Origin of the sequence: Dactylosporangium sp. NPDC051485 (assembly GCF_040682015.1) — a bacterium.
Classification (GTDB): domain Bacteria; phylum Actinomycetota; class Actinomycetes; order Mycobacteriales; family Micromonosporaceae; genus Dactylosporangium.
On the sequence record NZ_JBFAZW010000096.1, the window covers coordinates 1 to 41,364 of the forward strand.

43 protein-coding genes and 1 pseudogene are annotated in these 41,364 nt (G+C 71.7%); 22 read left to right on the forward strand and 22 right to left on the reverse strand.

Going from position 1 to position 41,364, the window contains the following annotated elements; translation table 11 throughout:
* From AB0M46_RS38885 to AB0M46_RS38900, 4 genes are all read left to right on the forward strand, one after another.
* A partial coding sequence (locus tag AB0M46_RS38885) for a thiamine pyrophosphate-dependent enzyme (protein WP_363344685.1) occupies positions 1 to 1,478 on the forward strand: 1,478 nt, incomplete at its 5' end.
* Positions 1,479 to 1,544: 66 nt separating this feature from the next.
* Positions 1,545 to 1,724 (forward strand): DUF6104 family protein, encoded by a 180-nt coding sequence (locus AB0M46_RS38890; protein WP_363344687.1) that lies wholly within the window; start codon positions 1,545 to 1,547, stop codon positions 1,722 to 1,724.
* Between the two features lie 271 nt (positions 1,725 to 1,995).
* Entirely contained in the window at positions 1,996 to 3,045 is a 1,050-nt protein-coding gene (locus tag AB0M46_RS38895) for a chlorophyllase (RefSeq protein ID WP_363344688.1), read from the forward strand.
* A 220-nt stretch (positions 3,046 to 3,265) separates the two neighbouring features.
* On the forward strand, positions 3,266 to 4,159 hold the full coding sequence (locus tag AB0M46_RS38900; RefSeq protein ID WP_363344690.1) for a chlorophyllase: 894 nt from the start codon (positions 3,266 to 3,268) through the stop codon (positions 4,157 to 4,159).
* Positions 4,160 to 4,185: 26 nt separating this feature from the next.
* On the opposite strand, the gene AB0M46_RS38905 is transcribed toward AB0M46_RS38900, so the two are convergent.
* From AB0M46_RS38905 to AB0M46_RS38915, 3 genes are all read right to left on the reverse strand, one after another.
* Positions 4,186 to 5,130 (reverse strand): zinc-binding dehydrogenase, encoded by a 945-nt coding sequence (locus AB0M46_RS38905; RefSeq protein WP_363344692.1) that lies wholly within the window; start codon positions 5,128 to 5,130, stop codon positions 4,186 to 4,188.
* Between the two features lie 52 nt (positions 5,131 to 5,182).
* Positions 5,183 to 6,301, reverse strand: a complete 1,119-nt coding sequence (locus tag AB0M46_RS38910) for an NADP-dependent malic enzyme (RefSeq protein ID WP_363344753.1) — start codon at positions 6,299 to 6,301, stop codon at positions 5,183 to 5,185.
* A gap of 169 nt (positions 6,302 to 6,470) precedes the next feature.
* Positions 6,471 to 6,785, reverse strand: a complete 315-nt coding sequence (locus AB0M46_RS38915) for a S24/S26 family peptidase (protein ID WP_363344694.1) — start codon at positions 6,783 to 6,785, stop codon at positions 6,471 to 6,473.
* Between the two features lie 69 nt (positions 6,786 to 6,854).
* Between AB0M46_RS38915 and sodN the strand changes: the two genes are divergently transcribed.
* The 3 genes from sodN (at position 6,855) to AB0M46_RS38930 (ending at position 8,300) form a co-directional block, all read left to right on the forward strand.
* A complete protein-coding gene (gene sodN, locus AB0M46_RS38920) occupies positions 6,855 to 7,259 on the forward strand; it encodes a superoxide dismutase, Ni (RefSeq protein ID WP_363344696.1) in 405 nt (134 codons plus the stop codon).
* A gap of 150 nt (positions 7,260 to 7,409) precedes the next feature.
* On the forward strand, positions 7,410 to 7,847 hold the full coding sequence (locus AB0M46_RS38925) for a GNAT family N-acetyltransferase (RefSeq protein ID WP_363344755.1): 438 nt from the start codon (positions 7,410 to 7,412) through the stop codon (positions 7,845 to 7,847).
* A 24-nt stretch (positions 7,848 to 7,871) separates the two neighbouring features.
* Positions 7,872 to 8,300, forward strand: a complete 429-nt coding sequence (locus tag AB0M46_RS38930; RefSeq protein WP_363344698.1) for an ATP-binding protein — start codon at positions 7,872 to 7,874, stop codon at positions 8,298 to 8,300.
* 78 nt (positions 8,301 to 8,378) lie between these two features.
* On the opposite strand, the gene AB0M46_RS38935 is transcribed toward AB0M46_RS38930, so the two are convergent.
* Both AB0M46_RS38935 and AB0M46_RS38940 read right to left on the reverse strand, forming a co-directional pair.
* Complete coding sequence (locus AB0M46_RS38935; protein ID WP_363344700.1) at positions 8,379 to 9,089, reverse strand: FCD domain-containing protein; 711 nt, start codon at positions 9,087 to 9,089, stop codon at positions 8,379 to 8,381.
* Between the two features lie 121 nt (positions 9,090 to 9,210).
* Positions 9,211 to 9,576, reverse strand: coding sequence for a hypothetical protein (locus tag AB0M46_RS38940; RefSeq protein ID WP_363344702.1), 366 nt, complete (start codon positions 9,574 to 9,576; stop codon positions 9,211 to 9,213).
* 86 nt (positions 9,577 to 9,662) lie between these two features.
* Between AB0M46_RS38940 and AB0M46_RS38945 the strand changes: the two genes are divergently transcribed.
* Both AB0M46_RS38945 and AB0M46_RS38950 read left to right on the forward strand, forming a co-directional pair.
* Positions 9,663 to 10,601, forward strand: coding sequence for a diacylglycerol kinase family protein (locus tag AB0M46_RS38945; RefSeq protein WP_363344704.1), 939 nt, complete (start codon positions 9,663 to 9,665; stop codon positions 10,599 to 10,601).
* Between the two features lie 378 nt (positions 10,602 to 10,979).
* On the forward strand, positions 10,980 to 11,237 hold the full coding sequence (locus tag AB0M46_RS38950) for a WhiB family transcriptional regulator (RefSeq protein WP_190257048.1): 258 nt from the start codon (positions 10,980 to 10,982) through the stop codon (positions 11,235 to 11,237).
* A 185-nt stretch (positions 11,238 to 11,422) separates the two neighbouring features.
* On the opposite strand, the gene AB0M46_RS38955 is transcribed toward AB0M46_RS38950, so the two are convergent.
* From AB0M46_RS38955 to AB0M46_RS38975, 5 genes are all read right to left on the reverse strand, one after another.
* The gene (locus AB0M46_RS38955; RefSeq protein ID WP_363344757.1) at positions 11,423 to 11,707 is read right to left on the reverse strand and encodes a zf-TFIIB domain-containing protein; all 285 of its coding nucleotides are present in this window, start codon (positions 11,705 to 11,707) and stop codon (positions 11,423 to 11,425) included.
* A 59-nt stretch (positions 11,708 to 11,766) separates the two neighbouring features.
* Positions 11,767 to 12,492 (reverse strand): CbiX/SirB N-terminal domain-containing protein, encoded by a 726-nt coding sequence (locus AB0M46_RS38960; RefSeq protein WP_363344706.1) that lies wholly within the window; start codon positions 12,490 to 12,492, stop codon positions 11,767 to 11,769.
* Entirely contained in the window at positions 12,489 to 13,205 is a 717-nt protein-coding gene (locus AB0M46_RS38965; protein WP_363344708.1) for a phosphoadenylyl-sulfate reductase, read from the reverse strand. Before AB0M46_RS38965 ends, AB0M46_RS38960 begins: the two co-directional genes overlap by 4 nt.
* A 234-nt stretch (positions 13,206 to 13,439) precedes the next feature.
* Positions 13,440 to 15,131 (reverse strand): nitrite/sulfite reductase, encoded by a 1,692-nt coding sequence (locus tag AB0M46_RS38970; RefSeq protein WP_363344710.1) that lies wholly within the window; start codon positions 15,129 to 15,131, stop codon positions 13,440 to 13,442.
* A gap of 392 nt (positions 15,132 to 15,523) precedes the next feature.
* Positions 15,524 to 17,017, reverse strand: a complete 1,494-nt coding sequence (locus AB0M46_RS38975) for a histidine kinase N-terminal domain-containing protein (RefSeq protein WP_363344712.1) — start codon at positions 17,015 to 17,017, stop codon at positions 15,524 to 15,526.
* A 23-nt stretch (positions 17,018 to 17,040) separates the two neighbouring features.
* Here AB0M46_RS38975 and AB0M46_RS38980 point away from each other — a divergent pair, with 23 nt between their 5' ends.
* The gene (locus AB0M46_RS38980) at positions 17,041 to 17,493 is read left to right on the forward strand and encodes a hypothetical protein (RefSeq protein WP_363344714.1); all 453 of its coding nucleotides are present in this window, start codon (positions 17,041 to 17,043) and stop codon (positions 17,491 to 17,493) included.
* Here the strand turns inward: AB0M46_RS38980 and AB0M46_RS38985 are convergent.
* Both AB0M46_RS38985 and AB0M46_RS38990 read right to left on the reverse strand, forming a co-directional pair.
* On the reverse strand, positions 17,468 to 18,496 hold the full coding sequence (locus AB0M46_RS38985; protein ID WP_363344759.1) for an SIS domain-containing protein: 1,029 nt from the start codon (positions 18,494 to 18,496) through the stop codon (positions 17,468 to 17,470). The two genes, AB0M46_RS38980 and AB0M46_RS38985, sit on opposite strands and share 26 nt — an antisense overlap.
* A gap of 149 nt (positions 18,497 to 18,645) precedes the next feature.
* Complete coding sequence (locus tag AB0M46_RS38990; RefSeq protein WP_363344716.1) at positions 18,646 to 20,193, reverse strand: MDR family MFS transporter; 1,548 nt, start codon at positions 20,191 to 20,193, stop codon at positions 18,646 to 18,648.
* 97 nt (positions 20,194 to 20,290) lie between these two features.
* Here AB0M46_RS38990 and AB0M46_RS38995 point away from each other — a divergent pair, with 97 nt between their 5' ends.
* On the forward strand, positions 20,291 to 21,043 hold the full coding sequence (locus AB0M46_RS38995) for a helix-turn-helix domain-containing protein (protein WP_363344718.1): 753 nt from the start codon (positions 20,291 to 20,293) through the stop codon (positions 21,041 to 21,043).
* Here the strand turns inward: AB0M46_RS38995 and AB0M46_RS39000 are convergent.
* The 7 genes from AB0M46_RS39000 to AB0M46_RS39030 all read right to left on the reverse strand — a co-directional run bounded on the left by AB0M46_RS39000 (position 20,966) and on the right by AB0M46_RS39030 (position 25,943).
* The gene (locus AB0M46_RS39000) at positions 20,966 to 21,505 is read right to left on the reverse strand and encodes a GNAT family N-acetyltransferase (protein ID WP_363344720.1); all 540 of its coding nucleotides are present in this window, start codon (positions 21,503 to 21,505) and stop codon (positions 20,966 to 20,968) included. The genes AB0M46_RS38995 and AB0M46_RS39000 overlap by 78 nt on opposite strands.
* Complete coding sequence (locus AB0M46_RS39005) at positions 21,502 to 21,717, reverse strand: biotin/lipoyl-binding carrier protein (protein WP_363344722.1); 216 nt, start codon at positions 21,715 to 21,717, stop codon at positions 21,502 to 21,504. The genes AB0M46_RS39000 and AB0M46_RS39005 overlap by 4 nt, the downstream gene beginning before the upstream one ends.
* Positions 21,718 to 22,063: 346 nt before the next feature.
* Positions 22,064 to 22,348: a mycothiol system anti-sigma-R factor gene (rsrA, locus tag AB0M46_RS39010; protein ID WP_363344723.1), complete on the reverse strand. Its 285-nt coding sequence runs from the start codon at positions 22,346 to 22,348 to the stop codon at positions 22,064 to 22,066.
* 5 nt (positions 22,349 to 22,353) lie between these two features.
* Positions 22,354 to 23,154, reverse strand: a complete 801-nt coding sequence (locus tag AB0M46_RS39015; protein WP_363344725.1) for a sigma-70 family RNA polymerase sigma factor — start codon at positions 23,152 to 23,154, stop codon at positions 22,354 to 22,356.
* A 387-nt stretch (positions 23,155 to 23,541) separates the two neighbouring features.
* A complete protein-coding gene (locus AB0M46_RS39020; protein ID WP_363344727.1) occupies positions 23,542 to 24,105 on the reverse strand; it encodes an alpha/beta family hydrolase in 564 nt (187 codons plus the stop codon).
* 515 nt (positions 24,106 to 24,620) lie between these two features.
* A complete protein-coding gene (locus AB0M46_RS39025; RefSeq protein ID WP_363344729.1) occupies positions 24,621 to 25,052 on the reverse strand; it encodes a WhiB family transcriptional regulator in 432 nt (143 codons plus the stop codon).
* 168 nt (positions 25,053 to 25,220) lie between these two features.
* Complete coding sequence (locus AB0M46_RS39030; RefSeq protein ID WP_363344731.1) at positions 25,221 to 25,943, reverse strand: SOS response-associated peptidase; 723 nt, start codon at positions 25,941 to 25,943, stop codon at positions 25,221 to 25,223.
* A 90-nt stretch (positions 25,944 to 26,033) separates the two neighbouring features.
* Here AB0M46_RS39030 and AB0M46_RS39035 point away from each other — a divergent pair, with 90 nt between their 5' ends.
* Both AB0M46_RS39035 and rsgA read left to right on the forward strand, forming a co-directional pair.
* Positions 26,034 to 27,362, forward strand: coding sequence for a 3-phosphoshikimate 1-carboxyvinyltransferase (locus tag AB0M46_RS39035; RefSeq protein ID WP_363344733.1), 1,329 nt, complete (start codon positions 26,034 to 26,036; stop codon positions 27,360 to 27,362).
* 7 nt (positions 27,363 to 27,369) lie between these two features.
* Positions 27,370 to 28,365 carry a ribosome small subunit-dependent GTPase A gene (rsgA, locus tag AB0M46_RS39040; protein ID WP_363344761.1) on the forward strand — a complete coding sequence of 332 codons (996 nt, stop codon included), beginning with the start codon at positions 27,370 to 27,372 and terminating at the stop codon, positions 28,363 to 28,365.
* On the opposite strand, the gene AB0M46_RS39045 is transcribed toward rsgA, so the two are convergent.
* Complete coding sequence (locus tag AB0M46_RS39045; RefSeq protein ID WP_363344735.1) at positions 28,342 to 28,860, reverse strand: DUF2087 domain-containing protein; 519 nt, start codon at positions 28,858 to 28,860, stop codon at positions 28,342 to 28,344. The genes rsgA and AB0M46_RS39045 overlap by 24 nt on opposite strands.
* 69 nt (positions 28,861 to 28,929) lie before the next feature.
* On the opposite strand from AB0M46_RS39045, the gene hisN reads away from it, so the two are divergent.
* The 6 genes from hisN (at position 28,930) to AB0M46_RS39075 (ending at position 37,095) form a co-directional block, all read left to right on the forward strand.
* On the forward strand, positions 28,930 to 29,748 hold the full coding sequence (gene hisN, locus AB0M46_RS39050) for a histidinol-phosphatase (RefSeq protein WP_363344737.1): 819 nt from the start codon (positions 28,930 to 28,932) through the stop codon (positions 29,746 to 29,748).
* Positions 29,749 to 29,830: 82 nt separating this feature from the next.
* Positions 29,831 to 30,709, forward strand: coding sequence for a hypothetical protein (locus AB0M46_RS39055; protein WP_363344763.1), 879 nt, complete (start codon positions 29,831 to 29,833; stop codon positions 30,707 to 30,709).
* Between the two features lie 280 nt (positions 30,710 to 30,989).
* Positions 30,990 to 33,995: an EAL domain-containing protein gene (locus AB0M46_RS39060; protein WP_363344739.1), complete on the forward strand. Its 3,006-nt coding sequence runs from the start codon at positions 30,990 to 30,992 to the stop codon at positions 33,993 to 33,995.
* A 61-nt stretch (positions 33,996 to 34,056) separates the two neighbouring features.
* A complete protein-coding gene (locus AB0M46_RS39065) occupies positions 34,057 to 35,316 on the forward strand; it encodes a pyridoxal phosphate-dependent aminotransferase family protein (protein ID WP_363344741.1) in 1,260 nt (419 codons plus the stop codon).
* The gene (locus AB0M46_RS39070) at positions 35,313 to 36,596 is read left to right on the forward strand and encodes an MFS transporter (protein WP_363344743.1); all 1,284 of its coding nucleotides are present in this window, start codon (positions 35,313 to 35,315) and stop codon (positions 36,594 to 36,596) included. The genes AB0M46_RS39065 and AB0M46_RS39070 overlap by 4 nt, the downstream gene beginning before the upstream one ends.
* A gap of 79 nt (positions 36,597 to 36,675) precedes the next feature.
* Complete coding sequence (locus AB0M46_RS39075) at positions 36,676 to 37,095, forward strand: nuclear transport factor 2 family protein (protein ID WP_363344745.1); 420 nt, start codon at positions 36,676 to 36,678, stop codon at positions 37,093 to 37,095.
* 8 nt (positions 37,096 to 37,103) lie between these two features.
* Here the strand turns inward: AB0M46_RS39075 and AB0M46_RS39080 are convergent, their stop codons facing one another.
* On the reverse strand, positions 37,104 to 37,955 hold the full coding sequence (locus AB0M46_RS39080) for a hypothetical protein (protein WP_363344747.1): 852 nt from the start codon (positions 37,953 to 37,955) through the stop codon (positions 37,104 to 37,106).
* Between the two features lie 63 nt (positions 37,956 to 38,018).
* Between AB0M46_RS39080 and AB0M46_RS39085 the strand changes: the two genes are divergently transcribed.
* Positions 38,019 to 39,179, forward strand: a complete 1,161-nt coding sequence (locus AB0M46_RS39085) for a thiolase family protein (protein ID WP_363344749.1) — start codon at positions 38,019 to 38,021, stop codon at positions 39,177 to 39,179.
* A gap of 5 nt (positions 39,180 to 39,184) precedes the next feature.
* The gene (locus AB0M46_RS39090; RefSeq protein ID WP_363344765.1) at positions 39,185 to 39,883 is read left to right on the forward strand and encodes an SDR family oxidoreductase; all 699 of its coding nucleotides are present in this window, start codon (positions 39,185 to 39,187) and stop codon (positions 39,881 to 39,883) included.
* Positions 39,884 to 39,890: 7 nt separating this feature from the next.
* Here the strand turns inward: AB0M46_RS39090 and AB0M46_RS39095 are convergent, their stop codons facing one another.
* Positions 39,891 to 41,027, reverse strand: a complete 1,137-nt coding sequence (locus AB0M46_RS39095; RefSeq protein ID WP_363344751.1) for a hypothetical protein — start codon at positions 41,025 to 41,027, stop codon at positions 39,891 to 39,893.
* Between the two features lie 31 nt (positions 41,028 to 41,058).
* On the opposite strand from AB0M46_RS39095, the pseudogene AB0M46_RS39100 reads away from it, so the two are divergent.
* Positions 41,059 to 41,364, forward strand: a pseudogene (locus AB0M46_RS39100) (hypothetical protein); the annotation flags it as partial.

The following is a 41,364-nucleotide window of genomic DNA, read 5'->3' on the forward strand; positions in this document are numbered from 1 at the left end:
AGGCGTTCAACAAGGACGTCGTCATCGACCTCGTCTGCTACCGCCGCCGCGGCCACAACGAGGGCGACGACCCGTCGATGACCAACCCGCTGATGTACGCGATCATCGACCAGAAGCGATCGGTCCGCAAGATCTACACCGAGGAGCTCATCGGTCGCGGCGACATCCCGATCACCGAGGCCGAGGCCCTGCTCAAGGACTACCACGAGCAGCTCGAGACGGTCTTCAAGGCCACCCGCGACGCCTCCTCGTCGCCGGCCGCGCGGCTCACCAGGCTGCGCGAGCCCGAGGTGGAGCCGGTGGTGGAGACCAAGATCGACGAGTCGGTGCTCCGGGCCATCGGCGAGGCGCACGTGAAGCTCCCCGACGGCTTCACCCCGCACAAGCGCGTGCAGCAGCTGCTGGACCGGCGGGCCAAGATGGCCGTCGAGGGCGACATCGACTGGGGCTTCGGCGAGGTCATCGCGTTCGGCGCCCTGCTCAACGACGGCGTGACCGTGCGCCTGTCCGGCCAGGACTCCCGCCGCGGCACCTTCGTGCAGCGCCACGCGGGCATCGTCGACGCCGAGACGGGCGCCGACTACATGCCGATGTACGCGCTGATGCAGGACAACGCGAAGTTCTTCGTCTACGACTCGCTGCTGTCCGAGTTCGCCGCGATGGGCTTCGAGTACGGCTACTCGGTCGAGAACCCGGACGCGCTGGTCATGTGGGAGGCCCAGTTCGGCGACTTCGTCAACGGCGCCCAGTCGATCGTCGACGAGTTCATCTCCTCCGGCGAGGTCAAGTGGGGCCAGCTGGCCTCGGTGACCCTGCTGCTGCCGCACTCCCACGAGGGCCAGGGCCCGGACCACACGTCGGGCCGCCTGGAGCGCTACCTGCAGCTGTGCGCCGAGGACAACATGCGCGTCGCGGTGCCGACGACCCCGGCCAACCACTTCCACCTGCTGCGCCGCCAGGCGCTGTCGCCGAAGAAGAAGCCGCTGGTCGTCTTCACCCCGAAGTCCCTGCTCCGGCACCGCCTGTGCGTGTCGGCCGTCGAGGACTTCACCACCAACACCTTCCAGACCGTCATGGCCGACCCGGGCGTGAAGGGCACGACCCTCGACCCGGCCGGCGTGAAGCGGGTCCTGCTGTGCTCGGGCAAGGTCTTCTACGACCTGCTGCAGGCGCGCACCGACCGCGGCATCACCGACACCGCGATCCTGCGCCTCGAGCAGCTCTACCCGATGCCGATCGAGGAGCTGCGGGCGGCGCTGTCGCAGTATCCGAACGCCGAGGACTTCGCCTGGGTCCAGGAGGAGCCGGCCAACCAGGGCGCCTGGTCCTTCATCGCCCTCAACCTGCTGGAGCAGCTGCAGGGCGTCGGCCTGCGCCGCATCTCCCGCCCGGCCGCGGCCGCCCCGGCCGTGGGCTCGACCAAGCTGCACGACGCCGAGCAGCAGGCCCTGATCGAGGCCGCCCTGCCGAAGCCGTAGCGGCTGGCTGAGTTGTAGTGGGGCACGGCGGCGACGCCGTGCCCCTTCGTCTTCGCTGGAGGTTCCATGTACTTCACCGATCGCGGCATCGAGGAGCTGGCTCAGCGCCGCGGCGAGGAAGAGGTCACGCTGGAGTGGCTGGCCGAGCGCCTGCGCGACTTCGTCGACCAGAATCCTGAGTTCGAGACCCCGATCGAGCGCCTGGCCGTCTACCTGGCCCGCCTCGACGACGAGGACGACGACTGAACGACGACTCGCCCCGGCCCATCGGTTGATCGACGGGCCGGGGCGGCGTGGGTGAACGAGCGTCAATGACGGCGGCCGGGCCGGACATGTCGGAAAAATCGGATATTTCGACGAGCCGATCTCACCCTAGTTCAATTGGGCGATCTCTCCGAGGTTAGCCGTGCCGTCCAAATGGGTCATCCCCTGACATCCTGGTGTAGTCCGGCAAGCCAATCGGTTGTCACCACTCGGGCGATAACGGCCTCCCACGGTGGGCACTTACATTCTTCACGTGCCCCCGCGTCGCACCCGAGCCGCAACCGCCTCGCTCCTTACCGCCGCCCTCCTCGTCGTGGGCGGCGCGGTTGTCGCTTCCGGCAACAACGACAGCGGCCCGCCCTTCAGCACCGCGGCCGGGGCGACCGCCATCGCGAGCTCGGCACGCGCCCCGCACGCTGTCGGGATCCGGCGCTTCAACTTCTCCCGCGGCAAGGACCGGCCGCTGCCGAGCATCGTGTGGTACCCGGTGCGCGGGTCGGCACGGCAGACCCACGGGCGCACGCAGCTCGACGCCACCGCGCTGCCCGGGGAGTTCCCCCTGCTGGTCTGGAGCCACGGGTTCTACAGCAACCCGCAGATGCAGGAGGGCATGACCAAGTTCCTGGCCGAGTCCGGATACGTGGTGGTGGCGCCGGCGTACCCGTTCACCAAGAAGGACGGGCCGAAGTTCGACAAGACCGACGTGCCCAACCAGGCCGTCGACGCGTCGTACGTGATCACGCAGATGCTGCTGCCGAGCAACCCGCTGGCGGCGAGCATCGATCCGGACCGGCTCGGGGCGATCGGGCACTCCGGGGGCGGCACCACCACCGACTGGCTGTTCACCGGCCATCGCGATCCGCGGCTCAAGGTGGGCGTCATCTTCGCGGGCCGGCCGACCACGGCATACAAGGGCTCCCCGGTGCCGATGCTGTTCATCCACGGGGACAAGGACCCGGTGGTCGCCTACAGCCAGGGGCGGGAGTCGTACGGCAAGAACCCCTGGCCGAAGGCATTCCTGACCATCGAGGGCGGCGAGCACGGCGCGGGGACGAACGACCCCGAGCGCGGCCACACGCAGGTGCTGGCCACGCTGCTGGACTTCCTGAACTGGGCGCTCAACGACGACGACGCGGCGCGGATGCGGCTGACCGGCGACGCCACGCTCGCCGGCTTCACGCACTTCGAGACGACTGGGATCTACCCCAGCGCGACGAACAGCACGAGCGCCACCACGACGACCCCGACGCCCACGCCGACCCAGAGCAAGGTCCTGGACTTGGCGGGCGGCTCCGCCGGCTGACTGTGGTCCACCCACGCCTGGAACGCCTGAGTGTTCTGACTCGGGTCGATGCGCTCATCGGACATGGCCGACAGAATACCGAGGGTGACACTCCGGACAGTGGCCGAACATTGTCGGATTGTGGCACTCTCCCCCGTCCGGGGTAACGCGCGGAGCCTGGTCGGATTTCGCCCCCGCCGGGGAAGCGGCGATCCGCGGCCCCGCCCGTACCGTTGGGATCATGCGCCCGCGCCTCGCGATCGCCGCCGTCCTCGCGTCAGCCGCGCTGACGGGCGGCTGCTCGACCGCCCCCGCGCCCGCCCGACAGGCCACCCCGTCGCCCTCCCTCGGCACCGCGCTGCCGCACCTCGCCGGTGTGGAGCTCCCGCCGCCGCTGGCGCTGCCGCCGCCGGGGCTGTCGGTGTCGTCGCAGCAGGTGACGTACACCCGGGAAGGCAGAACCCTGCGGACGGTCATCTGGACCCCCGATCGGCCCGGCCACTACCCCGCCGTGCTGTTCAGCCACGGCCTGAACGGCACGCCCGAGGAGTTCGCGCCGCTGCTGAAGACCTGGGCGGCGGCCGGGTTCGTGGTGATCGCCCCGGCCTACCCGAACACCACCCGCGGCGCCCAGCTCGACGTCTACGACGTGCTCAACCAGCCGGCCGACGCGAGCTACGTCCTCGGCCAGGTGCTCGCCGGGCCGATCGGCGCCCACATCGACGCCAAGCGCCTGGCCGCGGCCGGGCACTCGGCGGGCGCCATCACGACCATCGGGCTGTTCACGGCGAACCGCGACCCGCGCCTGCGGGCCGGGGTGATCCTGGCCGGCAGCGGGCTGGGCGTGGGCACCGATTTCACCGGCCCCCCGGCGGCGCTGTTCTTCGTGCACGGCGACGCCGACCCGCTGGTCTCCTACGCCAGCGGCAAGGCGGCGTACGACGACGTCCCGTGGTCCAAGGCGATGCTCACCATCCCCGGCGGCAACCACAACGACCCGTACCTGCATCCGGACTCGCCGGACTACCCGACGGTCGCCAAGAGCACCCTGGAGTTCCTGCTCCTGGAGTTGTACGGCGACGAGGCCGCCCGAGCGGACTTCGCCCCGACGGTCGACCTCGACTCACACCTGTGAACGAGCGCGTGACCTCGTGCGCGTGGCTACTGCGTGTGGTCCAGCACGACCTTGCCGAAGACGTCGCCCGAGTGCAGCAGCTCGAAGGCCTTGCGGGCCTCCGAGAACGGGATCACTGAATCGATGATCGGGCGGATGCCGGTGCGGGCCAGCAGCGCCATGAGGTCGGCCAGCTCCTCCGGCGTGCCCATGCTGGAGCCGAGGATCTCCAGCTGCAGCGCGAACATCCGGCGCAGGTTCACCCGCGGCAGGTGCCCGCTGGTCGCCCCGGACACCACGATCCGCCCGCCGGTCTTCGTGCACTTCATGGAGTGCTCGAAGGTCGCCTCGCCGACGGTCTCGATCACCACGTCGACCCGCTCCGGCAGGCGCGCCCCCGGCTCGACGGCGGTCGCGCCGAGCGCCGCGATCCGCTCCCGCTTGGCGGCGTCGCGGCTGGTGGCGTACACCCGGGCACCCAGCGCCGTGCCGAGCAGCACGGCCGCCGTGGCCACCCCGCCGCCCGCGCCCTGCACGAGGACCGACCCGTCCGCCTCCAGCCGGCCCTTCGTGGTGAGCATGCGGTAGGCCGTCAGCCAGGCCGTGGGCAGGCAGGCCGCCTCGGCGAAGGTGAGCTCGGCCGGCTTGGGCACCAGGCCGTACGCCGGGACGGCCACGCGCTCGGCGACCGTGCCCGGGAACTGCTCCGACAGGATCGAGGAGTCGCCCTTCCCGTCGTAGACGACGGGGTAGACGACGACCTCGGAGCCGTCCGGCCCGATCCCGGCCGCGTCGCAGCCGAGGATCATCGGCAGATGCTCTTCGCGCAGGCCGACGCCCCGCAGCGACCACAGGTCGTGGTGGTTGAGCGCGCTGGCGCGCACGTCCACCACGACCCAGCCGTCCTGGGGCGCCGGCTCCGGGGCGTCGCCGATCTCGAGCACGGAGAGCGGGTCGGCATCGTTGAACGCGGTTGCGAATGCGGCACGCATATCCGGGGCCCTAATCGTCGTGAGGTCGTGAACGGATGGAGCTGAAAACCAGTTACCGGATGACGCCGTCGCGGCGGGCGGCCTCGGCCACCGCGGCCGCCACCGCCGGCGCGACCCGCGGGTCGAGCGCGCTCGGCACGATGCTGTCGAGGGCGAGCTCGCCGTCGCCGAGCACGCCGGCGATCGCGGCCGCCGCGGCGACCTTCATCCCGTCGCTGATCCGGGTCGCGCCGGACTCCAGCGCGCCGCGGAAGATGCCGGGAAACGCCAGCACGTTGTTGATCTGGTTGGGGAAGTCGCTGCGGCCGGTGGCGACCACGCTCGCGTAGCGCGCGGCGATCTCCGGGTGCACCTCGGGGGTCGGGTTGGCCAGCGCGAAGATCGCCCCGTCGGGCGCCATGCCGGCCAGCGCGGCCTCGCCGATCGTGCCGCCGGAGACGCCGATGAGCACGTCGGCGCCGCGCAGCGCGGAGGCGATGTCGCCGGTCACGCCGCCGGCGTTGGTCTCGGCGGCGAGGGCGGCCTTGACCGGGTTGAGGTCGGTGCGGCCGGGGTGCAGGCAGCCGCGCGAGTCGAGCACGATGATCTCGCCCGCGTCGGCGCCGCCGCTGATCAGCATCCGGGTCACCGCGACGCCGGCCGCGCCCGCGCCGCTGACCACGATTCGCAGGTCGCCGATGCTCCGGCCGAGCACCTTGACGGCGTTGCGCAGCGCGGCGAGCACCACGATGGCGGTGCCGTGCTGGTCGTCGTGGAAGACGGGGATCGGCAGCGACTCCTCCAGCCGCCGCTCGATGTCGAAGCAGCGGGGCGCGGAGATGTCCTCGAGGTTGATCCCGCCGAAGGAGGGCGCGAGGGCCGTCACGATCCGCACGATCTCGTCGGGGTCCTGGGTGTCCAGGCAGATGGGCACGGCGTCGACGCCGCCGAACTGTTTGAAGAGGACCGCCTTGCCCTCCATCACCGGCATCGCCGCGCGCGGGCCGATGTTGCCGAGGCCGAGCACCGCCGAGCCGTCGGTCACGACGGCGACGGCCCTGCCGACCCAGGTGAGCCGGTGCACGAGGGATTCGTCGGCGGCGATGGCCTCGCAGACCCGGGCCACGCCGGGGGTGTAGGCCCGCGAGAGGTCCTCGCGCGTGGACAGCGGGACCGTCGACTGCACCGACATCTTGCCGCCGCTGTGCAGATCGAACACGGGGTCGGAGACGGAATTGGACACGGACGTAAGCACGAGGGCTCCTTTGCCACGGCTTGCAATACAGGAAGGACGCGCGCCGCGGGTGAAAGCGCGGAATACATCTGCGAATGCGGCGGGGGTCTCCCGTATCCGCATCACCTTAGCCTGGCACCCGCCGGAAGCGCATCGGTTGTGGCCACCAGCGAAATGTCACACGGCCGATGACGTCGGCCGTGCCGTACCGCGAAGAATCATCACTGCCGAAGGGGTTGTCGCCGACGATCCACCAGCCGTCCCCGTCGGCCCGCTCGACCCGCTTGACCACGAGAAGCCCGGGCCGCGCGCGGAAGGCGGCGACCACGAGATCACCCGGCCGCGCGCAGGTCGTGCGGCGCACCAGGATGCGGTCCCCGGAACGCAGTGTCGGCGCCATGGACGGCCCCGACACGAGTGCCGTAAACCACGGCAGGTGCATGGAATCCCCGATGGTGGATAAGAGTAAGGTCAGCACTGAGGATCATCGCAAATCACCCTGGAGGGTTCGATGCGACTGTCGCGTCTTTTCACCCCGCGCACTGTGGTGAGCGCCCACTGCGACCTGCCGTGTGGTGTCTACGACCCGGCGCAGGCCCGAATCGAGGCCGAGTCCGTCAAGGCAATCTCTGAGAAGTACCAGGCCAACGACAACGCGGAGTTCCGTACCCGCGCCCTGATCATCAAGGAACAACGCGCCGAGCTGGTCAAGCATCACCTTTGGGTGCTGTGGACCGACTACTTCAAGCCCGCCCACTTCGAAAAGTACCCGCAGCTGCACGGGCTCTTCAACGAGGCCACCAAGCTCGCCGGCGCCTCCGGTGCCAAGGGCTCGGCCGACCCGGCCGTCGCCGAGAAGCTCCTGGCGAAGATCGACGAGATCGCGAAGATCTTCTGGGAGACCAAGCAGGCCTGACGCCCGCGCGGTTTCGCCTTGCCCCCATCCCGCACCGCGGGGTGGGGGTCGCTTGTTTCACCGTCCGTTTTTCACCGTCCGTTCTCACCTGGAGTTGGCTCCTTGCGCATCCGCCCCGCCCAGCCCGGCGACGTGCCCGCGCTCGTCGACATGGTCTACGAACTCGCCGAGTTCGAGCGCGCCCGCGACGAGTGCCACCTCACCGCGGAGCAGCTCACCGCCACCCTCTTCGGCCCGTCCCCCGCGGTCTTCTGCCACGTCGCCGTGCAGGACGCGCCGATCGGCATGGCGCTGTGGTTCCTGAACTACTCCACCTGGGAGGGCACGCACGGCATCTACCTCGAAGACCTCTACGTGCGCCCGGCCGCCCGCGGCACCGGCGCGGGCAGGGCGCTGGTGGCGGCGCTGGCCAAGGTGTGCGCCGAGCGCGGGTACCGCCGGCTGGACTGGGGCGTGCTGGAGTGGAACCCGGCCCGCGGGTTCTACGAGGCCCTGGGTGCCGTCGCGAAGTCCGAATGGGTGCCGTATCGCCTGTCCGGCGCGCCACTGGCCGCACTCGCCGCGTCATCGGATGCACTGACGTCGTAGAGTCGGCTCCGAGGGGGTTCACGCGTGACTCAGGTCGTACCGAAAAGATCCGGCGCCGACGGCGACGACGTGGTACTGCTGGCCGTCCCGGCATCGCCCGCCTACCTGGGCGTGCTGCGCACGGCCACGGCGGGCCTGGCCGCGCGCCTGCAGTTCACGCTGGACGAGATCGAGGACCTGCGCATCGCGGTCGACGAGGCCTGCGCGATGCTGCTGGCGGTCGCCGCCGACACCCCGCAGCTGGGCGACACGGTCGAGCTGTCCTGCCGCTTCACCGTCACCGCCGACGCCCTGACGGTGTACACGACGGTGCCGCTCGGCTCGCCGGACGAGCGACTGCCGGGTGGGGAGTCCTTCGCCTGGCAGGTGCTGAGCGCGCTGGCCGACGAGGTCTCGGCGACGGTCGACGGGCACCAGGCCGGCATCCGCCTGACCAAGCGCCGCCCGTCCTGACCTCGGCACCAGGCCGCCATGTATCTGGCTAAGGACCGTCTGTCCTGAACTCGGCGACGGTCGACGGGCATCGGGCTGTCATCCGCCCGGCTGAGCGCCGACCGTCCTGATCATCGCCGGGTGCACGTTGTCGATGTGCGTCCGGGCGAGCTCCATCGCCCGGGCCACGTCCCCCTCGCGGATCGCCGCGAGCAGTTCCCGATGCTCCCGGTCGACCGCCTGCCAGAAGTGCGGGGGCGCGGCCTGCTCCACGGCGTCGCGGTCCGCCAGCATGGCGTAGAGCGGCCGCACCACCAGGCCGAGCAGCGGGTTGCCGGTCGCCGCGGCCACGGCCAGGTGGAACGCCGCGTGAGCCTCGACGCGCCGGGCGATGTCGTCGTGGTCCGGGTCGAACATCGCCCGCTCCATCTCCGTCAGGTGGTGCGGCTCGCGGCGGGCCGCGGCCAGGCCGGCCACCGGCACCTCCAGCATCCGGCGCACCTCGAGGAAGTCCTCGGCGGTCACGGCGCCGCTGGCGAGCAGGCGGCCGACGCCGTCGGACAGCGTGTCGCCCAGGGCGCGCGGGTCGGGCTCGGCGACGAAGCTGCCGCCGTTGACGCCGCGGGTGGTGACGATCAGGTGCTGGCTGCTGAGCAGGCGCAGCGCCTCGCGGACGGTCGAGCGGCTCAGCCCGGACTGCTCGCACAGCTGCGGCTCGGTCGGCAGGCGCTCCCCCGGGCGCAGCTGGCCCGAGATGATGTCGACGCGGATGCGCTCGGCGAGAACCTGGTAGGCGGGAGCGACCGTCACGACATCCGAGCGTAGAGCAACCGGCTCGCTGCGTGACCGATCAATGCGCAGTCAACGCACCCGCGGTCCGATTGAGCGCAACCGGCTCGCTGCGTGACCGGTCAACGCACCCGCGGTGCGATCAGTGCACGCCGAGCGCGATGCGGGTCGACGGCGCGAACAGCAGGACGGCGCCGGCCAGGCCGAGGACGAAGAGGGCGGCGCCGAAATACGGCTGCCCGTTGTGCAGCATCGTCCAGCCGATCGGCATCTGCAGCATCTGGCACACGATCCCGGGGCCGCGGGCCCAGCGCCGGCGGCGGTGCAGGGCGATCCCGATGCCGATGAAGAGCACCGCCATGAGGCCCAGGTACGCCGTCACGCCCACCGCACCGCCGGCGCTGGACGCGGTGGAGGTCAGGTCGAGGTACACGAACAGCAGCGTGAGCGCGGCGAGACCGACCCCCTCCGCGAGGAGGAGACGAACGGCCCAGCGCAAGGTGGTCACCTGCGTGTCCTTCCTGGTGGAGGTACTTCTCACGGGGTTTTGCGGCTACCACCTTATCGCGACCGGGAGCGGGTACAGTGCCGCCCATGCGAGCGCTCTTGGTGGTCAACCCCAACGCGACGACCACCACCGAACGCGGCCGGGACATCCTGGTCAGGGCCCTGCGCAGCCAGGTCGATCTCGACGTCGCCTACACGCAGCGCCGGGGCCACGCCGCCGACCTCGCCCGCGACGCCGCCCGGGAGGGCCTCGACCTCGTCGTCACGCTGGGCGGCGACGGCACCGTGAACGAGGCCGTCAACGGCCTGATGACCTTCGACGCCGGGCCGGCCGCGGACCGCGCCGAGCAGCGCCCGGCGCTCGCCGTCGTCCCCGGCGGCTCGACCAACGTCTTCGCCCGCGCGCTCGGCCTGCCCAGCGACTGGGCCGAGGGCACCGGCGCGATCCTGGAGGCGCTGCGCGACCGGCGCGAGCGGCTGATCGGGCTGGGCCGGGCCGACGACCGCTACTTCACCTTCTGCGCCGGCCTGGGCCTGGACGCCGAGGTGGTGCGCCGCGTCGACCAGGCCCGGCACAAGGGCTCGATCTCGACGCCGTTGCTCTACTTCCGCGCCACGATGGCCCAGCTGGCCGCGACGGATCGCAGGGTGCCGCTGCTCACGCTCAAGTTGCCGGGCGAAACGGCGCAGACCGGGCTAGCGTGGATGCTGGTGCAAAACACCGCACCGTGGACATACATCGGCGAGAGACCGGTGGATCCCAACCCGCGCGCGTCGTTCGACACGGGTCTCGACGTGCTTGGGCTGCGGGAACTGCAGGTCGGCGGCACGGCGCGGACCATGGTGCAGCTGGTGACGAGCCGCCGCAGCCCCAGGGGCAAGCAGGTCGTGCGCATGCACGATCTGCCGGGTTTCACCCTGACCGCCGCCAAGCCGATCGCCTTCCAGGTTGACGGGGAGTACCTCGGAGAGGTCGATAAGTTGGATTTTGCGTCCGTACCGGGGGCGCTGCGCGTAGTGTGTTGAGCCACCCCGGCGATCAACCACCGAAGGGGGGAAAGGTTGCGGAGAGTCGCGAGAGAGACACCGCAACCGCATCTCGGAAAGCCCTTCGGTCGTTGACCAAGCCGTACTACATTGGTCACTGACTGTTGCGATCCAGGGTCACCAGTAGCCATAAAATCGGACAAACTGTGCGTGAGCTTGCTCACCGACTTGGATTTTTTTGGTTTGGACCCCTTGACATCGCGGTAGTTCGTGAAAGCATTCACAAGCGAAACGACCACTGAGCGTTGCCCGCACACATGTTACGGATCTTCAGGCTCCGCCTAGCCGAACCGTCGCATGAGCTGCATATAGGGAATCATCAACAACGATCCGCGAAAAACAAGGAGTGTTGCCGCCATGTCGGACTGGCGCCACCATGCCCTCTGCCGCGACGAGGACCCGGAGCTGTTCTTCCCCATTGGGACTTCCGGACCGGCGTTGCTGCAGGTTGAGCAGGCGAAGGCGGTCTGCCAGCGCTGCTCCGTGACCAGCGAGTGCCTGCAGTGGGCGCTCGACTCCGGTCAGGATGCAGGCGTCTGGGGCGGAATGAGCGAAGACGAGCGTCGCCTGATGAAGCGTCGCGGCGGCCTGCGGGTCCGCGCTCACTCCGCCTGAGCTATCAGCCCAGGACCTTTCTAGAGAACGAAGACGCGAACGCCCCGGCCGGACCGGCCGGGGCGTTGTTGCATCCGCGGATCAATCGAACGACATCCCCGGATCAATCGAACAGCACAGCCGGGTCCCGGGCGAACAGCGCGGTCCCAAGTCGCACAGCTCGATCCCGGGCGAACGGCTCGGTTTCAGTCGAACAGCTCGCCGAAGAAGCTTTCCCGGTGGTGCCGCCGGTGTTTCTTGTGATGGCCGTAATGCCCATAGCCACCTTGCGGCGGCGGATACGACTGCTGCTGATATGGCTGCGGCTGAAAGGACTGCCGGCGACTACCGTGCCAGGCCTGCTCGGCGTCGATGAGCCGCTCCAGCTCGCCACGGTCGAGGAAGATCCCGCGGCACTCCAGGCACTGGTCGACGGTGACGCCGCTGCGCTCGTACTGGCGCATCTCCCCGCGGCACTTCGGGCATGTCATCATCCGACAACGGTAACCGTCACGCGCCACGTAACGGTTGGCATGGCCCGCGAAGGGCCTCAGGCGGCCCGTACGCGCCCGAACTCGCCGATCCGGGACATCACCAACCGGGCCACGTCCAGGTTGCCTCCGAGGGGCGGCGCGGCCGGGGCCAGCGCGCCGGCCGACAGCGCCGACGCGATCGCGATGTCGTGCAGGCGGCCCGGCGCGAGGAAGTACGACGAAATGGCGATCCGCCGGCAGCCGCGGGCCCGCAAGGCCTCCACGGCGACCGCGCCGGTCACCGGGGACCCCGAGGCATAGGCGGCGTGGCACGGCACGCCCAGCGACGCCCCTAGGGCCCCCGCCGCCACGTCCACGGAGTGCCGGGCCAGGTCGTCGCGGGTGCCCGCGGCGACGAGCGCGACGCCGTCGTACCGCACGGCCGGCAACAGCCGCCGAAGGGCCGACAGGAGCAGGGCCGGAGCGCCGGCGCCCAGCACGTCGGTGGTGCTCACGTCCATGGTCAGGCCGTCGGCGTAGGCCCGGTCAAGCACGGCCGGCAGGTCGACCCGGCCGTGGTACGCGGCGGTCAGCAGCAGCGGCACGACGACCGCCGCCCGGTGGCCGAGCCGCTCGAAGGCGAACAACTGCTCGCCGGGGCGCGGCCCGGCGTGGTCAAGGAACGCGCAGCGCACGTCCAGGCCGGGCCGCTGGGCCGCGACCGCCCGCGTCAGGGCGCGGGTGGCCGCGGCCGCCCGAGGATCCGAAGAGCCGTGGGCAACGAGAAGTACCGCTGCCGTCATCCCGAGGTGTGCAGCCCGCACTCGGTCTTGTCGAACGCCGCCCAGCGGCCACTGCGCGGGTCGCCGCCCGGGGGCGTGCGCCGCGTGCACGGCCAGCAGCCGACCGAGGCGTACCCCTGGCGCATGAGCGCGTTCACCGGCACGTTGTGACGGGAGATGTACGCGTCCACATCCGCCTGCGTCCACAGCGCCAGCGGCGACACCTTGAACTTGCCGCGGGCCCGCTCGAAGCTCACGATCGGCGTGTTGGCGCGGCTCGGCGACTCGTCGCGGCGCAGGCCCGCGGCCCACGCGTCGTAGTCCTCCAGGGCCCGCTCCAGCGGCTCGACCTTGCGCAGGAAGCAGCACTCGTCCGGGTCGCGGGCGTAGAGCCGCGGCCCGAACTCGGCGTCCTGCTCGGCGACCGTCTGGCGGGGACGGATCGAGCGGACGGTCACCGGCAGGGTGCGCTGGACGATCTCGCGCACCCGCAGCGTCTCGGCGAAGTGCAGGCCGGTGTCGAGGAAGACGACCGGCACGCCGGGCACCACCTTCGACACCACGTGCGCGAGCACGGCGTCGGCGAACGAGCTGGTCACACAGAAGCGCTCGCCGAACTCGCCGGCGGCCCACTCCACGATCTTCTCGGCCGTCTGGCCTTCCAGCCGCGCCGAGGCTGCCTTCGCCAGGTCGATGGACTCTTGCGCAGTTCGGGCAACGGTCGTGCTGCTCATCGCTTCGCCTCCAAAGCGTTCGCCGCCAGTCCCAGGAATTTCAGCGAGAAGACCCGGGCGCAGCTGCGGCATTCCCATGCGCCGTGCGAGTCCTCGTGTGGTCGGAGGTCCTCCTCACCGCAGTACGGGCAGTACAGCGGCGCCATTCGCTCACTCATGACACCCGCTCGCTTCGCTCCCGGGCGCCATGAGGCTCAAAAGCACACTGAGTCATTGATCGCTCGCTTCGCTCGCTCATCGCAGTTGCTCCTCCGGAGCGCGCATGACCCAGCGGGCGAAGGACTCGCCGGACTCGCGCCCGGCCAGGTAGTGGTTGGCGACCCGCTCGACGTAGGCGGGCAGGTCGGCGGCGGTCGTCTTCAGGCCGCGCAGCTTCCGGCCGAAGCCGGCCGTCTGCCCCGCGGCCATCCCCAGGCCGCCGCCCAGGTGGATCTGGAAGCCCTCGACCATGTCGCCGGTGCGCTCGTCGCGCACCAGCATCCCCTTGAGGCCGATGTCCGCGACCTGCGTGCGGGCGCAGGCGTTCGGGCAGCCGTTGAGGTGGATCGAGATGTCGGCGTCGAGGTCCGCGACCTTGTGCTCGAGGTGCTCGATGAGCTCCGCGGCGCGGGCCTTGGTCTCGACGATCGCCAGCTTGCAGAACTCGATGCCGGTGCAGGCCATCGTGCTGCGCCGCCACGGGGACGGGCGCGCCTCCAGGCCGACCTTGGCGAGGCCTTCGACCAGCGACTCGGTGTCGTCCTCGGCGATGTCGAGGACCAGGATCTTCTGGTACGGCGTGAGCCGCACCCGGTCCGATCCGAACCGCTCGGCCAGGTCCGCCACGCCGGCCAGCTGGGTGCCGGAGCTGCGCCCGGCGATCGGGGCGGCCCCGACGAAGAACTTGCCGTCCCACTGCTTGTACACGCCGACGTGGTCGATCGGCTTCTCCGGCAGCTCCGGGGCCGGACCGTCGACGAGGCTGCGGCCGAGGTACTCGTTCTCCAGGATCTGCCGGAACTGCGCCGCACCCCAGTCGGCGACCAGGAACTTCAGCCGGGCGCGGCTGCGCAGCCGGCGGTAGCCGTAGTCACGGAAGATCTTGATCACGCCGTGCCAGACGTCGGCCACCTCGTGCAGGGGCACCCACACGCCGAGCCGCACCGCGAGCATCGGGTTGGTGGACAGCCCGCCGCCGACCCAGAGGTCGAAGCCGGGGCCGTGCTCGGGGTGGATCACACCGACGAACGAGACGTCGTTGGCCTCGTACGGAGTGTCGGGCAGCCACGAGATCGAGGTCTTGAACTTGCGCGGCAGGTTGGACAGCTCGGGTTCGCCGATGAAGCGCCGGTTGATCTCGGCGATCACCTCGGTCGGGTCGAGCACCTCGGTCTCGGCCACCCCCGCGATGGGGCTGCCGAGGATCACCCGGGGGCTGTCGCCGCAGGCCTCCATCGTGGACAGGCCGACCGCCTCGAGCTCCTTCCAGATGGTCGGCACGTTCTCGATCTCGATCCAGTGCAGCTGGATATTCTGCCGGTCGGTGACGTCGGCGGTGTCGCGGGCGAAGCGCTTCGAGATCGAGGCGATCGCGCGCAGCTGGGCCAGCGACAGCTGCCCGCCGTCGCTGCGGATGCGCAGCATGAAGTAGCGGTCGTCGAGCTCCTCCGGCTCCAGCACGGCGGTGCGCCCGCCGTCGATGCCGGGGCGGCGCTGCGTGTACAGCCCGTACCAGCGGAACCGGCCGCGCAGGTCGGCGGGGTCGATCGAGTCGAAGCCGCCGTGCGCGTAGATGTTCTCGATCCGGGCGCGCACGTTGAGCGGGTTGTCGTCCTTCTTGCTGCGCTCGTTCGGGTTGAGCGGCTCGCGGTGGCCGAGGGCCCACTGGCCTTCACCACGAGGGCGCCCACCGGCCGCACCACGTCCGCGGACGGTGTTCACCGACATGTCGGCGTCCTCTCAGGTTGAGAGCACGCGACCAAGCGCCGGCCGTCGTCGGGTCTGCCCGATAACGGATGACGTCGATGTCATAAAGATTCCGGCGCGAAGTCGCGCGCCCGGGAAAAAGTTCGGCGGGCGGCGGTCAGTAAGCCGGACAGATAGCGCTGCGCACGCGACCGTAGTCGACGTGTCGGCGGCTTACGAGCCGCAGAGAAGCAGCGTGCATGACGGGCAGTCTTCCACGGAGGGCGGTCCTTACGCCACGTCCGCGTGAGTGTTCTCTCAAGTCGACTTCACATGACAGTAACGGAAATAAGACCCAGCCGATAGGAATATCGGGCCAGGGATGCGCGTCTCCACCGGCCACGTTACGGTCCCGTCCCACAGTCCGGTTGGTTTCAGCGTTTCGCCAGGGGTACCACCATGACCGCCTCGGTGCCGCCCCCGGCCCGCCGCCGCAGCTCGATCGTGCCGCGCAGCTCCCCGGTGGCCAGGGTGCGCACGATCTGCAGCCCCAGGCGCTCGCTGGCGTCCAGGTCGAAGCCCTCGGGCAGCCCGCACCCGTTGTCGGCGACGGTCACGTGCAGCTGCTTGCGGAAGCGGTGCACGGAGACGACGACCTCGGGCTCGTCCGGGGCCACCGGCTCGAACGCGTGCTCGACCGCGTTCTGCAGCAGCTCGTTGAGGACCATGACCAGCGGGGTGGCGATCTCGGCGGGCAGCACCCCGAAGTCGCCCTCGCGGCGCACGACGACCCGGACGGTCGCGCCGACCTCGACGGCCGCGGCGGCGACCCGGTCGACGATGCCGTCGAACTCGACCGCCTCGTCCGAGGACTCGGACGACATGGACAGCGTCTCGTGGACCAGGGCGATGGAGGCCACCCGGCGTACCGACTCCTCCAGCGCGTGCCGGGCCGCCGGCACCCCCACCCGGCGGGCCTGCAGGCGCAGCAGCGCGGCGACGGTCTGCAGGTTGTTCTTGACCCGGTGGTGGATCTCGCGGATCGTCGCGTCCTTGGTCATCAGCTGGCGGTCCCGCCGGCGCACCTCGGTGATGTCCCGCACCAGCACCAGCGCCCCGATCGGCACGCCGGCCGGCATGAGCGGCAGCGCGCGCATGAGCACGGTGGCGCCCCGGGCCTCGAGCTCCTTGCGGGCCGGGGCCTCGCCGTGCAGGGCCAGGTGGATCCGGTCGGTCGCGTCGGCACCTTCGAGTGGGTCGTCGACCAGCCGGCCGGTGATCTCGGCGAGGCTCTCGCCCACCAGGTGGGCGGCCAGTCCCAGCCGCCGGTACGCCGACTGCGCGTTCGGGCTGGCGTAGGTGACCTTGCCGGTGGCGTCGAGGCGCACCAGCCCGTCGCCGATGCGCGGCGCGGAGGTGGTCTCCCCCGGGTGGCGCGGCGGCGGCCAGCTGCCGTCGGCGATCATCTGGGCCAGGTCGTCGGCCGTGGTCAGGTAGTTGAGCTCCAGCTGGGCCGGCGTGCGGGCGGTGCTCAGGTTGGTGTCGCGCCCGAGCACGGCGATGACCTTGGCCTGACCGCGCCGGCGGACCGGGATCGCCTCGTGGCGGGCGGGCATGTCGCCGTACCAGACGGGATCACCCTCCCGCCAGATGCGCCCCTGCTGCCGCACGATGGCCAGGTGCGCGACCTCGGGGCCGCCGGCGATCCGGCCGACCTGGTCGTCCTGGTAGGCGGTGGGCGCCGTGGTCGGGCGCACCTGGGCGACGCAGACGTACTCGCCGCGCGCCTCGATCGGGACCCACATCAGCAGGTCGGCGAAGCTGAGGTCGGACACGATCTGCCAGTCGCCGGCCAGCCGGTGCAGGTGCTCGATGTCGTCGGGCTCGAGGCTGGTGTGCTCCTCGACGAGGTCACGCAGGGTCGACACGCACACAAGACTAAGGTTGCCCCGTGCGGCGGTTGGTGGTTCCCCTCGTGATGGTGCTCTCGCTGGGTGGTTGTGGCTGGCTCGACCGCCACGACGAGACCTCGAAGCCCGACGGGATCCTGCTGCACGGGTACGTCAGCGTGGCCGGCGCCGCCGCCGGCGCGACGGGCTCGGCGTGTCAGGCCCCGCCCACGGTGCCGGACATCGCGCAGGGCGCAACCGTCCGGGCGGCCGACGACGCCGGCCACGTCATCGCGGCCGGCGAGCTGTCCGGCGGCGTGCTGGCGCAGGCCGCGACCGGCGGCTACAGCTGCAACTTCGCCTTCGAGTTCCGCAACCTCTCGGGAAGCCGGGCGACCTACACGATCATGGTCGGCGACCGCCCGGCCACCACGTTCCAGACGAAGGCGATGCGCGAGGGCACCCCGGCGATCATCGAGGTCGCCGGGCCTACAGCGTCGTCGTCACCTTCTTGAGCCCGCGCGGGGCGTCCGGGTTCTCGCCGCGTAGCAGGGCCAGCGACAGGGCCAGGCGCTGCAGCGGCAGGATGTCCAGCAGCGGGGCGTAGCGCTCGTCCACGTCGGGCGTGCGCACCCAGCCCTTCGCGCCCTCGACCGCCTGCGGGCCGAACACCACCGTGTCGGCGCGCCGCTCCCCCAGCCGGGTCACGACGTCGCGCATCGACGCCCCGGCCGGGCCGTTGCCGACGACGGCGAGCACCGGCACGTCCGGATCGGCCATCGCCAGGGGGCCGTGCAGCAGGTCGGCGCCGGAGAACGCGAGGCCGGCCAGGTAGCAGGTCTCCATGAGCTTGAGCGCGGTCTCCCGGGCGGTCGGGTAGGCGTAGCCGCGGCCGGTGGTGACCAGACGGGCGGCGAAGCGGTAGCGCGCGGCGAGGTCGACCACGCTGTCGTCGGCCAGCACCGCCTCGGCGTGCCCGGGCAGCTTGCGCAGCTCGGCCAGCTCGTCGGCGGGCAGCGCGCCGCCGCCGCGCACGCTCTCCACGAGCATGAGCAGGGCGAGCAGCTCGGCCGTGTAGGTCTTCGTGGCGGCCACCGCGACCTCGTGCCCGGCGACCACGTCGACGTGCAGCTCGGCCACCCGGGCCAGCGGCGACTCGGCGTTGTTGGTCACCGCGAGGGTGTGCGCGCCCTGCTCACGGGCCACCCGCAGGACCTCGTGCAGGTCGGGCGAGCCCCCGCTCTGGCTGACCCCGACGACCAGCGTGTCGCGCAGGTCGGGGCGGGCGCCGTACACCGTCATCGCCGACGGGCTGGCGAGGCCGGCCGGGATGCCGAGCCGGATCTCGGTGAGGTAGGCGGCGTAGAGGGCCGCGTGGTCGGAGGTCCCGCGCGCGGTGAAGACCACGCTGCGCGGGCGCCACTGCGCGATCTTCGCGGCCACGTCGGCGATGGCGCCGGCCTGCTGGTCGAGCAGGCGGGCGAAGACCTCCGGCTGCTCGGCGATGTCGGCCTTCATCCCGGCGCCAGGCTGCTGCTCGGTCACTGGTCAACACCCCTCTACGTATGCCCAAACGCGCAATCGATGCGCGATCCTGCTCATAGTTTGGCAGTTTCGCGCATCGATCGCTAGTTCGAGGGGCAAATTCGCGCACCGCGTGCGCGAAACTAGCCTTCCTGCGCAACCAGTGTGCGCTCGCCCTGCTCGGCCGGCCCGCCGCGCAGGGCGACCTCGCGAATGAAGAAGGCGAGGATCGGCACGAGCACCGCGGCCGCGACCGACCACAGGAACACGCTCGAGACGGCGCCGGCGATGGCGTCCACGACCGCGCTGCGCACCGGCGCCGGCAGCTGGGCCAGGGTCGACGGGTCGATCCGGGCGCCGCCTCCGCCGGCCGCCATCTTGTCCGCCGCGGCCGTGCCGAGCCGCTCGCCGAGCAGCGAGTGCAGCCGGTGGTTGAAGATGGCGCCGAAGATGGCCACGCCGAAGGCGCCGCCGATCGAGCGGGCGAAGGTCGCCGTGCTGCTGGCCACCCCGAGGTCCTTGAGCTCGACGCTGTTCTGCGCGATCAGCATGGTGGTCTGCATCAGGAAGCCCAGGCCGAGGCCCAGCACCGCCATGTAGGCGCCGGAGGCGAGCTTCGACGTGTGCGCGTCCAGCTGGGCCAGCAGGAGCATCGCGGCGACCAGCACCACGCCGCCGATGACCGGGAAGGCGCGGTACCGCCCGGTCTTGGTGATGGCCCTGCCGACCACCAGCGAGGTGACCAGCATGCCGCCCATCATCGGCAGCAGGAGCAGCCCGGAGTTGGTCGCCGAGGCGCCCTGCACGATCTGCTGGTAGAGCGGCAGGAAGGTGATCGCGCCGAACATGGCGAACCCGACCACGAAACCGACGAGCGCCACCAGCGTGAAGTTGCGGTTGGCGAAGACGCCCAGCGGCACGATCGGCTCCGGGTGCTTGCGCTCGACCAGCACGAAGGCGACCAGCCCGAGCACGGCCAGCACGGCCAGGCCGCGGATCTGGGCCGAGCCCCAGGCGTACTGCGAACCGCCCCACGTCGTGATGAGCACCAGCGCCGTGACGCCGATGGACAGCAGCAGCGCGCCCAGCCAGTCGATGCGGTGCTCGGTGCGCCGCTTCGGCACGTGCAGCCGCAGCGCGAGCAGGACCAGCGCGGCGCCGCCCAGCGGCACGTTGACGAAGAACGCCCAGCGCCAGTTCGCGTGGTCGGTGATGAAGCCACCGACGAGCGGGCCGCCGACCATGGCCACCGCCATCACGGCGGCGAACTGGCCCTGGTACTTCCCGCGGTCCCGCGGCGGGACAAGGTCGCCGAGCACCGACATCGCGCCGACGATGAGCCCGCCGGCGCCGAGGCCCTGGAAGGCCCGGAAGCCGATGAGCTGCGGCATGCTGGTGGCCACGCCGCACAGCATCGAGCCGATCAGGAACAGCACGATCGAGGTCATGAAGACCGTCTTGCGGCCGTAGAGGTCGCCGAGCTTGCCCCACAGCGGGGTAGAGACGGTGGTGCCCAGCACGTAGGCGGTGACCACCCAGGACAGGTGGTCGACGCCGCCCAGGTCGCCGACGATCCGCGGCATCGCGGTGCCGACGATCACGTTGTCGAGCATGGCCAGCAGCATGGCCATGAGCAGCCCCGGGAGGACCACCTTGACCGGGCTCTGCGCCTTGTCGGTTGATTCGGACATCTCCCCTTGCCCCCGAACTTACCTGTCGACCGGCTAGTAAACTTACTAGCCGCACGGTAAGCTGTCTCCTAGCCGAGCGTCAAGTAGGATTGCAGCGATGAACGAACAGCACGCCGCGAGAGTCGTGCGCGGGCGCAACCGGATCCACACCGGGGACTCCGACGCGGAGAACGTGCGCGCCCACATCCAGCGGGTGGCGCTCGATCTCTTCATCGAGGAGGGGTACGACAAGACGTCGCTGCGCGAGATCGCCGAGAAGCTCGGCGTGACCAAGGCGGCGCTCTACTACCACTTCCCGACCAAGGACGACATCGTCGCCAGCCTGATCGAGCAGCGCATCAAGGCGGTCGACGCGCTGCTGGACTGGGCAAACACGCAACCGCGGGACTCGGCGACGCGGCTGAAGTTCATTCAGCGCTACTCCGTGCTGCACGACGAGTTCGTGCACGGCAACGTGATCCGGTTCTTCGAGCGCAACCAGACGCTGGTCAACACGCTCCCGGCGGGCATACGCCTGCGCGAGCAGATGGGGCGGATCTTCGATTTCCTCTCCGACCCGGAGGAGTCGCTGGCCCAGCAGCTGCGCCGGACGATGGCCATCTTCTCGGTCCACGCCAGCTGGTTCCTGCTGCGCGAGCGGCCCGGGACGCTGCAGGAGCGGCGCGAGGCGGCCCTTGAGGTCGCGGCGGAGCTGCTGCGCGCCGCGGACGCCCACTCCGAGGTGGAGGCGGGCGAGGACAGGCAGGGCGGGAAGCTCGACGCGAGCGCGGATCTACTGGGCGAGGACGGGCTGGGCGAGGACGGGCAGGGGCAGCCGCAGGCCGAGCAGCTCGATGCCGGGCACCGGTGACCAGTCCAGGCTGGGGTCGCGCGCGAAGCCGAACCGGCCGTAGAGGGCATGCGCCCCGGGGTTGTCGTGGCGCACACAGATGACCAGGGCCGCGCAGCCCAGCTCGGCCGCCCGGTCGATGCACGCCTGCACCAGCGCCCGGGCCACGCCACGGCGCTGGGCCGCCGGGTCGACGGCAAGGGTGCGGAACTCGGCCTCGCCGGACTTGGAGACCTCCGCATAGGCCCCGCCAGGCAGCGTGAACGTCACCGCCCCGAGGCAGACCCCGTCCAGGACGGCCACGAGGACCTCGGCGGCCGCGGCCCGGCCGGCGACGTCGGCGAGGACCTCCGCGTATTCGGGCGCGGCCTCCAGCTGCCCGTCGGCCCGGTAGGCCGCGACGGTCAGCCGGGCGACGGCGTCGTGCTCACCCGGCTCCGCGAGCCGGACGAGCAGCTCGGGTGCGCCGCCGGGTGTGCTCACCCGATCACGGCGATGAGGTCGCCCTCCTGCACCACGTCGCCCTCGTTGACGGCGATCCGGCTGATCGTGCCCTCGGACTCGGCGATGACCGGGATCTCCATCTTCATCGACTCGAGGATCACCAGCGTGTCGCCCTCGGCGACGTCGGCCCCGACCTCCGTGGTGATCTTCCAGACGTTCGCCACCATCTCGGCGCGGATCTCGTCGGCCATCCCGGTCTCCTTCGACGCAGCGGCATGCGCTCGCAGCATAACGGGGAGCATCACCCTCGCGCGGCACAGCACGGCCCGGACTCCCGCATTTAGGGGTGCCCGGGCCGTCGTAGCGGGGTGGTCCCCGGCTCAAGCGGGGTAGGACCCGGCTTACCGGTCAGGCCGGCGTGCGACGGGCCTCGAACCCACGCACCCGGTAGCCCGGCCTCCGCGGCGCCACCGCGTGAGGTCCCGTCGAGCTCGGCCACGAGGCCGCCTCGGCGTGATCGACGCTACGGATGCCGGCGAGCGCACGCACCCGAGATCTGGGCCTCGTCTCGGCTCGGCCTGCTCGACCGGAGAGGGCCTAGTCCGGCCGCAGCTCGCGGGAGTCGGCGTTGAGGACCAGCTCCGAGAGCTTGCTGCGCAGGCGGGCCTTGAGGTCGGCCGGGGCCAGCTCCGCGCCGCAGCAGCGGGCGACCAAGGCCTTCACCTCCTGCTCGATGCCGAACTCGCGCAGGCACGGGGAGCACTCGTCCAGGTGGTCGCGGATCAGGCTGCGGCGCGCGTCGGGGCACTCCAGGTCCAGGTAGAGGTAGACCTCGGCCAGGACGTCGCTGCAGTCTGTCTCGTGCGGGTCTCCACAGCTCATCTGACTCAGACCTCGCTCGGCTCAGCGGACGGGTTGCGGGTGAAACCCCGGTCGGCAGCATAAGCCTCCAGCTGCCGGCGCAGGTTCCTCCGTCCGCGGTGCAGGCGGGACATCACGGTGCCGATCGGCGTGTTCATGATGTCGGCGATCTCCTTGTAGGAGAAGCCCTCGACGTCGGCCAGGTACACCGCGAGGCGGAACTCCTCCGGCAGGGACTGCAGCGCATCCTTGACGTCGGAGTCCGGGAGCCGGTCCAGGGCCTCCGTCTCGGCCGAGCGCAGGCCGCTGGAGGTGTGCGACTCCGCCTCCGCGAGCTGCCAGTCGGTGATCTCCTCGGTCGGTGCCTGGACGGGCTGACGCTGCCGGCGCCGGTACGAGTTGATGTACGTGTTGGTCAGGATGCGATACAGCCACGCCTTGAGGTTGGTGCCCGTCTCGAACTGGTGGAACGCCGAGAAGGCCTTCAGGAACGTCTCCTGCACCAGGTCCTCGGCGTCAGACGGGTTGCGCGTCATCCGCAGGGCGGCGGCGTACAGCTGATCGATGAAGGGCAGCGCATCCCGCTCAAAGCGGACCCGCTGCTGTTCCGCGCTCTCGCTGCTCACCACTCGTGCGACTCCCACCCTCGACCGTCCCGCCGAGGATACGCCGAGTTGCTGTGCGAGGTCCGAGTTTGTGGCGCCCGTCAATCGTTCCCGGGCGATCGGCTGCCACGACGGGTCGGGCTCCGCGTCGGTCGCCGCCGGCCAGGCCGGACTGAACAGCAACTCGCGGAACCGCAGGTCGTCGCGCTCAAGTGTGGCCACGCTTGGTTTCCCTCCGCTGGCGGCGCCTCGGCAGCACCGCACCCCCGCTGTAACACCGGCGGGGTGCTCCCCATTCCGCGGCGGATCTGTGGGCCGCTCAAGTGACCCAGCCGACACCGGCTCACCCGGCGATTCACCCGGCCTGCCCCGGCGGCATTCCGCGGCTGTGCGCCGCTCGGGTGACCCAGCCGACACCGGCTCACCCGAGCGCCCGGCCTGCCCCCGACGGCCGCCGCATTTGTTGGGACCGAGCGGCCGCCGGGAACAGGAAGGGCCTGGGAGGTTGTGGAACGCGACCGGCTCGCACCGGTCACATCCCCGTCAACGACCGGCCCGGACCTCCGTGACGCGCCCGTTGGGGTGATCACCCCGGCCTGCGGCGGGGGCTCAGCCAGCGGCGACGAAGTCGATGGCGGCCGCGGCGACGGCGTCCGGGTGCTTCGACAGGGCGTGGGTCTCCCCCGGCAGGACGTGGACGCGCACGCCCGGGCGCGGCGGCGGCACCCCGAACGCGTCGCGGTCGCCGTTGATCACCAGGGTCGGCACGCCCGTGTCGAGCTCCTCGTCGCGCGACTTCTCCGGCTTGCCCGGCGGGTGGAGGGGAAAGGCCAGCGCCAGGATGCGGTCCGCGCCGGCCTCCCGCGCGGTGCGGCACGCCACCCGCGCGCCGCTGGACCGGCCGCCGACGACGAGCCGGCGGAAGTCCAGGGTGCGCCGCAGGTCCGCCAGGACGGCGAGCCAGGCGGCGTCGAGCTGGGTGGCGGGGGCGGGGGCGCGGCGGCCGGCCACCCGGTACGGCTGGGTCACCAGCGCCACCGCCACGCCCCGGGCCAGCGCGGCAGCGTGGACGGCGGTCAGGTCGGCGGCGTCGACGTCCCCGCCGGCGCCGTGGCCGAGCACGAGCAGCACCCCGCCGTGGCGGTCCGGGACGGCGAGCCGGTACCGCGCCACCCCGTGCGGCGTCTCGACCTCACGGGTGCCGGAATGCTCTGCGACACCACTATTACTCGGGGCAACCTCCGCCCGCGAAGATTTCGGCGATGCACCTTTCGCATTGGCCGCCTTCACAGCGAGCGACTTACCCGTGGCCGTATGCGAAGACGCGGCCTTGCGCGAAGGTGCGGCCTTCGCGGCACCCCTGCGCGCACGCGCCGCCTCGGAGCCGGCCTCGCGCGGGGACGCGGCTGCGGAAGACTCCGCCCCCGAAGCGACCGCCCCGGAAACCGCCCCGCGCGCAGGCTTCGCCCCAGCGGAGGCCCCACGCGCAGGCTTCACCTCGGCGGAGGCCTTGCGCACAGGCTTCGCCCCAGCGGAGGCCCCGCGCGCAGATTTCACCCTGGCGGAGGCCTCGCGCGGTGGCTCGGCCGGCGTTGCGGAGTCCCCCGCGGAGGACGAGCCCGCGGGAGACTTCCGTGTTGTCGTTGCCTTGGCCGACGCCGCCTTGGCCGGCTGCGCGCCGGACGCCGCTACTTCGCGGCCGCGCCCACCGGATCGGGACTGTCGTGCCGGCCCACCCGCTGGATCGGCAGGATCGGCAGACACGCCATCGCGGCCGGTCTCACCTGGCCCGACACCTGCCCCGGAGCCTCGCTGCGCCATGCGACGAGCATCGCACGCCGCTCGCGGGGCGTGGTGGCTCCCCACACACCGTGGCAGTCGCCGACCTCCAGGGCCCACGCCAGGCAGGCCCCCTGGACGTCGCACGTGCGGCACAGCGCCACGGCGGCATCGGCCGGCTCCGTCGGGGCCGGGAAAAACGTCTCCGGATCAACCTTCTGACATGCGCCGCGGATACGCCAGGCTCCGTCGCCCTGCTGCTCCTTGACGGCCCGTAGCAGTCGCGGATCGCGTCGCGCGGCGGCTACCTCGTGAGGGCGTGGCATCCTCGCCCGGGTCAATACACCCACCTCCCCCGTGGGTCAAACGAACGCAAAGCGAGTGAACATCGGGATGCCCCCATCCGATATACACCCACCGGCGCTGTGTTGTATCGCACAATCCACTGCAAATACAAGACCTTTCAGGCCGATTCGCAAAACCTCCAGATTTTTATTTGGACTTTCAGCCTAAAAAAGGGTCAGATCGATCGGGTCGACGTCGCTCAATCGCAGGGGCGGGGCGGCGACCCGCTCGACAAGGCCAGGGCCGTCGTTGCGCACATCGCCCACGCGGGCGCCTACAGGCCGTAGCTCCAGGCGTGCGACGTGCGACGGCGGGGTGGGCTCGAGCAGGGCCTCGGACGGCTCGGCGGACAGCCAGGCGGCCCACCGCTCGGGCGGGAGCAGTAGCGGCATGCGGTCGTGGATCAACGCCAGGTCGCCGACGGCGGGCTCGGTGAGGATGCTGCACGTGAGCAGCCGGCCCTCGTCCTTGCCCCACACCGTCCACAGCCCGGCGAAGACACACGGCTCGCCGGAGCCCAGCGTTATGAAATACGGCCGCTTGCTCTTGGAACCTTCGGTGCGCAGCCACTCGAACCAGCCGTCGGCCGGCACCAGGCAGCGGCGCCTGGCGAAGGACTGGGCGAAGGCCTTGGAGCTGGCGACGGTCTCCATCCGGGCGTTGATCATCCGGGCACCGACCTTCGGGTCCTTGGCCCAGGCCGGGACGAGGCCCCAGCGGGCGGTGGAGAGCACCCGGCCGCCGGCCGACTGCGAGACCCGCACGATCGGCACCGGGTCGGTCGGGGCCACGTTGTAATCGGGCTCCAGCCCGTCGGTGTCGTCGGTGGCCTCAAACAGGGCGCTGAGATCGGCGTTGCTGCGCGAGGTCGCATACCTGCCACACATGACGCAACCGTACCGACGGGGTGTGACAAAACTCAGGAAGCGAGCCCCCCGAAGTTCGCTACATATTGAAACTGATTGCACACTGAGCGCGTGGAATCGCAGTTACCGTGGCGCGCGCCGACCGCCGCCGGCCCCCTCGACGCGGCGCTGCGGCTGCCGGGATCGAAGTCCATGACCGCCCGGGCACTGGTGCTGGGCGCGAACTCGGCCGGCGCCACCACGCTGCGGAGGCCGCTGCGCAACCGCGACACCGAGCTGATGGCGGCCGGCCTGCGGGCCATGGGCTGCCACGTGTCGACCGCCGACGACGGCCTGTGGCTGCTGCGCTCGCGCCCGCTGCAGGGGCCGGCCCGGGTCGACGTCGGGCTGGCCGGCACCGTGCTGCGCTTCCTGCCGCCGCTGGCCGGGCTGGCCGAGGGCGCGGTCGCCTTCGACGGGCACGCGCGCTCCCGGCGCCGGCCGATGGCCCCGCTGCTCGGCGCGCTGCGCGCCCTCGGCGCCCGGGTCGAGCCCGGCGGCGGGCTGCCGTTCACCGTGCACGGCGTCGGGCGCATCGGCGGCGGGCCGGTGACCATCGACGCCTCCGCCTCCAGCCAGCTCCTCTCCGGGCTGCTGCTGTCCGCCCCCGGGTTCGACCGGGGGCTGGTGCTGCGCCACGTCGGGCACCCGGTGCCGAAGTCGCACGTGGACCTGACCGTGCACATGCTGCGCTCGGCGGGCGCCGGCGTTGACGACAGCCGGCCCGACGTGTGGTCGGTCGAGCCGGGCCGGCTCAAGGGACGGGCCTGGGAGATCGAGCCGGATCTGGGCAGCGCCGCGCCGTTCCTGGCCGCCGCGCTGGTCACGGGCGGCTCGGTGACCGTGCAGCGCTGGCCCCCGGCGACCAGCCAGCCCGCCCGCCGCCTGCTCGACCTGCTGCACCGGATGGGCGGCGAGGCGCGCCTGACCCCGCGCGGGCTGGTGATGCGCGGCATGGGGACGGTGCGCGGGCTGCACGCGAGCCTCGCCGGCGTGGCCGAGTTCGCCCCGGTGCTGGCCGCGCTGGCCGCGGTGGCCGACTCGCCGTCGCACCTCTTCGGCCTCGGGCCGGCGACCTGCCGGGACGAGACCGCGGACGGACAGGACGGGCTCGGGCGGCTGGCCGGCGCGCTGGCCACCCTGGGCGCCGACGTCACCGTCGAGGCCGACGGCCTGCGGGTGCGGCCCCGGCCGCTGCACGGGGGCACGCTGCCCACCCACGGCGACCGGCACCTCGCGCACGCGGGCGCCGTGCTCGGGCTGACGGTCGCCGGGGTGGACCTGGACGACGTGGCATGCACCGCGAAGACGGTGCCCGACTTTCCCCGGCTATGGTCGACCATGGTGTTCGGCTACGAGGGAGGGTCGGCTGAGGCGGAAGCGCGAGTACGACGAGGATGACGTGCGGGTGCGCCCCGGCCGGTCCTCGCGACCGCGCACGCGCCAGCGCCCGAAGCACAGCGACGCCGTCGAGGGGCTCGTGGTGGCCGTGGACCGTGGGCGGTACACCTGCCATCTCCTCGACACCGGCGCCACCGTGACCGCCATGCGCGCCCGCGAGCTCGGCCGGCACGGGGTCGTGGTCGGCGACCACGTGCAGATCGTCGGCGACGTGAGCGGCCGCCCGGACACCCTGGCCCGCATCGTGCGCATCGCCGAGCGGGACTCGGTGCTCATGCGCACGGCCGACGACGAGGAGGGCAGCACCGAGGGGCGCTTCGAGCGGGTGGTGGTGGCCAACGCCGAGCAGCTGGTGATCGTCAACTCGCTGCAGGACCCGCCGCCGCGCACCGGGTTCATCGACCGGTGCCTGGTGGCCGCGTACGACGCCGAGATCGACCCGCTGCTGTGCCTGACCAAGGGCGACCTCGCGAGCCCCGACGCGGTGCTGGACTACTACGCCGAGCTGGACCTGCCCTACGTGCTGTGCCGGCCGGACGCGCCGCTGGACGACCTCGTCGAGCAGCTGCGCGGGCGGGTGTCGGTCATGATCGGCCACTCCGGGGTGGGCAAGTCCACGCTGGTGAACCGGCTCGTCCCGGGGACCGACCGGGCGGTCGGCTCGGTCAGCGCGGTCGGCAAGGGGCGGCACACCTCCACCAGCGCGGTCGCCCTGCGGCTGCCGGGCGACCTGGGCTGGATCATCGACACGCCCGGCGTGCGCTCCTTCGGGCTGGCCCACGTGTCGGCCGACAGCCTCCTGCACGGCTTCCCCGACCTGGTCGAGGCATCCACCCGCTGCCCACCCAACTGCGACCACACCGGCGCGGGCGGCGACTGCGGCCTCGACAAGCTCATCGCCGAGGGCGGGGCGGACCCGCGACGGCTGGCTTCGTTCCGCCGGTTGCTCGCGTCCAAGGAGGGCGCGGCCACCGAGACGTCAGACGACGACGGGTCCGCCTGAGCGCCAGTAGACGTTGCTGTCCCGCGACAGCAGGCCGGCGTCGACCAGGTAACGGCGAAGGGCCGCGTGGTCGTCGTGCCAGGCGCGCAGGATCGCGTCGACCTCGCGCTCGGGGTACCGGATCCCGGGCTCGAACGACGAGGCGATGTGCTCCAGCACGACCATGCGCTTGCCGTGCACGGCCGGGATCTGGGTCAGCCGCCCGTCGGCGATGAAGGTGCGCAGGACGAGGTCGCGCTGGCGGTCCGGGTCCAGCCGGGGCTGCGGCGCGGACTGCACGACGCTCGCGCGCACCGCGTCCTTGAAGGCGTCCCGCGCGGCGGCCAGCTGCCCGTCCTCCACCACGAGCAGGCCGCCCTGTTGCAGGCGGCGGATGGCCGGCTCGACCAGCCGGGCGGGTATCCCGGTGGCCGCCTCGACGGCCGAGGGCGTGCGCGCGCCGAGCACGACGGCGGCGAAGACATCGAGGCGGTCGGACTCGGCGAGAGGCCGCACAGGGCTGTGGGAGTCACAAACGGCGACAGTACTGCCAGAAGTTGGCGATCGTCGGCTAAGTTTCCGCGCATGGCGCGCTACGCGGATGATCTGGCCCTTGCTCACCTCCTCGCCGATACCGCGGACGCGATCGCCGTGCCGCGCTTCCGCGCGCAGGACCTCCACGTGAGTGAGAAGCCGGACCTGACGCCGGTCACCGACGCCGACACGGCGGTGGAGAAGGCGCTGCGGGCCACCCTGGGCCGGGCCCGGCCGCGCGACGGGGTGCTCGGCGAGGAGTACGGCGCGACCGAGGCCGCGGCCGGCCCGGGCAGCCGCCAGTGGGTCATCGACCCGATCGACGGGACGAAGAACTTCGTGCGCGGCGTGCCGATCTGGGCCACGCTCATCGCGCTCATGGAGGGCGACCAGCCGGTCGTCGGCCTGGTGTCGGCGCCCGCGCTCGGGCGGCGCTGGTGGGGCGCGCTCGGCCACGGGGCGTACGCCGGGCGCCACACGGCGGCGGCCACCCCGATCCGGGTGTCGGGCGTCAGCCGGCTCGCCGACGCGTCGTTCTGCTACTCCTCGCTCGGCGGCTGGGAGGAGGCCGGCCGGCTGGGCGCCATCCTGGACATCAGCCGTCGGACGTGGCGACAGCGGGCGTACGGGGACTTCTACGGCTACATGCTGCTGGCCGAGGGCGCCGTGGACATCATGGTCGAGCCCGAGCTGTCGCTGTGGGACCTGGCCGCCCTGGTGCCGATCGTGACCGAGGCCGGCGGCACCTTCACCGACCTGCAGGGACAGCCCGGCCCGGGCGGCGGCAGCGCGGTGGCCACGAACGGCCACCTCCACGAGGACGTGCTCACCCGGTTGAGTCATACCAGACTGTCCGGTTTGTCCGGCTAGGCCGAATGGTCCGTATGCCGAGGCCGTCCGCGGGGTCTATCCTGCCCGGGTGGCATCTTGGAGTTGGCTGTTCCTCGGCGCGATGATCGCCGCCTATGGCGTCGCCAACCTGCTGCAATCCATGGCTGCCGCACGTACCGATCTGCACCATGGCTTCCAGCCGATGCTGCTGCTGCGGCTGGGTCGCCACAAGTCGTACCTCGTCGGCGTGGCCTGTCAATGCGCCGGCTTCCTGCTGGCCTTCTTCGCCCGTCGCGACCTTCCGTTGTTCCTGGTGCAGTCGGCCATGGCGGCCGGGCTGGGCGTGACCACCGTGCTGGGCGTGCTGATCCTCAAGTGGAAGCTGCCGCGCACCGAGATCGCCCTGCTGCTGGCGCTGATCGTGGGCATCGCCGCCCTGGTGGTGGCGGCCAAGCCGGCCCCGTCCCGCCAGCTCGGCACCGGCGGGGTGGTCGCCCTGATCGGCGTCCTCGTCGCGCTGGCCGTGCTCGGCTTCTTCGCCGGACGGCTGCACGGTGCGCCCGGCTCGGTCGTGCTGGGCTCCCTGTCGGGCGTGGCCTTCGGCGCCGCGGCGGTGGCCTCACGCCCACTGGCCTCGGCGGACTCGTTCACGCAGTTCGTGACGGACCCGCTGTCGTACCTCCTCGTCGCCCACTCGCTGGTCGGTCAGCTCCTGCTCGGACTGGCGATGCAACGGGGCTCGACGACGGCGGCGGTGGCCGCCATGGACGCCGCGGGGGCGGTGCCGGCCGCGCTGGTCGGGCTGCTGTTCCTCGGCGACGGGGTGTGGCCCCACCGCGAGTGGCTGGTGGCGATCGGCTTCGTGGTGACGCTGGCCGGGGTGATCGGGCTGAGCTTCTACGCGGAGCCGCAGCACCACCACAAGATCGCGCCCGAGGCCGAGTGCCCGCCCGCCGGGCTGGCCTTCAGCGGCACACAGCAGCACGCCGCCGACCGCTGAATCGGAACAACCCGGGCATTACAACCCGGGCATTCCGCCAGTTTTTTCACCCGTCGGGGTATAAATCCGACATGTCGCGGCGCGGAGCGCCCGACATGTCGAAAAGACCCGCCGTGGGCACGTTGAGTGCTCAAGCAAACACGAGAAGTCCTCCAAACGGGGGACCCGTCCGGCAACTCGGAGGACCCGAGCCGCACCCCGGTTCCTGTTCAGACTCCGGACCGCTGACCGATCAGGGAGATCGCAGCAGTCCGATCGTGAGCGGGAAGGAGGCGGCGGCGTGCTGAAGAGCAAGCTCAGCGCCTGGTTCGCGGTCTGGATGGCCCTGCTCACGGCGGCCTTCTACCGCTGGCCGGACATGCACATGGTCTGGTGGGGCGCGATCGGCCTGTCCAGCACGACCGGCGTGGTCGTCGGCGTCCTCGTCCACCGGCCCAACCGCCGATGGCCGTGGTTCCTGCTCGCCACCGCGCTCGCCTGCTTCGGGCTCGGGGACCTCCTCTACAACGTGCAGACCGACGTGCTCGGGCTGGACAACCCGTTCCCGTCCGCCCCCGACGGGCTGTACCTGGCGATGTACCCCCTCGTCGCCGGCGGCCTGCTCGGGTTCATCCGGGCGCGGACCGGGCGCAACAACCGCGATAGCCTGCTCGACGCGGCGACGCTGACCATCGGCCTGGCGCTGCTGTCCTGGATCTTCCTGATCGACCCCTACGTGCGCAACACCGAGCTGACGCTGTGGCAGAAGATGGTGTCGATCGCGTACCCGCTCGGTGACGTGCTGACGCTGGCCGTCTTCGCCCGGCTGGTGACCGGCGGCGTGCGGCGCACCGGGTCGATCAACCTGCTCGGGCTCGGCACCGCCGGGCTGCTCATCACCGACGTCGTCTACGGGCTCATCCAGCTCAACGGCGACTGGCACGTCGGCGGGCCGACCGACCTCGGCTGGGTGGTCTGCTACGGGGCCTGGGCGGCCGCCGCGCTGCACCCGTCCATGCGCGAGCTGACCGAGCCGACCCGCTCGGTCAACACCGACCTCGGCGGGCGGCGCATCGCGCTGCTCGGCGCCGCCTCGCTGATCGCACCCGGCGTCACGCTGGTCGAAGCGAGCGTCGGCACGGTGCGCGACGCCGCCGTCATCGCCGTCTCCTCCGGCGTCATGTTCGTGCTCGTGCTGACCCGCCTGGCCGGCGTCATGGGCGTGCACCGGCAGTCCCTCGCCCGCGAGCGGGAGCTGCGCGAGGCCACCACCACGCTGGTGTCCGCGGCCGACCCGGCCGAGGCGCTGTCCGCGGTGCGCACGGCGCTGGACCGGCTGCTGCCGGCCGACACCCCGCACACCGTCGCCGTGGTCCGCGTCGACGTCGAGGCCGAACTGCCCGCGCCGGGCCTGGTGCGCGTCGCCGGCCTGGCCCCGGACGTGCGGGCCGAGCTGCACGAGTACAGCTCCACGCTGCGCCACCCGCTCGGCGTGACCAGCGACACGCTGTACCTCGCCGCCCCCACCGAGGCCCTGCAGGCCCTCCAGCCGACCTTTGAGGTGCTGGCGTCCCAGGCCGCGATGGCGCTGGAGCGGATCGCGCTGACCGCCGAGGTGAACCGGCGCAACAGCGAGGCCTACTTCCGTACCCTCATCCACAACACGTCCGACGTGATCCTCATCGTCGACGACAACGACGTCATCCAGTACGCGAGCCCGTCGGCCGGCACGGTCTTCGGCGACGAGCGCATCGCCGGCTACGAGCTGTGGGAGTTCATCGCCCACGACGAGCGGCCGCGCCTGGCCGAGGCGCTCGGGCAGGTGCGGTCCGGGCTGCACAGCCACGACGTCATCGACGTGCGGGCGGAGCGGGTCGACGGCAGCGCGCTGGTGGTCGAGGCCGACTGCCGCGACCTGCGCGACGACACCACCGTCGGCGGCCTGGTGCTCACCGTGCGCGACGTGACCGAGCGCCGGCGCATGGAGGAACAGCTCATCCGGCAGGCGTTCCACGACGCCCTGACCGGCCTGGCCAACCGGGTGCTGTTCCAGGACCGGGTCGAGCAGGCGGTGGTCTCGGCCGGGCGGCACGGCAGCCTCGTCGGCGTTCTCTTCATCGACCTGGACGACTTCAAGATCGTCAACGACACGCTCGGCCACGCGGTCGGCGACGAGCTGCTGCGGTCGGTGGCCCGCCGGATCACCGGGGAGCTGCGTCCGTCCGATACCGTGGCCCGCCTCGGCGGCGACGAGTTCGCCGCGCTCATCGAGGCGGACTCGATGAGCGACCTGGAGCTGGCCGCCGAGCGGATCACGCTCGCGCTCGCCGAGCCCTTCGCCGTGGCCGGCGAGTCGGTCAACGGCATCAGCAGCATCGGCCTGTCCACCACGGTCGACGCGAGCTCGGCCGAGCAGCTCATGCGCCAGGCCGATCTCGCGCTGTACGTGGCCAAGGGCGCCGGCAAGGGGCGCTGGCGGCGGTACCAGTCGGAGCTGCACACGGCCGTGCTGGAGCGCCTCGAGCTGCGCGCCGCGCTCGACCAGGCGGTCAAGGAACACCAGTTCGTCCTGCAGTACCAGCCGATCGTGGACCTCGAGACCGGGGTGCCGCTGGGCTTCGAGGCGCTCGTGCGCTGGAACCACCCGACCCGGGGCATGATCGCGCCCGGCCACTTCATCGAGGTGGCCGAGGAGAGCGGGCTCATCGTGCCGATGGGGCGCATGGTGCTGCAGCAGGCGCTGAGCACCGCCGCGCGCTGGCAGCGCTCGACCGCGCCCGGCGCGCTGCGGTACATGAGCGTGAACGTCTCGGCGCGGCAGTTCCGCACCCCCGGCTTCGTCGAGGAGGTGCGCCAGCTGCTGCACTCCTCGGGCGTGGAGCCCGGCACGCTGCTGCTGGAGATCACCGAGAGCCTGCTGCTGCGCAACGACGACCAGGTCCGGGCCGACCTCGAGGCGCTGCGGGCGATGGGCATCCGGCTGGCCATCGACGACTTCGGCACCGGCTACTCGTCGCTGTCGTACCTGCAGCACATGCCGATCGACGTACTCAAGATCGACAAGTCGTTCGTCGACGACATGCTGTCCTCGACCCAGCAGCGGGCGGTGGTCACCGCGATCGTCCAGCTGGCCCAGACCTTCAACCTCTCGGTCGTGGCCGAGGGCGTCGAGGAGGCCGGCCAACGCGAGGCGCTGCAGGAGATCGGCTGCCCCTACGGCCAGGGCTACCTCTTCGCCCGGCCGCTGTCCGAGCCCGACGCGTTCGCGCTCATCCCGAAGACCGCGCCATTCGCCGCAATGGCGTAGCTCGCCCGGCGCTCCCGGCGAGACACCCAGGAACATCCCTCACCACGGAAGGCAGTACCGCATGACCGTCCACCCGCTGCACAGCACCAAGGGCACCTACGTTCGTCGCGACGGGCGCTGGGACGACCTCGAGCGTCTGCGCGCGACCAGCCCGATGTACGACGCCGTGATCGACGAGATCGACGGCCGCCGGATCCGGGTGGGCGGTCACTGGCTGACCGACTGGGCCTCCTGCAACTACCTCGGCTTCGACCTCGAGCCGGAGATCATGGACGCGGTCGACCCCTACATCCGCACCTGGGGCACGCACCCGAGCTGGTCGCGGCTGCTGGGCAACTCCAGGCCGTACATCGAGATCGAGGAGCGCCTGACCGAGCTGCTCGGCGCGCCGGACACCCTGCTGCTGCCCACCATCACGCACATCCACATGTCGGTGATCCCGATCCTGGCCGGCGACGGGCACATCTTCCTGGACTCACAGTCGCACAAGACCATCTACGACGGCTGCATGTACGCCAAGGGCCTCGGCGCCACGGTCCACCGCTTCCGGGCGAACGACCCCGAGCACCTGGCCGAGCTGCTCGCCCAGGCCCCGCCCGGCAAGGCGAAGCTGGTCGCGATGGACGGCGTGAACAGCATGACCGGCCTCGCGCCCGACCTGGCCCGCTTCGCGGCGGTCTGCCGGCAGCACGACGCCCTCCTCTACGTCGACGAGGCGCACGGCTTCGGCGTCATCGGCGAGCGGCGGCCCGACGAGACCTCGCCGTACGGCTCGCGGGGCAACGCGATCGTGAAGCACGCCGGCGAGACCTACGACAACATCGTGCTGGTCGGCGGCTTCTCCAAGTCGTACTCCTCACTGATGGCCTTCCTGGCCCTGCCGACCTGGCTGAAGAACCACCTGAAGGTCGCCGCGCCGCCGTACCTCTACTCCGGCCCGTCCCCGACCGCCTCGCTGGCCACGGTCATGGCCGGCCTGGAGCTCAACGACAAGCGCGGCGACGAGATCCGCGCCGACCTGTACCGCAAGACCATGCGGGTGCTCGAGCACGTGCGCGGGCTCGGCCTCTACACGCCGAACACGGGCACCACGCCGATCATCGAGCTGCCGCTGGCCCCGGGGCAGGACATCGCCCAGGTCGGGCAGTTCCTGTGGGACCGCGAGACCTACGTGACGCTGGCCGCCTACCCGCTCGTCCCGCGCGGCCAGGTCGGCTTCCGCATCCAGGTCACCGCGGCCAACACCGACGAGGAGATCGACCAGCTCAACGCCGTGCTGTCCGACCTCGCCGGCGCGGATCGTCTCCGGGACGCGGCTTGAGGCACGGCTTCGAGGCCAGGCACCGCGCCCCGCGCGGGCTCCCGGGCCTGCTCGTCCCCCTCCGCAGCCGGGACTTCCGCCTGCTGTGGACGGGGATGAGCACCTCGCTGATCGGCGACGGGATCCTCCTCGTCGCGCTGGCCTGGCAGGTGTACGCGCTGTCGGGCGCCCCCGCGGCGATGTCCGTCGTCGGGTTCGCCCTGTCGCTGCCCCAGGTCGTCACCCTGCTCTTCGGCGGGGTCATCAGCGACCGGTTCGACCGGCGGAAGATCATGCTCGGCACCGACGTGGTGCGGGGGGCGGTGCTGATCACGCTCACGGCGCTCAGCCTCACCGGCGTGGTGCAGGTGTGGCATATCGTGGCGCTGGTCGCGGTCTACGGGGCGGCGTCGGGCTTCTTCGGCCCGGCGTTCGACTCGCTCGTGCCGACCCTGGTCAAGGACGAGGATCTGGTCCAGGCCAACGCCCTGGACCAGTTCGTCCGCCCGGCCGCGCTGCAGATGGCCGGGCCGTCGCTGGGCGGTGTGCTCATCGCGCTGGGCGGCTCCGGCCTGGCCTTCGCGGTGGACGCGGCCACGTTCACGGTCTCGGCCGCCTGCCTCTTCCTCATGCGGGCACGGACGGCCGTCAATCCGGACACACCCGACATGTCCGAGAGCTCGGTTTGGGAGGAGTTCAAGGCGGGCATGAACTACGTGCGCGGCAACGTGTGGCTGTGGGGCACGTTCGTCGCGGCAACGTTCGCGTACCTGCTCTTCATCGGCCCGACCGAGGTGCTCCTGCCGTTCGTGGTGAAGAACGAGCTGCACGGCTCAGCCGGCGACCTTGGCCTGGTGCTCGCCAGCGGCGGCATCGGGGCGATCGCCGCCGCGCTCATCGTGGGGCAGCGCGGGGTGCCGCGGCAGTACATGCGCTTCATCTACATCACCTGGACGCTCGCCACGCTCGCCGTCGCGGGCTACGGCATGGCCACCGCGACGTGGCACCTGGCCGTGGCGTGCGCGCTGGTGAACGGCCTGGAGGCGGCCGGCACGATCGCCTGGGCGACCGCGAAGCAGCGGCTCGTGCCCGAGGAGCTCATGGGCCGCGTTTCATCGGTGGACTGGTTCATCTCCATCGCGTTGGTACCGCTGAGCTACGCCATGGCCGCCCCCGTCGCGAGCGCGATCGGCGTCCAGAACACGCTCGTCGGCGCCGGTGTCCTCGGCGCCGCGGTGACCTTCGCGTTCCTGTACCTGCCGGGCATGCGCTCGCCGAAGCAGGTGGTGGTGACTCCATGAGCGGTCCGGAGCGTTGCGGAGGGGCCGCTCACAGTAAGCACGGTTCTGGCTCATACGGCCGGAGCGAAGCGGAGGATGCATGAGCGACGTGGTGGCCATGGTGGATCGCCTGGGGCGGGCGTTCCTGGAAAAGGACCTGGAGGAGGCGCTCGCCTGCTTCGTGCCCGAGGACGACATCACGTACGTCGGGTCCGAGGCGGGCGAATCCGCCCACGGCCGGGCGGCCGTGCGGGAGCTCCTGACCGATCTGTTCGCCCGGCCGGCGGCCTACACCTGGCAGGCCACCTCGGCCACCGTGCACAGCCTGCCCGGAGCCGCCTTCGTGATCGCGGAGGCCGACGGCGCCGAGCACGGGGCGGACGGGGCGGTGGAGCCGTTCCCGTACCGCATCACGGGCCTGCTCTCCCGCCGCTCGTCGGGCGCCTGGCTCTGGCGGGCGGTCCAGGGCTCGGAGCCCGCCCGAACCGAGGAACCCGCCCGAACCGAGGAACCCGCCTGAACCGGGCTTCAGCGGCCCAGGTCCGCGCACCCCGACTCGTCCGGCAGGAGGGGGCGCAGCGCCACGGCCCAGCGGGTGCCACCCGAGAGCCACGGCGTTCTCGCGTTCGCCGATGCTGCCGCCGACAGTACCGGTGATGCCTCCACCGCCAGGCAGTTGACGCCGGGGCGGTTGGGCACGGGGTCGCCGGGCAGGGCGGACGCGGAGGGCCACTCGATCGCCGGCGGGTCGGAGGGCAGGCCGTCCGCCGAGGGCCGCCACGGCGTCGCCACCGCGGCGATGCGGGCCGGCTCGTAGGGCGCGGCCTCGCCGACCGATTTGCGGCCGAGGGTCTCGGGCAGGTCGCGCAGCTCGGCGACGTACTGCTGCATCCGGCCCCGGGCGGCGCGCTGGTCCGCCGTCAGCCCCTCCCCGCCCGAGTCGATGCCCATCGCGGGCACGTCCGTGGTCGCGGCGCCCGTGGCGGTGCGCACGGTGATGTGCGTGGTCGGGGCGTCGGCCACGTTGGGCACGCCCATGTCCTCGCCCCGGCCGACGCCCGCCGCCAGGCCACGCTGGGCCAGCCGGCGCACGTCGGCGGCGGAGATGCGGCGGACCTGGATGTTGGGCAGGGCCGGGCCGGGGTAGAGGCCCGGCACCGGGCCGATGGTGACGACCCGGCCGTCGCCGTACACGCTGATCTCGGGCAGCTGCGTCACCGCCGCCGACAAGGGCGCGAACCCGCCGCCGGTGCGCACCCGCAAGACGAGGTCGCCCGGGGCGTAGGAGGCGGCCGAGGAGCCGTTCTCGGCCGCACTTCCAGGGGCGGCACACCCGGAGGCGGCCAGCAGCACGGCGGGGACCAGTCGCAACAGCTTCATGCCCGGTTGGACGCGGGGGACCTCCGAAGGGTTCCGGCCTACTAACAGTGTTAGTTTTATGGCATGCGAACCGTGTACTTTGCCGCCGCCCGGCGCACGCCGATCGGGAAGCTGCGTGGCGGGCTCGCCCACGTGCGCCCCGACGATCTCGCGGCGGCCGTGGTCAGGGAGCTGGTGGCCGGGATCGACCCGGCGCGCGTGGACGAGGTGTACTGGGGCGCGGCCAACCAGGCCGGCGAGGACAACCGCAACGTCGCGCGGATGGCGGTACTGCTGGCCGGTCTCCCCGGCAGCGTGCCCGGCGCGACCGTCAACCGGCTGTGCGCCTCCGGCCTGGAGGCGGTCACCGTCGCCGCCCGCACGATCGCCGCGGGCGAGGCCGACGTCGTGGTCGCCGGCGGGTCGGAGTCGATGAGCCGGGCCCCGTTCGTGCTCCCCCGCCCCGACGACGCGCTGCCCAACGCGATGGCCATCGCCGACACCCGCCTCGGCTGGCGCCTGATCAACCCCGCCATGCGCGAGCTGCACGGGCTGCTGAGCATGGGCGAGACGGCCGAGGAGGTGGCGGCGAGGTACGGCGTCACGCGCGCGCGGCAGGACGAGTTCGCGCTGCGCAGCCACCGCAACGCCGCCCGGGCGACGAGGGACGGGCACTTCGCGGCCGAGCTGCTGCCGATCGAGGGCGTCGCCGCCGACGAGGGCATCCGGGCCGACACCAGCCTCGAGAAGCTGGCCAAGCTCAAGCCGGTGTTCCGCGAGGGCGGGACGGTGACCGCGGGCAACTCCTCGCCGCTCAACGACGGCGCGGCCGGGCTGCTGCTGGTCAGCGAGGACGCGCTGCGCGAGTTCGGGCTCGAGCCGCTCGGGCGGTACGTCGCCGGCGCCTCGGCCGGCGTGCACCCCGACGTGATGGGGATCGGACCGGTCCCGGCCACCCGCAAGGCGCTGGCTCGGGCCGGCTGGAAGATCGGCGACGTGCGGCAGGCCGAGCTCAACGAGGCGTTCGCGGCCCAGGTCCTGGCCAGCGCCGAGCGGCTCGGGCTGGACCCGGAGATGATCAACCCCGACGGCGGGGCGATCGCCATCGGGCACCCGCTGGGCTGCTCCGGGGCGCGGATCCTGACCACGCTGCTGCACCGGATGCGGCGCACCGGGGACAGCCGGGGGTTGGCGACCATGTGCGTCGGGGTTGGGCAAGGTAGCGCGGTACTGGTGGAAAGGTGACGAACTTGCGATTCGAGGGCAGGACCGCCGTGGTGACCGGCGCCGCGCAGGGCATCGGCGCGGCAACCGCCGAGCTGCTGCGCGCGCAGGGGGCGAACGTGGTGGCGCTGGACCTGAAGGCCGGCGACGGGGTCGTGGCCTGCGACGTGACCGACAAGGCGCAGGTCGACGAGGTGTTCGCCGGCATCGGCCGGATCGACGTCCTCGTCAACAACGCCGGGATCACCCGGGACAACCTGCTGTTCAAGATGCCGTACGACGAGTGGACCGCCGTGCTGCAGACGAACCTGACGAGCATGTTCCTGTGCTGTCAGGCGGCGCAGCGGTACATGGTGAAGGCCCGCTACGGCCGCATCGTGAACCTCAGCAGCCGCTCGGCCCTGGGCGCCCGCGGCCAGGCCAACTACGCCGCCGCGAAGGCCGGCGTGCAGGGGCTCACCGCGACCCTGGCGATCGAGCTCGGGCCGTACGACATCACGGTCAACGCCGTCGCGCCGGGCTACATCGCGACCGCGATGACCGCCGCCACGGCCGAACGCGTGGGCAGCTCACCCGAGGAGCACCAGGCGCTGGTCGCCGAGCGCACGCCGCTGCGCCGGGTCGGCCGGCCCGAGGAGGTCGCCGCCGTCATCGCCTTCCTGGCCAGCGACGAGGCCTCCTACGTGTCCGGCCAGACCCTGTATGTCAACGGCGGCGCCCGTTAGTTCGCCGCTACTTGAGGACCAGGTCGATCTCGGCGACGTCGCCGGGCTGACGGTCCTTGTGACCGCCGAGGTCGACCAGGCGCAGCTTGTACGTGCCCAGCAGGTCCGCCTTCACCTGGAACGCGAGGGGGTCACCGACCGCGACCTGCCCGCCGGAGAGCGCCTCGTTCGGCGCGGTGAGCGGCCCCAACTCGCTGCCGTCGGGGGCGGCGAGCCGGAAGTGCTCCTGCCCGACGTACAGGGAGCTGTTGCCGGTGTACTGGATGTCGACCTTGCACATGACCGCCCGGTAGCCCTTCTTGGCCTGGCCGTTGTAGTCGAAGAAGCCGCCGCGCAGGTCGCAGGTGGTGAAGGTGGCCGTCACGTCGTGCACGGTGACCTTCTTGTCCTTGAGCAGGTTGACCGGCTCGTAGGCGTTGACCGCGCTGCCGTCGAGCGGGATCGTGGGCTGCTCCACCTCGCCGCCGCCGAAGATGAGCTGGCCGGTGGCGAGGCCGGCCGTCAGCGGGTCGTAGATCGAGAAGTCCAGGTTGTAGTTGCTCTTCTGGCCGGCCGCGACGGTCGAGCTTTCCCGCAGTGAGCCCGTGTACTGCTGCCCGCCGATCGAGAAGACGATGGGAAGGTACGGCGTGGCGTTGGCCGTGCTGAGGTTCTCCACCACGACCTCGGCCGAGAGCTTGTGCTGCGACGCGTCGGCGTCGTACGTCATCTTGTTGACAGTGATCTTGTACTGGGCGAACCAGACCGACTTGCCCACCTGCACGCTCTGCTGCTTGGCGCCGGGCTTGGCGTCCTTGGTGTTGGCCGCCTGACCGCCGGAGTTTGCGCCGGCGGTGCTGCCCGAGCCGCCGCTGCCGCGGGTGTTGCCGCCGTTGCCGCCGCTGCTGCCGCGGTTGGCGCTCGAGTCGGACGTCTTGTCGTTGCTGACCGCGCGGTAGGCCGCCACGCCGCCGGCGCCGAGCAGCAGCACGAGCACGGCAACGACGCCGACCAGCAGGCCCAGCCTGCCGCCGGAGCGGCCCGGGACGGGCGGAGCGCCGTGCGGGGGCACCGGGACCGGTGGGGGCGCCCCGAAGACGGCCGTGCTGTTGGGCGGGCCTCCCGGGACCGGCGCGGCCGCGGACTGGAACCCGGCGGGTGGCATCGGCACCGTCGGCCCGCCCGGGGACTGCGGCGTGGCCGCGGACTGGAACCCGGCCGGCGACATCGGCGCCGTCGGGCCGCCCGGGACGGTCGGGGACTGCGGCGTGGCCGCGGACTGGAAGCCGGCCGGCGACATCGGGGCCGTCGGGCTGCCCTGGACGGGCAGGGGCGGCGGGGCCGAGGAGAACGGCGCGGGCGGCCCGGACGCGGGCATCCCGGACACCGGCATGCCGGTCGGGCCCGAGACGGGCGCGTTGGGCGGCGGCGCCAGCACCCCGCCGGGCGCGGCGATGACCGGCGGACGGGGGCCGGCCGGCGGCGGGGCCGCCGGGAACGGC

Excerpts from the sequence above, each read along its gene's own strand:
- AB0M46_RS38890 (WP_363344687.1), top strand. The coding sequence starts at position 1,545 with ATGTACTTCACCGATCGCGGCATCGAGGAGCTGGCTCAGCGCCGCGGC.
- AB0M46_RS38900 (WP_363344690.1), top strand. The coding sequence starts at position 3,266 with ATGCGCCCGCGCCTCGCGATCGCCGCCGTCCTCGCGTCAGCCGCGCTG.
- AB0M46_RS38905 (WP_363344692.1), bottom strand. The coding sequence starts at position 5,130 with ATGCGTGCCGCATTCGCAACCGCGTTCAACGATGCCGACCCGCTCTCC.
- AB0M46_RS38910 (WP_363344753.1), bottom strand. The coding sequence starts at position 6,301 with ATGTCGGTGCAGTCGACGGTCCCGCTGTCCACGCGCGAGGACCTCTCG.
- AB0M46_RS38915 (WP_363344694.1), bottom strand. The coding sequence starts at position 6,785 with ATGCACCTGCCGTGGTTTACGGCACTCGTGTCGGGGCCGTCCATGGCG.
- sodN (WP_363344696.1), top strand. The coding sequence starts at position 6,855 with ATGCGACTGTCGCGTCTTTTCACCCCGCGCACTGTGGTGAGCGCCCAC.
- AB0M46_RS38925 (WP_363344755.1), top strand. The coding sequence starts at position 7,410 with ATGGTCTACGAACTCGCCGAGTTCGAGCGCGCCCGCGACGAGTGCCAC.
- AB0M46_RS38945 (WP_363344704.1), top strand. The coding sequence starts at position 9,663 with ATGCGAGCGCTCTTGGTGGTCAACCCCAACGCGACGACCACCACCGAA.
- AB0M46_RS38950 (WP_190257048.1), top strand. The coding sequence starts at position 10,980 with ATGTCGGACTGGCGCCACCATGCCCTCTGCCGCGACGAGGACCCGGAG.
- AB0M46_RS38955 (WP_363344757.1), bottom strand. The coding sequence starts at position 11,707 with ATGACATGCCCGAAGTGCCGCGGGGAGATGCGCCAGTACGAGCGCAGC.
- AB0M46_RS38960 (WP_363344706.1), bottom strand. The coding sequence starts at position 12,492 with ATGACGGCAGCGGTACTTCTCGTTGCCCACGGCTCTTCGGATCCTCGG.
- AB0M46_RS38965 (WP_363344708.1), bottom strand. The coding sequence starts at position 13,205 with ATGAGCAGCACGACCGTTGCCCGAACTGCGCAAGAGTCCATCGACCTG.
- AB0M46_RS38970 (WP_363344710.1), bottom strand. The coding sequence starts at position 15,131 with ATGTCGGTGAACACCGTCCGCGGACGTGGTGCGGCCGGTGGGCGCCCT.
- AB0M46_RS38985 (WP_363344759.1), bottom strand. The coding sequence starts at position 18,496 with ATGAAGGCCGACATCGCCGAGCAGCCGGAGGTCTTCGCCCGCCTGCTC.
- AB0M46_RS38990 (WP_363344716.1), bottom strand. The coding sequence starts at position 20,193 with ATGTCCGAATCAACCGACAAGGCGCAGAGCCCGGTCAAGGTGGTCCTC.
- AB0M46_RS38995 (WP_363344718.1), top strand. The coding sequence starts at position 20,291 with ATGAACGAACAGCACGCCGCGAGAGTCGTGCGCGGGCGCAACCGGATC.
- AB0M46_RS39005 (WP_363344722.1), bottom strand. The coding sequence starts at position 21,717 with ATGGCCGACGAGATCCGCGCCGAGATGGTGGCGAACGTCTGGAAGATC.
- rsrA (WP_363344723.1), bottom strand. The coding sequence starts at position 22,348 with ATGAGCTGTGGAGACCCGCACGAGACAGACTGCAGCGACGTCCTGGCC.
- AB0M46_RS39030 (WP_363344731.1), bottom strand. The coding sequence starts at position 25,943 with ATGTGTGGCAGGTATGCGACCTCGCGCAGCAACGCCGATCTCAGCGCC.
- hisN (WP_363344737.1), top strand. The coding sequence starts at position 28,930 with ATGGCGCGCTACGCGGATGATCTGGCCCTTGCTCACCTCCTCGCCGAT.
- AB0M46_RS39055 (WP_363344763.1), top strand. The coding sequence starts at position 29,831 with ATGATCGCCGCCTATGGCGTCGCCAACCTGCTGCAATCCATGGCTGCC.
- AB0M46_RS39065 (WP_363344741.1), top strand. The coding sequence starts at position 34,057 with ATGACCGTCCACCCGCTGCACAGCACCAAGGGCACCTACGTTCGTCGC.
- AB0M46_RS39075 (WP_363344745.1), top strand. The coding sequence starts at position 36,676 with ATGAGCGACGTGGTGGCCATGGTGGATCGCCTGGGGCGGGCGTTCCTG.
- AB0M46_RS39080 (WP_363344747.1), bottom strand. The coding sequence starts at position 37,955 with ATGAAGCTGTTGCGACTGGTCCCCGCCGTGCTGCTGGCCGCCTCCGGG.
- AB0M46_RS39085 (WP_363344749.1), top strand. The coding sequence starts at position 38,019 with ATGCGAACCGTGTACTTTGCCGCCGCCCGGCGCACGCCGATCGGGAAG.
- AB0M46_RS39095 (WP_363344751.1), bottom strand. The coding sequence starts at position 41,027 with ATGCCACCCGCCGGGTTCCAGTCCGCGGCCGCGCCGGTCCCGGGAGGC.